Annotated in this window: 44 protein-coding genes; 32 read left to right on the top strand and 12 right to left on the bottom strand. The window is 66.2% G+C overall.

Features of this window, described 5'->3' with window-relative positions; translation table 11 throughout:
- Nucleotides 1-87: 87 nt before the first annotated feature.
- Both J9611_RS03405 and J9611_RS03400 read left to right on the top strand, forming a co-directional pair.
- Entirely contained in the window at nt 88-816 is a 729-nt protein-coding gene (locus tag J9611_RS03405; protein ID WP_211877729.1) for a helix-turn-helix domain-containing protein, read from the top strand.
- 63 nt (nt 817-879) lie between these two features.
- On the top strand, nt 880-2,109 hold the full coding sequence (locus tag J9611_RS03400) for a cysteine desulfurase family protein (protein WP_211877727.1): 1,230 nt from the start codon (nt 880-882) through the stop codon (nt 2,107-2,109).
- A gap of 12 nt (nt 2,110-2,121) precedes the next feature.
- Here the strand turns inward: J9611_RS03400 and J9611_RS03395 are convergent, their stop codons facing one another.
- Complete coding sequence (locus J9611_RS03395) at nt 2,122-3,372, bottom strand: NAD(P)/FAD-dependent oxidoreductase (RefSeq protein WP_211877725.1); 1,251 nt, start codon at nt 3,370-3,372, stop codon at nt 2,122-2,124.
- A 263-nt stretch (nt 3,373-3,635) separates the two neighbouring features.
- Between J9611_RS03395 and mnmA the strand changes: the two genes are divergently transcribed.
- The 7 genes from mnmA (at nt 3,636) to J9611_RS03360 (ending at nt 12,241) form a co-directional block, all read left to right on the top strand.
- Nucleotides 3,636-4,748, top strand: coding sequence for a tRNA 2-thiouridine(34) synthase MnmA (gene mnmA, locus J9611_RS03390; protein ID WP_211877723.1), 1,113 nt, complete (start codon nt 3,636-3,638; stop codon nt 4,746-4,748).
- A gap of 215 nt (nt 4,749-4,963) precedes the next feature.
- Nucleotides 4,964-6,592 carry an ABC transporter substrate-binding protein gene (locus tag J9611_RS03385; RefSeq protein ID WP_211877721.1) on the top strand — a complete coding sequence of 543 codons (1,629 nt, stop codon included), beginning with the start codon at nt 4,964-4,966 and terminating at the stop codon, nt 6,590-6,592.
- Nucleotides 6,593-6,724: 132 nt separating this feature from the next.
- A complete protein-coding gene (locus J9611_RS03380) occupies nt 6,725-7,816 on the top strand; it encodes an ABC transporter permease (RefSeq protein ID WP_211877719.1) in 1,092 nt (363 codons plus the stop codon).
- 2 nt (nt 7,817-7,818) lie between these two features.
- Entirely contained in the window at nt 7,819-8,835 is a 1,017-nt protein-coding gene (locus J9611_RS03375; protein ID WP_211877716.1) for an ABC transporter permease, read from the top strand.
- A complete protein-coding gene (locus tag J9611_RS03370) occupies nt 8,832-10,535 on the top strand; it encodes an ABC transporter ATP-binding protein (protein WP_211877713.1) in 1,704 nt (567 codons plus the stop codon). The genes J9611_RS03375 and J9611_RS03370 overlap by 4 nt, the downstream gene beginning before the upstream one ends.
- Nucleotides 10,536-10,703: 168 nt before the next feature.
- Nucleotides 10,704-11,165, top strand: a complete 462-nt coding sequence (locus tag J9611_RS03365) for a chorismate mutase (protein WP_246527322.1) — start codon at nt 10,704-10,706, stop codon at nt 11,163-11,165.
- A gap of 2 nt (nt 11,166-11,167) precedes the next feature.
- Nucleotides 11,168-12,241 carry a uroporphyrinogen decarboxylase/cobalamine-independent methonine synthase family protein gene (locus J9611_RS03360; RefSeq protein WP_211877712.1) on the top strand — a complete coding sequence of 358 codons (1,074 nt, stop codon included), beginning with the start codon at nt 11,168-11,170 and terminating at the stop codon, nt 12,239-12,241.
- Nucleotides 12,242-12,308: 67 nt separating this feature from the next.
- On the opposite strand, the gene J9611_RS03355 is transcribed toward J9611_RS03360, so the two are convergent.
- Nucleotides 12,309-13,022, bottom strand: a complete 714-nt coding sequence (locus J9611_RS03355; RefSeq protein WP_211877711.1) for a DUF4166 domain-containing protein — start codon at nt 13,020-13,022, stop codon at nt 12,309-12,311.
- Between the two features lie 215 nt (nt 13,023-13,237).
- Between J9611_RS03355 and mtrA the strand changes: the two genes are divergently transcribed.
- The 7 genes from mtrA (at nt 13,238) to secA (ending at nt 23,670) form a co-directional block, all read left to right on the top strand.
- Nucleotides 13,238-13,912, top strand: coding sequence for an MtrAB system response regulator MtrA (gene mtrA / locus J9611_RS03350; protein ID WP_211877710.1), 675 nt, complete (start codon nt 13,238-13,240; stop codon nt 13,910-13,912).
- Between the two features lie 91 nt (nt 13,913-14,003).
- Entirely contained in the window at nt 14,004-15,803 is a 1,800-nt protein-coding gene (gene mtrB / locus J9611_RS03345) for an MtrAB system histidine kinase MtrB (RefSeq protein ID WP_246527332.1), read from the top strand.
- A complete protein-coding gene (locus J9611_RS03340; protein WP_211877706.1) occupies nt 15,800-17,518 on the top strand; it encodes an LpqB family beta-propeller domain-containing protein in 1,719 nt (572 codons plus the stop codon). The genes mtrB and J9611_RS03340 overlap by 4 nt, the downstream gene beginning before the upstream one ends.
- Before the next feature lie 88 nt (nt 17,519-17,606).
- Nucleotides 17,607-18,683 (top strand): ComF family protein, encoded by a 1,077-nt coding sequence (locus J9611_RS03335; protein WP_211877704.1) that lies wholly within the window; start codon nt 17,607-17,609, stop codon nt 18,681-18,683.
- A gap of 143 nt (nt 18,684-18,826) precedes the next feature.
- A complete protein-coding gene (gene hpf, locus J9611_RS03330; RefSeq protein ID WP_211877702.1) occupies nt 18,827-19,552 on the top strand; it encodes a ribosome hibernation-promoting factor, HPF/YfiA family in 726 nt (241 codons plus the stop codon).
- A gap of 32 nt (nt 19,553-19,584) precedes the next feature.
- Nucleotides 19,585-20,847, top strand: coding sequence for a winged helix-turn-helix domain-containing protein (locus J9611_RS03325; RefSeq protein ID WP_211877701.1), 1,263 nt, complete (start codon nt 19,585-19,587; stop codon nt 20,845-20,847).
- Nucleotides 20,848-20,931: 84 nt separating this feature from the next.
- Nucleotides 20,932-23,670: a preprotein translocase subunit SecA gene (secA, locus tag J9611_RS03320; RefSeq protein ID WP_211877700.1), complete on the top strand. Its 2,739-nt coding sequence runs from the start codon at nt 20,932-20,934 to the stop codon at nt 23,668-23,670.
- A gap of 201 nt (nt 23,671-23,871) precedes the next feature.
- On the opposite strand, the gene J9611_RS03315 is transcribed toward secA, so the two are convergent.
- Together J9611_RS03315 and J9611_RS03310 are read right to left on the bottom strand one after the other, a co-directional pair.
- Nucleotides 23,872-24,315 (bottom strand): Rv3235 family protein, encoded by a 444-nt coding sequence (locus J9611_RS03315; protein WP_211877699.1) that lies wholly within the window; start codon nt 24,313-24,315, stop codon nt 23,872-23,874.
- Nucleotides 24,316-24,434: 119 nt separating this feature from the next.
- Nucleotides 24,435-25,256, bottom strand: coding sequence for a LysM peptidoglycan-binding domain-containing protein (locus J9611_RS03310; protein ID WP_211877697.1), 822 nt, complete (start codon nt 25,254-25,256; stop codon nt 24,435-24,437).
- A gap of 169 nt (nt 25,257-25,425) precedes the next feature.
- On the opposite strand from J9611_RS03310, the gene J9611_RS03305 reads away from it, so the two are divergent.
- Nucleotides 25,426-25,995: a hypothetical protein gene (locus J9611_RS03305; RefSeq protein WP_211877696.1), complete on the top strand. Its 570-nt coding sequence runs from the start codon at nt 25,426-25,428 to the stop codon at nt 25,993-25,995.
- A 289-nt stretch (nt 25,996-26,284) separates the two neighbouring features.
- Here the strand turns inward: J9611_RS03305 and J9611_RS03300 are convergent, their stop codons facing one another.
- Nucleotides 26,285-26,500: a helix-turn-helix domain-containing protein gene (locus J9611_RS03300; RefSeq protein ID WP_211877695.1), complete on the bottom strand. Its 216-nt coding sequence runs from the start codon at nt 26,498-26,500 to the stop codon at nt 26,285-26,287.
- Between the two features lie 155 nt (nt 26,501-26,655).
- On the opposite strand from J9611_RS03300, the gene J9611_RS03295 reads away from it, so the two are divergent.
- The 4 genes from J9611_RS03295 to J9611_RS03280 are packed head-to-tail and all read left to right on the top strand — an operon-like array spanning nt 26,656 to nt 35,074.
- The gene (locus J9611_RS03295; protein WP_211877694.1) at nt 26,656-27,300 is read left to right on the top strand and encodes a CpaB family protein; all 645 of its coding nucleotides are present in this window, start codon (nt 26,656-26,658) and stop codon (nt 27,298-27,300) included.
- Nucleotides 27,297-28,637, top strand: a complete 1,341-nt coding sequence (locus J9611_RS03290) for a CpaE/TadZ family protein (protein WP_211877693.1) — start codon at nt 27,297-27,299, stop codon at nt 28,635-28,637. The genes J9611_RS03295 and J9611_RS03290 overlap by 4 nt, the downstream gene beginning before the upstream one ends.
- A 58-nt stretch (nt 28,638-28,695) precedes the next feature.
- Nucleotides 28,696-33,561: an NAD-glutamate dehydrogenase gene (locus J9611_RS03285; protein WP_211877691.1), complete on the top strand. Its 4,866-nt coding sequence runs from the start codon at nt 28,696-28,698 to the stop codon at nt 33,559-33,561.
- 43 nt (nt 33,562-33,604) lie between these two features.
- On the top strand, nt 33,605-35,074 hold the full coding sequence (locus J9611_RS03280; protein ID WP_211877689.1) for a sensor histidine kinase: 1,470 nt from the start codon (nt 33,605-33,607) through the stop codon (nt 35,072-35,074).
- Nucleotides 35,075-35,251: 177 nt separating this feature from the next.
- Here the strand turns inward: J9611_RS03280 and J9611_RS03275 are convergent, their stop codons facing one another.
- Nucleotides 35,252-35,500, bottom strand: coding sequence for a WhiB family transcriptional regulator (locus tag J9611_RS03275; RefSeq protein ID WP_207614664.1), 249 nt, complete (start codon nt 35,498-35,500; stop codon nt 35,252-35,254).
- A gap of 237 nt (nt 35,501-35,737) precedes the next feature.
- Here J9611_RS03275 and J9611_RS03270 point away from each other — a divergent pair, with 237 nt between their 5' ends.
- Nucleotides 35,738-36,277 carry a hypothetical protein gene (locus J9611_RS03270; RefSeq protein ID WP_372447752.1) on the top strand — a complete coding sequence of 180 codons (540 nt, stop codon included), beginning with the start codon at nt 35,738-35,740 and terminating at the stop codon, nt 36,275-36,277.
- A 40-nt stretch (nt 36,278-36,317) separates the two neighbouring features.
- Here the strand turns inward: J9611_RS03270 and J9611_RS03265 are convergent, their stop codons facing one another.
- Nucleotides 36,318-40,475 carry an FtsK/SpoIIIE domain-containing protein gene (locus tag J9611_RS03265; protein WP_211877687.1) on the bottom strand — a complete coding sequence of 1,386 codons (4,158 nt, stop codon included), beginning with the start codon at nt 40,473-40,475 and terminating at the stop codon, nt 36,318-36,320.
- Nucleotides 40,476-40,703: 228 nt separating this feature from the next.
- On the opposite strand from J9611_RS03265, the gene glf reads away from it, so the two are divergent.
- From glf to wecB, 8 genes are all read left to right on the top strand, one after another.
- Entirely contained in the window at nt 40,704-41,891 is a 1,188-nt protein-coding gene (glf, locus tag J9611_RS03260; protein WP_211877681.1) for a UDP-galactopyranose mutase, read from the top strand.
- Nucleotides 41,888-43,909: a glycosyltransferase gene (locus tag J9611_RS03255; protein ID WP_211877677.1), complete on the top strand. Its 2,022-nt coding sequence runs from the start codon at nt 41,888-41,890 to the stop codon at nt 43,907-43,909. The genes glf and J9611_RS03255 overlap by 4 nt, the downstream gene beginning before the upstream one ends.
- A complete protein-coding gene (locus J9611_RS03250) occupies nt 43,906-44,787 on the top strand; it encodes an ABC transporter permease (RefSeq protein WP_211877676.1) in 882 nt (293 codons plus the stop codon). Before J9611_RS03255 ends, J9611_RS03250 begins: the two co-directional genes overlap by 4 nt.
- Nucleotides 44,788-45,513, top strand: coding sequence for an ABC transporter ATP-binding protein (locus J9611_RS03245; RefSeq protein WP_211877675.1), 726 nt, complete (start codon nt 44,788-44,790; stop codon nt 45,511-45,513).
- A 51-nt stretch (nt 45,514-45,564) separates the two neighbouring features.
- On the top strand, nt 45,565-45,897 hold the full coding sequence (locus J9611_RS03240; protein WP_211877844.1) for an acyltransferase family protein: 333 nt from the start codon (nt 45,565-45,567) through the stop codon (nt 45,895-45,897).
- A 133-nt stretch (nt 45,898-46,030) separates the two neighbouring features.
- Nucleotides 46,031-47,980 carry a DUF6541 family protein gene (locus tag J9611_RS03235; protein ID WP_307857006.1) on the top strand — a complete coding sequence of 650 codons (1,950 nt, stop codon included), beginning with the start codon at nt 46,031-46,033 and terminating at the stop codon, nt 47,978-47,980.
- 28 nt (nt 47,981-48,008) lie between these two features.
- Nucleotides 48,009-49,100: a polysaccharide biosynthesis C-terminal domain-containing protein gene (locus J9611_RS03230; protein WP_211877672.1), complete on the top strand. Its 1,092-nt coding sequence runs from the start codon at nt 48,009-48,011 to the stop codon at nt 49,098-49,100.
- Nucleotides 49,097-50,248, top strand: a complete 1,152-nt coding sequence (gene wecB / locus J9611_RS03225) for a non-hydrolyzing UDP-N-acetylglucosamine 2-epimerase (protein ID WP_211877671.1) — start codon at nt 49,097-49,099, stop codon at nt 50,246-50,248. Before J9611_RS03230 ends, wecB begins: the two co-directional genes overlap by 4 nt.
- An 80-nt stretch (nt 50,249-50,328) precedes the next feature.
- Here wecB and J9611_RS03220 read toward each other — a convergent pair whose 3' ends face one another.
- From J9611_RS03220 to J9611_RS03210, 3 genes are read right to left on the bottom strand one after another with little or no spacing between them, the layout of a single operon-like run.
- Nucleotides 50,329-52,350 carry a hypothetical protein gene (locus tag J9611_RS03220; protein ID WP_211877670.1) on the bottom strand — a complete coding sequence of 674 codons (2,022 nt, stop codon included), beginning with the start codon at nt 52,348-52,350 and terminating at the stop codon, nt 50,329-50,331.
- 45 nt (nt 52,351-52,395) lie between these two features.
- Complete coding sequence (locus tag J9611_RS03215; protein ID WP_211877669.1) at nt 52,396-52,827, bottom strand: DUF2304 domain-containing protein; 432 nt, start codon at nt 52,825-52,827, stop codon at nt 52,396-52,398.
- The gene (locus J9611_RS03210) at nt 52,827-53,531 is read right to left on the bottom strand and encodes a glycosyltransferase family 2 protein (protein WP_504741675.1); all 705 of its coding nucleotides are present in this window, start codon (nt 53,529-53,531) and stop codon (nt 52,827-52,829) included. The genes J9611_RS03215 and J9611_RS03210 overlap by 1 nt, the downstream gene beginning before the upstream one ends.
- 197 nt (nt 53,532-53,728) lie before the next feature.
- Here J9611_RS03210 and J9611_RS03205 point away from each other — a divergent pair, with 197 nt between their 5' ends.
- Nucleotides 53,729-54,754, top strand: coding sequence for a polysaccharide biosynthesis protein (locus J9611_RS03205; RefSeq protein WP_211877668.1), 1,026 nt, complete (start codon nt 53,729-53,731; stop codon nt 54,752-54,754).
- 29 nt (nt 54,755-54,783) lie between these two features.
- Complete coding sequence (locus tag J9611_RS03200) at nt 54,784-55,989, top strand: glycosyltransferase family 4 protein (RefSeq protein ID WP_307857005.1); 1,206 nt, start codon at nt 54,784-54,786, stop codon at nt 55,987-55,989.
- Between the two features lie 116 nt (nt 55,990-56,105).
- Here J9611_RS03200 and J9611_RS03195 read toward each other — a convergent pair whose 3' ends face one another.
- Nucleotides 56,106-57,377 carry a hypothetical protein gene (locus J9611_RS03195; protein WP_211877666.1) on the bottom strand — a complete coding sequence of 424 codons (1,272 nt, stop codon included), beginning with the start codon at nt 57,375-57,377 and terminating at the stop codon, nt 56,106-56,108.
- Between the two features lie 186 nt (nt 57,378-57,563).
- Nucleotides 57,564-57,671 (bottom strand): hypothetical protein (locus J9611_RS22675; protein WP_211877840.1); only part of this gene is annotated, 108 nt, incomplete at its 5' end.

Raw genomic sequence — 57,671 nt, 5'->3', positions numbered from 1 at the left:
CAACTCCTTCTAAAAGTAGATAAACTGATTTTAGAATGAAGCATCAGGTTAAGCAATGGATCTTGTTTTTAGAGTTAGGCTGATTTCATGAACCGTATTCCGTGGATCCGCAGGATTGCGGCCCTCGCTTCCCTGGGCGATGAGACCCGCCGGAAGCTTTTCGACTTCGTCGCGGCGTCGGAGGACGCAGTGGGACGCGACCATGCCGCGGGCGCCCTCGGGCTGGCCAGGAGCACCGCGTCATTCCACCTGGACCGGTTGGTGCAGGACGGGCTGCTGGCCGTGGAGTTCCGGAAGCTCGGGGGCAGGGAAGGCCCCGGCTCCGGACGTCCGGCCAAGCTCTACCGGGCCGCAGTCCAGGAGGTGGCCGCCTCCGTCCCGGACCGGAATTACGATCTTGCCGCCGAGCTGCTGCTCGCCGCTGTCGAAGCGTCGGCCGCCGATGGCGTTCCGGCCCGCGAGGCGCTGCTCCGGAGTGCCTATGCCCGGGGTGAGTCGGCAGGCAAAGCGGCAGCCGAGGTCGCGGGCGAGGCCGCCGGGGCGGCTGCGGAAAACTTCGCCGGGCTCCTCGCGGCGGAGGGGTACCGGCCGGAGAGCGACGGCGCGGGCGGCCTGGTTCTGGTGAACTGCCCCTTCCACCGCCTTGCCGCAGGCCATGCCGGGGTGGTGTGCGCCATGAACGGCGCCTTCTTGAATGGGGCTGCCGCCGGATGCGGAATGCCGCCGGACCGGATCGAGGCGCTCGACCTGGAGGACCTGAGGGCGAGCGGAGCGGCGCAACGGGGTCAGTGTTGCGCGCGGATCAAGCCAATTTGATCAAGCCACTTTGAGCCTCGCCCGCCACCAGTGCCGCATCCGGGCCGCGGGTAGAATTGGCCTGTGCCCGCCTACCTCGATCATGCCGCCACCACTTCCCTCGCCCCGGAGGCGCTGGCCGCGCTGACCCGCGAGTTGTCCCGGACCGGGAACCCTTCCTCGCTGCACGGCTCGGGCCGCCGTGCCCGGCGGGCCGTGGAAGATGCGAGGGAAGCGCTCGCGGCGTCCGCAGGCGCCCACCCCTCGGAAGTGATCTTCACCTCCGGCGGCACCGAAGCGGACAACCTCGCGGTCAAGGGCCTGTACTGGTCCCGGCACGCCGAGGACCCGAAGCGGACGCGCATCCTGTGTTCCGCCGTCGAGCACCACGCCGTGCTGGATACCGTGGAGTGGCTCGAACGGCATGAAGGCGCCGACGTCCGATGGCTGCCCGTGGACGCCGACGGCGTGCTGGACATGGCCGTGCTGGAATCCGAACTGTCCCGCGACCCCGAATCGATTGCCCTGGTCACCGTGATGTGGGCCAACAACGAAGTCGGCACCATCCAGCCGATCGCCGAGATTGTCGGGCTGGCCCACCGTGCCGGAGTTCCGGTGCACTCCGATGCCGTCCAGGCCTTCGGCTCCGTTCCCGTGGACTTCCGCGCCACCGGCCTGGACGCCATGTCCGTCTCCGGGCATAAGATCGGCGGCCCCGTGGGCGTGGGCGCCCTGATCCTGGGACGCGCGGTGAAGCTGACCCCGGTGCAGCATGGCGGGGGACAGGAGCGCGATGTCCGGTCCGGAACCCTCGACACGCCCTCGATCGCGGCTTTCGCCGCGGCAGCCGAGGCCGCCGCCGCGAGGCTCCCCGAGGAATCCGTCCGGATCGCGGCCCTGCGGGACCGGCTGATCGACGGCGTCCGCGGGGCCGTTCCCGGGGCGGTGCTGCGCGGCGCCCCGGCGGCCGGACGGCTGCCCGGCAACGCGCACTTCACCTTCCCCGGCTGCGAAGGAGATTCGCTGCTCTTCCTGCTGGATCTGGCAGGAGTGGAGTCGTCCACCGGATCGGCCTGCACAGCGGGGGTTCCGCGGCCCTCCCATGTCCTCCTGGCCATGGGGCTGGACGAGGAGACGGCCAGGGGCGCCCAGCGGTTCACGCTGGGGCATTCCTCCACCGAGGCCGACGTCGACGCCCTGCTGGCGGCCCTGCCGGGGGCCTGGGCGCGCGCCCGCCAGGCCGGCATGGCAGGGCACGAGTCGACCATCCAGACCGCGGGGACCGTGGCCCGCCAGGCGTCCGGCCGCGGCTGAGCATACGGCAGGCTACGGGGCCGGCAGGAGTTCGGCCAGCGGAACCGCAGGATCCGTCAGGGCCTCAGCGCCCACCGGGGTCCGCGCCGAAATCAGGGCCTTGATGGTCTTCTGCGCTCCCGGCCGGCTGGACCGTGGCCAGTTGACGCTCATTCCCGCGACCACCCGGCCCTCGCGCTGCCAGAACGCGATGAATTCGTGTCCCTCGAGCGAGCCGCGGATGGCCGGCTGGCCGGTGATGAGGGTCGGGAATCCTGAATACTCCATGCTGACGTCGAACTGGTCCGTGTAGAAATACGGGACCGTGTCCAGGACGGCGTCCTGGCCCAGCATGGCTTTGGCCGCGACCTTTCCGCCGTTCAGGGCGTTGGACCAGTGCTCGCTGCGGTGGTGTTCCCCGGTGAAGGGATGCAGGGCGTTGGCGACGTCGCCGGCTGCGTAGACACCGGGCGCGTCCGTCCGCAGCGAGGCGTCGGTGAGGATCCCGTTCTTCAGCCCGATGCCCGCGGCCGCGGCGAGGGAGACCCCAGGGGCAACGCCCACGGCAATGACCACCAGATCCGCCGGCAGGACCTCGCCGGAGTCCGTGACGACGCCGGTCACGCGCCCGGACTGCCCCGTGATTTCCGCGGCCGAAGCCGGAAGCCGGAAGCGCACGCCCTGGGCCTCGTGCAGCGAGCGGAAGAATCCGCCCAGCTCGGGGCCGATCGCTGCGCCCAGCGGCACCTCCCCGCGCCCCAGCAGGGTGACGGTGTTGCCGTAGGTGCTGGCGGCGGCGGCCAGTTCCATTCCGATCCAGCCCGAGCCGATCATCACCACGTTCCGGCCGCCCTCCGCGAGGACGGCGCGCAGGCGGCGGCTGTCATCCACCGTCCGGAAAGTCGTGACGCCCTCCAGCCCGCCTCCCGGCAACGGAATTGAACGCGGGCTTGACCCGGTGGCGAGCAGCAGCGAGCCGTACTCCAGCCGGCCGCCGTCGCCCAGGCCCACCGTGCGGGCGGCCGGATCGATCCCGGTGACCGGGACGCCCAGCCGGAGCTCGACGTCGTTCTCCCCGTACCACTGCGCCGGCACCACGGGCAGGGCCTCCTCGCCGGCCTTGCCGAGCAGGTACTCCTTCGACAACGGCGGGCGCAGGTAGGGATGGTGCGCTTCGGCGGACACCAGGACAATCCGGCCGGTGAAGCCCTCCGCGCGGAGCGTCTTCGCGGCGGTGGCCCCGGCCAGTCCGCCGCCCACAATCACAATGTCTTCAACAGCCATCTGCGCTCGATTCCTGCGGCCTGGCGCTGCCAGGATGCATAGGTCCGTGTCCCGCCGGCGACACGGCCGCCGCCGAAGAATTCTAAAAGCAGTGTGTTTGACGTTAGAAGGGCAACGTGGCGTAGTCAAGGGCCTTTGGGCCATGATTCGGCGTGGCGATAGAATGGACCCGCAGTCATTGTGTTAGCCGCCAGCAGGTTTTTCCCTGCTGTCCTCCGGCGGCCGTCGATGCCGGCGCCCCCGGACACCTACAGAAAGCCAGCATGCGAGTTCTTGCAGCCATGAGCGGCGGGGTTGATTCCGCCGTTGCCGCCGCCCGCGCCGTCGAGGCGGGACACGACGTCGTCGGAGTCCACCTGGCGCTGTCCCGGATGCCCGGCACCCTGCGCACCGGCAGCCGCGGCTGCTGCACGATCGAGGATTCCCGCGACGCGTGGCGGGCCTGCGACGTGCTCGGCATCCCGTACTACGTATGGGACTTCTCCGAGCGCTTCAAGGAAGACGTCGTCCAGGATTTCATCGACGAATACGCCGCCGGACGCACGCCCAACCCCTGCATGCGCTGCAACGAACGCATCAAGTTCGCCGCGCTGCTGGAGAAGGCCATCGCGCTCGGGTTCGACGCCGTCTGCACCGGCCATTACGCCAAGGTGATCAACGACGCCGAGGGCCATCCCGAGCTGCACCGCGCCGCCGACTGGGCCAAGGACCAGAGCTATGTGCTCGGCGTCCTCACCCATGAACAGCTCAAGCATTCCATGTTCCCGCTGGCGGACACCCCGTCCAAGGCCGAGGTCCGCGCCGAAGCCGAGCGCCGCGGGCTGTCCGTGGCCAACAAGCCGGACAGCCACGACATCTGCTTCATTCCCGACGGCGATACCGCCGGCTGGCTGGCCGAGAAGATCGACATGACCACGGGCGACATCGTGGATGAGTCCGGCGCGAAGGTCGGCGAGCACCCGGGCGCCAACGCCTTCACTGTCGGCCAGCGCCGCGGCCTCAAGCTGGGCACCCCCGCCGCCGACGGCAAGCCCCGCTTCGTGCTGGAGATCCGTCCCAAGGAAAACAAGGTCGTCGTCGGGCCGGAGGCCCTTCTGGCCATCGACGAGATCCGCGGCATCAAGGTCTCCTGGGCCGGGCTGCCGATCGCCCAGGTGCACACCGGCGAGGAGTTCGGCTGCTACGCCCAGGTCCGCGCGCACGGGGATCCCGTCCCGGCGCGGGCGCAAATGGAGCAGGGGAACCTCGTGGTGACCCTCACCGAGCCGCTGCGCGGCGTTGCCCCCGGCCAGACAGTGGTCCTCTACCAGGGGACCCGCGTGCTCGGACAGGCAACCATCGACGCCGCGCGCTCGCTGCAGCGAACCGCACTGTAGGCGCGGGCCGGAGAGCGGCCGGCCCTCCGAAGATCCTCAGGCAAACAGGCCGAAAACGCCGAGTTTCTTCGATCCGGATAAATTTTGTGTCTCATCTCACACGATGTAACGGTTCACTACGCCAGCTTCTGGTTGAATCTAGGAACAAGCACGGTGCCGCCCGCGGAATTACCTTCCTCGGGCGCGCCAGTTCCCATCGAACAGAAAGTTCACAGATGGCAATGAACAAAAAGGCCCTGCAGAGCGCCATCGCGCTCGCCGGGGTTTCCGCACTCGCACTGACAGCCTGCACGGGCCCGTCCGGTGGCGGGGGCGGGTCATCGGCCGCGGCCACCGGCCCGATCGCCTACGGCACCACGGACAAGGTCACAGCCCTGGACCCGGCGGGCGCGTACGACAACGGTTCGTTCATGGTGATGAACCAGATCTACTCCTTCCTGCTCAACTCGAAGCCGGGCGGCGCCGATCCCGTTCCGGACCTGGCCGAGTCGGCCTCCTTCACGGCACCGACCGAATACACGGTCAAGCTCAAGTCCGGGCTGAAATGGGCCAATGGACACACCCTGGACTCCAAGGACGTCAAGTTCTCCTTTGACCGGCAGACCAAGATCAACGATCCCGCCGGACCCGCAAGCCTGCTGGCCAACGTGGACAGCGTCACCGCCCCGGATGCCAGCACGGTTGTGTTCAAGCTGAAGCTGGCCAACGACCAGACCTTCGCCCAGATCCTCAGCAGCCCTGCCGCGCCGATCGTGGACGATGAAGTCTTCCCGGCCGACAAACTGCTCGACGACGACTCGATCGTCAAGGCGAAGGCCTTCTACGGCCAGTACACGATCGACACGTACAAGAAGAACGAGCTCATCAGCTTCAAGGCCAACCCGGACTACAAGGGTCTGCTGGGCAAGCCGGCCAACGATGCCGCTACGATCAAGTACTACGCGGATCCCACCAACATGAAGCTGGACATCCAGCAGGGCAACATCGACGTGGCAAACCGCAGCCTCAGCGCCACCGACATCGACGACCTGAAGAAGGACTCCAAGGTCAAGGTCAACGTCGGGCCCGGCGGCGAAATCCGCTACATGACGTTCAACTTCAACACCATGCCGTTTGGCACCAAGGCACCGGACGCCGATCCGGCCAAGGCACTCGCCGTCCGCCAGGCAGTCGCCAACCTCGTTGACCGCCAGACGATCGCGGACCAGGTCTACAAGGGCACCTACCTGCCCCTGTACTCCAACGTCCCCAGCGGCTTCCTCGGCGCCAACCAATCGTTCAAAGATGCCTACGGCGACGCCGGCAAGCCCAGCCTGGACAAGGCGAAGAAGGTCCTCACCGACGCCGGCGCGACCACGCCGGTGACGTTGAACCTGCAGTACAACCCCGACCACTACGGCAAGTCTTCGGGCGACGAGTACGCCATGATCAAGGACCAGCTGGAAAAGTCCGGCCTGTTCAAGGTCAACCTGCAGTCCACTGAATGGGTCACCTACAGCAAGGCCAGCAGGGCCGACGAATACCCCGTGTTCCAGTTCGGCTGGTTCCCGGACTTCAGCGACGCCGACAACTACCTCACTCCGTTCTTCCCGGACGGCGGCTTCCTGAAGAACCACTACAACAACCCCACGGTCACTGACCTGATCAACAAGCAGCTCACCACCGTGGACAAGAGCGCACGCGAGTCCGCTATCAAGGACGCACAGAATGCCCTGGCCAAGGACATCTCGACGCTTCCGTTGCTCCAGGGCGCACAGGTTGCCGTTTCCGGCAGCGGCGTCAAGGGTGTCGATACCACCCTCGACGCTTCCTTCAAGTTCCGGTTGGGAACTGTTTCCAAGTAAGGCTGCATCCCTGCGGTTCTGACCAGCCTGGGAGGCGGGGCGCCCTCGAGGCGCCCCGCTTTTCCTGGTCATTGCAGCACCAGCAGTTCACGGGGCCGGCCCATGGCCGCGAAAACAGAATTTTAGGTAGTAATGACAACATTGATAGAGGCGCCGCCCAGCGACGCCGACGGGCTCCTTCCGTCGAAGAAAAAATCCTCGGGCGGGGGGCTGGGGACGTACCTACTGATCCGGTTCTTCCTGATCATTCCGACCATATTCATCCTGGTGACCATGGTCTTTTTCCTGATGCGGGTCATCGGAGATCCCATCACTGCCGCCCAGGGCGGCCGGCTTCCCCCGGATGTGCTGGCCCAGCGCATTCACGACGCCGGGTACGACCGGCCGATCATCGTGCAGTATTTCGAATACCTGGGTCAGGTGGCGACCGGCAACTTCGGCACGACGATCACCGACCGCCGGCCCGTCGTTGAAATGCTGGCAACGTTCGGCACGGCAACCCTCGAACTGGCCATCAACGCCGTGATCGTGGCTTTGTTGGTGGGGATCCCCCTCGGACTGATAGCCGCGTACCGTCGCGACAAGGCGCCGGACGCCGTTCTGCGGTTCTTCGCTATTCTCTGCTACGCCACTCCGGTCTTCTTCGCGGGCCTTCTGATGAAGCTGACCTTCTCGGTCTGGCTCGGGTGGTTCCCCGTCGCAGGACGGTCCTCCACCAGGACCGAACTGGCCATGGGAAGCCTGGCTTCCCCCACCGGGATCTATTGGCTGGACGCGCTGCGCAGCGGCAACATGGCGGCGCTCGGCGACGTCGCGGCCCATTCGATCCTCCCGGCCGTGACCCTGGGCCTGCTGACGGCCGGGGTGTTTCTCCGGCTGGTCCGCACTAACGTCATCGGCACGCTCGGCAAGGACTACGTCGAGGCCGGCAGGTCCCGCGGCGTAAGCGATTTCCGGCTCGTGACCAAGCACGCCTACAAGCCTGCACTCATCCCGATCATCACGGTGATGGGGCTGCAGATCGCCCTCCTTCTGGGCGGCGCCGTCCTCACCGAGTCCACCTTCGAGTGGAAGGGCCTCGGCTACCAGATGGTGCAATACCTGAACGCACGCGACTTCGTCGCCGTCCAGGGCATCGTCGTGCTGCTGGCAGTCATCGTTGCCGTCACGAACTTCATCGTGGATGTCGCCGCAGCCCTGATCGACCCGCGAGTGAGGTACTAGCCATGGATGCAAACACAGTAAGCGGGCGCAAGCAGCCCTTCATCTACAGGCTGCCAGTGATCTCGCATTTCCGGACGAGCGTCGGGTTGCAGCGCGCCATGCTCGTCACTGGCCTCGTCCTGAGCATCGGCTTCCTGCTCACGACCGTGCTGGCGCCTTTCATTGCGCCGTACGGCTTCGCGCAACTCAGCGATGCGTCGGGTACCTTTCCGGCCCAGCAGCCCCCCAGCGCAGCCCACATCTGGGGCACCACGGTGGGCGGTTATGACGTCTTTTCCCGCGTGATCTGGGGTGCCCGGGCGGCGGCGGTCGTGATCGTCGTCGCCGTCGTGATGTCGATCTTCCTCGGAGTTGCACTGGGCCTCCTCAGCGGTTACTTCGGTGGCTGGCTGGACCGGACGCTGGTGGTGATCGCCGATGCGATCTACGCCTTCCCGTCGCTGCTGCTGGCCATCGTGATGTCAATCGTCATCAACCACGGCCAGTCCAGTTTCTGGGGCGGCATCGTTGCCTGTTCGATCTCCATCTCCGTGGTGTTCATCCCGCAGTATTTCCGTGTGATCCGGGCCGAGACCATCAGGCTGAAGGCGGAGCCGTACGTCGAATCAGCCAAGGTGGTGGGCGCCTCTAGCGTCCGCATCATGGGACGCCACATCTTCAAGAACGCAACCCGTACGCTGCCGCTGATCTTCACGCTGAATGCGTCCGAGGCGATCCTGACCCTGGCGGGGCTGGGGTTCCTGGGGTTCGGCATCGAACCGTCCTCCGCCGCCGAGTGGGGCTTCGACCTCAGCAAGGCCATCGCTGACGCCTCATCGGGCATCTGGTGGACGGGTATCTTCCCCGGCGCGGCCATCGTCCTGACCGTGCTTGGGCTGACCCTCGTTGGTGAGAGCATAAACGATCTCAACGATCCACGGCTCAGGGGCCGCAGGAAGTCCGGCGGTAAGACGCCCGCCGGAGGCCCAGACTCCAACGGCGCGCAGGCCGCCCTTGAAGCAGAATCGAGAGTGCTATGACCACGAACATCGACCGGCCGGGCCCCGGCTCCGGCCCCGTCCTGGACATCGAGAACCTCAAGGTCACGTTCGCGACCGATGCCGGCGATGTCTACGCCGTCAAGGACGTCAGCCTCGAGGTCAACCCCGGCGAGGTTGTCGCCATCGTTGGCGAATCTGGATCCGGCAAGACCGTGACGGCCAAGACCATCCTGGGCCTGCTGCCGGAGACGGCAACCAGCCAGGGCGCCGTCCTGATCAACGGCAACAACGTCATCAGCGTCAGCGCGGCCAAGCTGCGGCAGATCCGCGGCCGCGATGTCGCCATGGTGTTCCAGGAACCGTCCACGGCGCTCAACCCCGTCTACACCGTCGGCTGGCAGATTGCCGAGGGCATCCGGGCGCATGCGGACACCGGCAGCGGCAAGAAGATCTCGGCCAAGGATGCCAAGGCGCGGGCCATCGAAGCCCTCCGGAAAGTGGGCATCCCGGACCCGGATACCCGGGTCAACTACTACCCGCACCAGTTCTCGGGCGGCCAGAAGCAGCGCGTCGTCATTGCCGCCGCGCTGGCCCTGAACCCGGGTCTGATCGTGGCCGACGAGCCGACGACCGCCCTGGACGTCACCGTCCAGGCGGAAATCCTGGAGCTGCTGCGGGACCTGAGGGACAAGTACGGGACGTCCATCGTGCTGATCACGCACAACATGGGCGTTGTCGCCGACCTCGCCGACCGCGTGGTGGTCATGTACCAGGGGGACGTCGTGGAGGAAGCTCCCGCACGGGTCCTGTTCGCCCAGCCCCGGGAGGAATACACCAAGAAACTCCTCGCCGCCGTCCCGCACCTTGGCCGCAACTCCGCGTCCGAAGGCATGACCGAGCGCGCCCATCAGGGCGGGAAAGTGCTGGTCGAGGCCAAGAACCTGACGATTGAGTATCCGGGAAGGCTGGGCACTCCGGCCTTCAAGGCGGTCGACGGCGTCAGCTTCACGGTGTCCGAAGGCGAAGTCTTCGGCCTCGTGGGGGAGTCGGGTTCCGGCAAGACCACCATCGGCCGGGCCATCGCCGGACTCAACCGGACCACGGGCGGCAGCCTCAATGTGCTGGGCTACGAAATGCTGAACTTCAAGGAGCGCACGTTCAAACCGCTCCGCAAGGAGATCGGCTTCGTGTTCCAGGACCCGGCGGCATCATTCAACCCGCAGCTGACCATCGGCGACTGCGTCGCCGAGCCGCTGATCATTCACTCCAACCCCAGCCCTGCCGAGGCACGCAAACGCGTCGGCGAGCTGCTCGAGTCGGTGCAGCTGCCGGCGTCGTACGCTGACCGGTTCCCGCACGAGCTGTCCGGCGGCCAGCGGCAGCGCGCGTCCCTGGCGCGGGCGCTCATCCTGAACCCGAAGCTGCTCATCGCCGATGAGCCGACGTCGGCCCTGGACGTTTCCGTGCAGGCCGTGGTGCTGGAGCTGTTCAAGGAGATCCAGCGGGAGTTCGGGTTCGCGGCGCTGTTCATCAGCCATGACCTTGCCGTGGTGGACATGCTTTCCCACTGGGTGGGCGTGCTCTACAAGGGCAAGATGGTGGAGCAGGGGCTCGGGAACCAGGTCATGGGCAACCCGCAGCACGACTACACGCGCAAGCTCATCGCGTCTTTGCCCGTCCCGGACCCGGACGAGCAGGCGCGGCGCCGGGAGGAATTCCGCGCCGTGCTCCACGGCTGACCGAGGGACGCTCCGCGGCACGCTCGGCGGTGCCTTGGCGCCCTCCGGATGGACATGCCCACCGTTCGCATCGAACGGTGGGCATGTCCATCCGGGAGTCCCTGCGGGGGAGCTGCAACGGCGCTTAACAGCAGAAGTGATTGGCCGCCGTGCCCCTAGACTGGGTCAATGACCGAGCAGAACCACAGTCTTCCCCATGCCGATCCTGACGCCGATTCCTACGACCCTGCGGCCAGTTCCCTGGCCGGTCAGGTGGATCCGGCGGTGATGGCGGAACTGTTGTCGATCCGCTCCAGCATCGACAACATCGATGCAACCCTCGTGTTCCTCCTCGCCGAGCGGTTCAAGGCCACCCAGAAGGTCGGCTTCCTGAAGGCCGCGCACCAGCTTCCCGCCGGGGACCCGGGCCGGGAGACGGCCCAGATTGCACGCCTGCGCCACCTCGCCGCCGAAGCCCACCTGGACCCGGCCTTCGCCGAGAAGTTCCTGAACTTCATCATCGGCGAGGTCATCCGGCACCATGAAGCCATCGCCGAAGACCACCAGGCAGCAGCCAGGGACGCCGCCGGTGGCGGCGCGGCCGCACGGGCCGCCGGATCCCCGGGTCCTTCCGTCGCCGCAGACGCCTAGCCATGGCCGCCCGGACACCGCAGACCCAAAAACCGCAGACCCAGAAACCGCAGGAACCCGCCGAAGTCACCGCGACGGCCGCGGGCCCCTGGCCCGGGGAGGACCCGGTCGAGGCCACGCGGACCGTCCGCGGCGAACTCGGCAGCCCCCATCTGCCGTTCCTCGCCGAGCTGCCTGACCGCGGCGTCGGCTCGGACGCCCTCGGCCGGACGGCGTCGCTGCTGGTGGACATGTCCGTGGATGTGCAGCCCTACGGCTGGCGGATCGTGGACCGGCCCGGCAAGGACCTGATGCGGGCACGATCGGCCCTCTCCACCGACATCAATATCCTGGCGGACCTGATCGGCGCCGAGGATACCCCGGCGGCGGACGTCAAGGTCCAGCTGCGCGGCCCGCTCAGCCTGGCCGCCGGCCTGCACCTGCATCACGGGGAACGTGCCCTGATCGACTACGGCGCCCGGCGCGATATCGCCGCGTCCCTGGCCGCCGGCGTCGACGGCTATCTGTCCAGGGTTGCCGCAGCGGCACCCGGGGCCCGCATCGTGGTGCAGATCGATGAACCCGAGATCGCGTCAGTGCTGGCCGGAACCATTCCGACCTCCAGCGGCTACCGCACCCTGCGCTCCATTCCCGGCCAGGAAATCACCGACTCCTGGCAGCTGGTCATTGACGCGCTGCGGGCCGCCGGCGCCGCCGAAATCGTGGTGTCCGTCGCGGAAGTCGAGGCCCCGTTCGACCGGATCCTGGCCGCCGGCGCCGACGGGATCGCGGTGCCGCTCCGGGCGCTCACCTCCCGCCAGTGGGAACAGCTCGCGGGCGCCGTCGAGGCCGGAAAGCGCCTCTGGGCCGGAGCGCTGGACGTGGCTGATCCGGCCGCGAGGCTGCCCCGCGTCAGCGACGTCGTGGACAACGTCTGGCGGCCGTGGCGGCAGCTGGGGCTTCCCGCGTCCACGCTGAGCGCGTTGCGGATCACCCCTTCGGACGGGCTGGCGCATCACTCGCCGTCGTCCGCGACGGCGGTACTGACCCGGCTGACCCAGGTGGCCGACGGCCTCAACCAGCTGGCCCTCGGCTAGCGGCAGCGCCGCCCGCCAGCCGCCGCCCGGCACTGGCGCCCATGCCGGGCAGCGCGCCCCGCACGCGTCAGAGGCGGCTGTTCCACCGGTCCGGACGGGCGCCCCCGGGAAGGTAGCCCGGCGCCGTGATCCCGCCGGGGTAGGGCTCCAGCCGGTAGTCGAAGTGCCCGGCGTAGACCAGCACCAGGCCGAGCTGGGGCTGGATCACCTTGACCTGGATCCGGTGCTTTCCCTGGCCGCCTTCTGCCGGCTCCCACCACTGTTCGGCGTAGGCCCTGGCATCGAGGGCGTCCGGCAGCGGGATCCGCAGCGGCCCCAGGAACAGCCGAGATGCCTCGGACACGCCGCGCAGCCGGCCATCCGGGGTGACGCCGAGGTTCAGGTCCGTGACGAGCCGGCGGTACCGGCCGACGTAGTCCACCAGCCCGGCCCGGCTGCCCGAATCATCGAAGCTGGTGGTGTCATGGAAGAGCCTGGTGGTCCCCGGGAAGAAAATTTCGCGGCGGGCCGTCAGGCTGGAGCGGCCGAACGGATCCAGGTGGGCATGGTTCTCGATCCGGAACGGGATGCCCTCACCGTATTCCGGAAAAAACGCCTGCTCGCCGGTGGCGAGCCGCAGCGCAGGACGCAGCCAGGGCTGCCGGCAGCCGACGACGTCGAACACCCCTTCGCCGACGCCATAGTGGCCGGAGCCCGGGGCGAGCGAGAAGTACTCCTGGAGCTCCGGCTGCAGCCGGGCGAAGTCGTGGCCGAGGGCAAGCCGGTAGATCGGGGTGTTCATTGGAACCTCCTGGTGTCCTGGCAGGCTGATGGGGCTGGTCCCCAGCATGCAGTACCGGACACTGATTGTTCCAGCACGGGGAGGGGTTCCTCCGGGCACGAGGGCGCTGGAAGGGGCCCGGGACGGGGTTTGTACCGGCCTGCTGGTGAGGGCCCGCGCCATGCCGAGGATCCGCCCGATACGACAAAGCCATTTCAATAGGGGAATATGTAACTATGAAGGCACGCATTCTGGTAGTGGACGACGACGAGGCACTGGCCGAGATGATCGGTATTGTGCTGCGCAACGACGGCTTCGAACCCGTCTTCTGCGCTGACGGCGGACAGGCGCTGGAGGTCTTCCGTTCCTCGAAGCCGGACCTCGTGCTGCTGGACCTCATGCTTCCCGGCATGGACGGCATCGAGGTCTGCCGCCTGATCCGCGCCGACTCCGACGTCCCGATTGTGATGCTCACCGCCAAGGCGGACACCTCGGATGTGGTCCGCGGCCTCGAGTCCGGCGCCGACGACTATGTCCCCAAGCCGTTCAAGCCCGCCGAGCTGGTGGCCCGCGTCCGGGCGCGCCTGAGGCCCGGCGACCAGAAGGCGCCGGAAACCCTGCGCATCGCCGACGTGACCATCGACGTCGCCGGCCACCTGGTCAGCCGGGGGAGCGACCGGATCTCGCTGACCCCGCTGGAATTCGATCTGCTCGTCGCGCTGGCCCGCAAGCCGTGGCAGGTCTTCACCCGGGAACTGCTCCTGGAACAGGTCTGGGGCTACCGCCATGCTGCCGACACCCGGCTGGTCAACGTCCATGTCCAGCGGCTGAGGTCCAAGATCGAACGTGACCCGGAAGCCCCCGAAGTAGTATTGACGGTCCGTGGTGTCGGCTACAAAGCAGGTTCCTGAGCCTGAAGACGGCAGCGCAGTCCCGGAGAACGCCACTCCCGGGAACGCCGCGGCAAGGCATCCGGCCGGTCCGGCCACCGCGTGGCGGGCGCTGCGGTTCGGCACCCGGATCTGGGTGCGCCGCGGCTGGATTGTCGGCGTGCGGGTCGCGCGGCTGGTGCGGACCGGGGCCGTCGGGCTGCTGCCGGGCCTCCGGTATCTCCTGCGCGCCGTCCACCGGCGGTGGCGGCGGTCCCTGCAGTTCCGGACCGTCCTGACCACGCTGCTGCTCGCCATCGGTTCCTTCGCCGTCGTGGGAGCCTACCTGTCCAACCAGATCGCCAACAACCTCTTCCAGGAGCGGCTCGCCCAGGCCGAGTCCGAGACGCGCTACAACGTCAAGCAGGTCCAGGACACTTTCGACGGCGCGCAGGTCACCGACCAGTCCAGCGTCATCACCCTGGTCTACGACACCCTGAATGCCGTCGAGGGACGGGGCTCCGTGATCCAGCGCCGCTATGTCTTTGAGGCGATGCCGCAACAGACCAAGCCCCGCAACAGATGGGTCGAATCGCGGGCCTCGGACCAGCTCACCATCGGCGTGATCCCGCCGGACCTGCGCAAGGCCGTGCAGGATTCGGGGAAGGACCAGTTCTGGGCGTCGACGGAGTTCCCGGTGGGGACCGAGGACCGCCCCGGGATCGCCGTCGGCAACAAGGTCACCTTCAACGGCACGGTCTACGAGCTCTACCTGATCTATGACCTCAATACGGCGCAGAAGACCCTCAACGAGATCCAGAACGTCCTGCTCGCCGGCGCCGCGGTGCTGCTGCTGATGATCGGTGCCGTGGCGTGGTACGTCACCCGCAACGTCGTGAGCCCGGTCAGCCATGCGGCCCTGGTCTCCGAAAAGCTCGCCGCGGGCCAGCTGCAGGAGCGCATGGTCGTCAAGGGCGAGGACGAGGTGGCCCGGCTCGGGGCGTCGTTCAACCACATGGCGGCAAGCCTTCAGGAGCAGATCACGCAGCTGGCCACCCTTTCGCAGATGCAGCAGCGGTTCGTCTCCGATGTCTCCCACGAGCTCCGCACCCCGCTCACCACCGTCCGGATGGCGGCGGAAGTGCTCTATGACGCCCGCGGGGACTTCGATCCCATCAACAAGCGCTCCGCGGAACTGCTCTACCACCAGGTGGAGCGGTTCCAGTCGCTGCTGGCCGATCTTCTTGAAATCTCCCGCTTTGATGCGGGCGCGGCCGTTCTCGACGCCGAGCCGACGGACATCGTCCAGCTCATCTCCCACGTGATGGAAGGCGTCGGCCCCGTGGCCGCGGAGTACGGCTCGGATGTCACCCTCAACGCTCCCGCAGGCAGCATCATCGTGGAGATGGACGACCGGCGGATCGACCGCATCCTGCGCAACCTGGTCCTGAACGCCCTGGAACACGGTGAAGGCAGGCCCGTGAACATTTCCGTCGCCGCCAACCGCACCGCGGTTGCGGTGTCTGTCCGGGACCACGGCATCGGCATGAGCCCGGCCGAGGCGGCGCGCGTCTTCGACCGCTTCTGGCGTGCCGATCCCGCCCGTGCACGGACCACGGGCGGCAGCGGCCTCGGGCTTTCCATCGCCGCCGAGGACACCAAACTCCACAACGGCTCGCTCCAGGCCTGGGGCAGGAAGGGGAGCGGTGCCAGCTTCCGGCTGACCCTGCCGCTGCGCCAGGGCGAGGATATCGTGAAGTCACCGCTCCAGCTGGAACCGGCCGACGTCGGCGTCCCCGGTGCCGGGCGCGAACGGACCATGCTGCTGCTGGAGCCGTCCGCTGTCCGGGACACTGTGGGCCACAGCACCGGGGCCCCGGCGGCAGAATCCGGCGGAGCCGAAATGGGCGCCGAAATGAAGGACGGGTCATGAGGAGTTCCTCCAATCACATCACCAGGGCCGGCGCAGCGGTGCTCGCGCTGGTCCTGCTCCTCCTGGCCTCGTGCGCGCAGATCCCGCGGTCGGGGCCTGTGGGGAAGAGCACGGACGAGAGCGCCGGCAACCCCAACGCCCCGGTCTTCTTCCCGGCCGCGCCCCGGGAAGGCGCGGGCCCGGAATCGGTGATCGAAGATTTCTACAGCGCCGGCAGCGGTTACGAGGACGACTACGCCGTCGCCCGCCAGTACCTCACGCAGGCCGCGTCCGTCACCTGGAAACCGGACCAGCGCGCGCTGGTGTTCCGGTCCGCGAGGGTGGTGCCCACCGGCGTCGAGAACGTCTTCGACTATGAACTCGACCTCGCCTACTCGGTGGATGCCGACGGGGTTGCCACGCGGCTGCCCGAGGGCACGAAGGAGAACATTACGGCCACGCTGGCCCAGGTGGACGGGCAGTGGAGGATCGCCTCGATCCCGGACGGCACTGCTATCCCGGAGGAGACGTTCAAGGTCATCTACGGCGCGTATCCGATCTACTTCTATGACCCCACCTTTACTTACGCGGTGCCGGATCTCCGGTGGTTCATCAAGAAGAAGACCGTCAAGGCCATGACGAGTGCCCTCCTCGGCGGCCCCGCCGCCTATCTCAAGGGCGCCGTCGTCAGCGCCTTCCCCTCAGGCATTAAACTGGCCCGCGAATCGGTGCCGGTTGTCTCCGGCGCGGCCCAGGTGGATCTCACGGCGAAGGATCTCGTGGACGCCTCCAACGAGGACAGGCTGCGGATGCAGACCCAGCTGGCCCTGACATTCCGCAGCCAGCCCGATGTCATCAACGTCGAGCTCCGGGCCAACCAGGACCTGGTGCGCGTCGAAGACAACGGTACGGTCCTGCCTCCGGTACGGAACAAGAACGTCCCGGCCCATCAGATCGCCGTGAGCAACAATGAGCTGGTCCGGTACGAGAACAACAGGCTCTCGCCGCTTCCTGACATCGCGCCCGTCGCCGCCCTTTCGCCCCGTGCCCCGGCGGAATCTCCCGTCTCGCAGACCGCCGCATTCCTCAACCCCGGCCGCGACACCCTGTACTCGGTGGTGCCCGGCCAGCCCGCCAGGGCGCTGACCACGCGGACCGGCTTGTCCCGCCCGTCGTTCGACCGGTACGACTGGACCTGGACGGCCGGACCCGGGGGCAACGGTGCCACCGAGGTCCTCGCCTACCGGCCCGTCGGCGTGGCCCAGGGTTCCAGCGTGCCTGCCGTGACCCTGACGCCGACCTGGCTCGCCGGATGGACGGTCAAGGAGTTCAGGATGTCCCGTGAAGGCGCGCGGGCCCTCGTGATTTCGGAACAGAACGGCAAGACCAGGGTCCAGGTCACGGGGATCATCAGGACAGCGGACGGCACCCCGCGTGATCTGACCGTGCCGATGACCCTGCCGGCCAGCCGCGATCCTGACCAGGGAGTGTGGGTCGACGACACCACGGTGGCCGTCATGAAGGGCTCGGCGGCCGAGAGCGTGACCCCGGAGCTTCTCTCCCTCGCTTCGGCGCAGCCGCAGCAACTGGCGCCGTGGCCGGGTCTCACCGCCCTCAGCGCGGGCAACGGCCCGGACGAGATCTTCGGACAGTCAGCGGAAGGGGTCTTCCAGCGGCTGGGCAACGGCTGGTCACCCCAGCTCAAGGGCCTCCAGGACCCGTCCTTCCCCGGCTGATCCTGCGCCGCCGGCCCTCCACCGGTGCTTGTCCACATAGCGGGAGCAGCGGCTTCCGCGGCACCCCCTGACGGTCGAGGCTTGCAGCATGACCCGATGGCCGCCCCGCCGCAGTGAAAATGCCCGCAGCGAAAATGCCCGCAGCGAAAATGCCGGCAGTGAAAATGCCGGCAGTGAAAATGCCCGCAGTGAACACGCCGGCAGTGAACACGCCGGGAATGCCGGCAGCGATGGCGGACCGCGTCCCCGGCTGCCCCCGCCGGGCGCCGCCGACCCGGACCTGGCCCCGGTGGCGCCCACGGCCGCCAGGCACCGAGGCGACTACATCCGCCGGCTACCCAGGTTTGCGGACCGCGCTGCAGCGGCCGGGATCGAACTGCTGGCACTCGCAGTCCCCGTGGACTGCGTCTGCTGCGGCGCGGAGGACATCGCCCTCTGCGGCGCCTGCGAGCGGCAGGTCCGCCTGCTGACACTGGACCCCTTCCGGGCGGAGGGGCAGGCCCCTGCCCTGATGGACATGGACGGCTCCGTGATCCTTCCGGTGGTGGCCGCCGGGGCCTACCGCGGCGAGCTGGCGCAGGCGGTGCTGTCCTTCAAGGGCCACGGCCAGGGCCGGCTCGGGGACGTCCTGGCGAAGGGCCTGGCCCGCGCCCTCGACGCCGCGGTGGGCAGCGGACAGCCGCCCTGCCTGGTTCCGGTACCCACCAGCCGCGGAGCCTTCCGGAGGAGGGGCTTCAGCCCGGTCCATCTCCTGCTCGCCAGGCTCAGCGGCCGGGATTTTCCCGGCCTCCCCGTCGTCGATGCCCTGCGGAAGGCCCGGCGTCCCGTCCTGGCCGCGGGACCCGGCGCCCTGCGCGGCGGCCAGAAGGGGCTGGCCCGCGGGGACCGGGCGCAGCGCGTCCGCGGGTCGATGCGGGCCAGGTCCGGGCCATGGGCCCAGGACATCAGGGGACATCCATGCATCATCGTCGACGACGTGCTCACCACGGGCGCGACGCTCGCCGAAGCCGCCCGTGCCCTGCGCGGGGCAGGCGCAGTGGTGCGGGGCGCCGTCGTCCTCGCCGCGACACGCCCGCCGGTCATGTCCGTTGCCGGCGCTGCCGGCGGCCTGCCCGCAGCGCCGGTATGTGACGAGCAAAAAAATAAACCGGAAAAGGATGAATAACAGGGGGCTATGAACTAACGTCGAAGATGGGTACCAAGAACAGATGTACCTGTCGATAGCGGCTCGGAAAGGGGCTCGACTGTCAGTCAGATCGGCCCCGGGAAGTGCCGCCGTCGTGTCACCGAAGTCATTTGGAGGGCACCATGGAGTTCATGATCAGCGGACGTAATTTGACGGTCTCAGACCGCTTCCGCGAGTACGCCGACGAGAAGGTCTCAAAGATCGCCTCGCTGGGCGACAAGGTCCAGCGCGTGGACGCAAAGGTCTCCAAGGAGACCAAGGCCCGTCAGGCCGACGAGATGCTCACGGTTGAGCTGACAGTCCTGGGCCGCGGCCCCGTGATCCGTGCAGAAGCCAGCGCCGCCGACAAGTTCGCGGCTTTCGATCTCGCCTACAACAAACTTCTTGAACGCCTGCGCAGGGCCAAGGACCGCAGCAAGGTCCATCACGGCAGGCACACCCCCAAGTCCGTCACCGAGGCGACGGCAAGCCTCGAGCCGGCAAGCCCGACCGAGCCCCTCTATGCCGCGGTGGGCCGCGCCGGGGAACCCCAGGCGCCGGCGGCAGAGAAGTCCCCGTATGACGTCGAGAACGATATTCCGGCCGGCGACTCGCCGGTGCTGATCCGCCGCAAGGTTTTTACCGCCGCCTCGCTGTCGCTGGACGACGCCGTCGACAACATGGAACTGGTCGGCCACGACTTCTACCTCTTCGTGGACAAGGAGACCAAAGCACCCTCCGTCGTCTACCGCCGCGAGGGATGGACCTACGGGGTGATCTCCCTGGACCAGACCTGCGAACCGGGACAAGTTCCGCAGGACGCACAGATCCACGCCTACCGTTCCGAGGATGAGCCTGCCAGTGCCTGAGCTGGTGCAGACCGTCCGGTGCAGGGGGTGATATGCCGGCACCGCTGAGCCTCGACCAGGCACGGCGGATCGCATTGGCAGCCCAAGGATTGGACAAGGTACGGCCCGCCGGGCCCGTGAGCGCACGGGCGGTGGGCCGTACCTTTGCCCGGCTGCACCTGGTCCAGATCGACTCGGTCAATGTGCTGTCCCGGAGCCATTTCCTTCCGTTTTTCTCCCGGCTCGGAAACTACGACCGCAGCATCCTGGCCCGGATGGCAGCACGCCCGCCGCGCCGGATGATGGAGTACTGGGCGCACGAGGCCAGTTTCATCCGGCCGGACCATTTCCAGGACCTCGTACTGTGGCAAAACCGGAAGTGGGTCGGCGCCTCCGCGATGGACCCGGACGTCCGGAACGCCGTCGCCGCCGGGGTGCTGGACGCCCTGTCAACCGGACGGCCGATGACGGCCGCCGAACTGACGGTGCGGCTCGGCCACGTGGAGGACCGGCTGCGGGACAACTGGGGCTGGAACTGGAATGCCGTCAAGCGGGTCCTGGAACACCTCTTCGAGGAGGGCCTCGTCTCCGCCGACTCCCGGACCGAATCCTTCGAACGCCGCTACACCCTGACCGCCAGGGTCCTGCCCGGCACAGTCCTTCCCGGCACAGCCGGGTCAGCCACGGGCCGGGAGTCGGATCCGGCCGCCGCCATGGACCGGCTGATCGACGCCGCCGCGCAGGCCCACGGGATCGGGACCGTGCGCTGCTTTGCGGACTACTTCCGGACGCCGATGCGGGCAGCCGCCGTTTCCGTGGGGCACCTTGTCGAGGCAGGCAGGCTCCAGCCGGTCGCCGTTGCCGGCTGGGACAGGGCGCTGTACCGTCATGTCGAGGCCAAGCTCCCGCGCACGGCCACCGGGCGGGCCCTGCTCAGTCCGTTCGACTCCCTGGTCTTTGAGCGCCGCCGGCTCGAGGAGCTGTTCGGCTTCCACTACCGGATCGAGATCTACACACCGGAGGCGAAGCGCCGCTTCGGTTATTACGTGCTGCCGTTCCTGCTGCGGGACGGGATCGTGGCACGGGTGGATCTGAAGGCCGACCGGGCCGGCGGCACGCTCCTGGCGAGGGCCGCCCATGCCGAGCCCGGCGCGCCGGCGGACACCGCCGTCGAACTCGCCGCCGAACTGCAGCTCATGGCAGAGTGGCTGGGACTGGACCGCGTCGTCGTCTCCCCGGCAGGTGACCTGGCACCGGCGCTCGCGGAGGCCGTCGCGGAGGCCGTCGCGGGGGCCGCGGCGGCGTATCCGCTCTGAGGGAACAGCGGCCACCGGCCCGGTGTCTCTCCCGTAGACTGAACACGCCAGAATTCGGCAGCTTGAGACTGGGAGCAACTTCACGTGGCATCACTTTTCGAAAAACTTCTCCGCACGGGTGACAAAAAAACCCTGAGGCAGCTGCGGAACTATGCCGATTCCATCAATGCCCTGGAAGCCTCGTTCAAGACCTTCAGCGACGCCGAGCTGCGCGAAGAGACGGACCGCCTCCGCGAGCGGCACGTGGACGGGGAGAAACTGGACGATCTCCTGCCCGAGGCGTTTGCCGCCGTCCGTGAAGCGTCCTCCCGCACCCTCGGCCTGCGCCACTTCGATGTCCAGCTCATGGGCGGCGCCGCCCTGCACCTGGGAAACATCGCCGAGATGAAGACCGGTGAAGGCAAGACCCTCGTGGCCACCGCTCCGGCCTACCTCAATGCCCTCGCCGGCAAAGGCGTGCACGTCATCACCGTCAATGACTACCTCGCCGAATACCAGTCCGACCTCATGGGCCGCGTCTACCGCTTCCTGGGCCTGAGCAGCGGGTGCATCCTGTCCAACCAGGACCCCTCACTGCGCCGCGAGCAGTACGCCGCGGACATCACCTACGGCACCAACAACGAATTCGGCTTCGACTACCTGCGCGACAACATGGCGTGGGACAAGTCCGAGCTCGTCCAGCGCGGCCACCACTTCGCCATCGTCGATGAAGTGGACTCGATCCTCATCGACGAGGCCCGCACGCCGCTCATCATTTCCGGCCCCGCCCAGGGCGACACGAACCGCTGGTACAGCGAATTCGCCAAGGTGGTCACGCGCCTGGCGCCGGAGACCGACTACGAGGTCGACGAGAAGAAGCGCACCGTCGGCGTGCTGGAGGCCGGCATCGAAAAAGTCGAGGACTACCTCGGCATCCACAACCTGTACGAGTCCGCCAACACCCCGCTGATCGGCTTCCTGAACAACGCCATCAAGGCCAAGGAACTGTTCAAGCGCGACAAGGACTACGTCATCCTCGACGGCGAGGTGCTGATCGTCGACGAGCACACCGGACGCATCCTTGCCGGCCGGCGCTACAACGAAGGCATGCACCAGGCGATCGAGGCCAAGGAGGCCGTCGAGATCAAGGCCGAAAACCAGACCCTCGCCACTGTGACCCTGCAGAACTACTTCCGCATGTACGGCAAGCTCGCAGGCATGACCGGCACGGCCGAGACCGAGGCCGCAGAGTTCATGAGCACCTACAAACTCGGCGTCGTCGCGATCCCCACCAACAAGGACATGACGCGCATCGACCAGGCCGACCTTGTCTACAAGAATGAGGCCGTCAAGTTCGAGGCCGTGGTCCAGGACATTGCCGAACGGCACGAAAAGGGCCAGCCGGTCCTTGTGGGCACCACAAGCGTCGAGAAGAGCGAGTACCTGTCCCGGCTGCTGGCCAAGGAAGGCGTCCGGCACGAGGTCCTGAACGCCAAGAACCACGCCCGTGAAGCGGCCATCGTGGCCCAGGCCGGCCGCAAGGCCGCAGTGACTGTCGCCACCAACATGGCCGGCCGCGGTACCGACATCATGCTCGGCGGCAACGCCGAATTCACCGCCGTCGCCGATCTGGCAAAGCGCGGACTGGACCCGGAGGAAAACTCCGAAGACTACGAGGCCGCCTGGCCCGCCGCCTTCGAAGCCGCCAAGCAGGCGGTCAAGGACGAACACGAGGAAGTCCTCAACCTCGGCGGCCTGTATGTCCTGGGTACGGAACGGCATGAGTCCCGCCGCATCGACAACCAGCTCCGCGGCCGCTCCGGCCGCCAGGGCGATCCCGGCGAGTCCCGGTTCTACCTGTCCCTGACCGACGACCTGATGCGCCTGTTCAACTCCGGCGCCGCGGAGCGGCTCATGAACAGCTCCGTACCGGACGACGTCGCGCTCGAATCCAAGCTCGTCTCACGCGCCATCGCCTCGGCGCAGGGCCAGGTGGAGGGCCGCAACGCCGAGCAGCGCAAGAACGTCCTCAAGTACGACGACGTCCTCAACCGCCAGCGCGAAGCCATCTACGGCGACCGCCGCCGCATCCTCGAAGGCGACGACCTCCACGAGAAGGTCCAGTTCTTCCTGGAAGACACCATCACTGCCTTCATCGACGAGGCCACCGCGGATGGCACCGGCGACGACTGGGACTTCAACCTGCTGTGGTCCAACCTCAAGACGCTGTACCCGGTGAGTTTCACGCCGCGCGACGTGATCGACGAGGCCGGCGGGAAGTCCCGGATCACCGTTGAATTCCTCAAGGAAGAGATCCTCTCCGACGCCCGCCTGGTCTACCAGGCACGCGAAGAGGCGATCGGCTCCGATAGCATGCGCGAGCTCGAGCGCAGGGTCGTCCTGTCCGTGATCGGCCGCAAGTGGCAGGAACACCTCTATGAGATGGACTACCTGAAGGAAGGCATCGGCCTGCGGGCGATGGCCCAGCGTGATCCGCTCGTGGAGTACCAGCGCGAAGGCTTCATCATGTTCCAGGCGATGATGGAGGCCATCCGCGAGGAAAGCGTCGGCTTCCTGTTCAACCTGGAGGTCGAGGTGACCCCTGCCGAGGACGTGGTCTTCGCAGACGCCGCAGGCCAGCATACGGAGCACCACGAGCCGCAGATCCACGCCTCCGGACTCGAAGCCCCCGAGAAGCCCGCCCAGCTGCAATACACCGCCCCCGGCGAGGACGGCGCCGCCGAGACCCGCATCGAGACGAAGAACCAGGGACGCTCCGGCAACCCGGCGAAGGCTGCAGCGCAGGACACCCCCCGCCGCAGTGCCAGGAAGAAGCGGCGCTGAGCCGCGGCTGACTCCTGCCCGCGCGGCAGCCATGAAGGAGGACCGGAACGCTTTGTCCCGGTCCTCCTTCATGCAACTGCCTCCTTCCCTGCTTCCCCGGGGCCCCCAGCCGGGCCCTGCTGTTCCCCCAGCACGGCTTCCGGCGCGCCGTGACCGCGCTGTGACCGCGCGCTTTGACCAGCGGCGCCGGCGGACCGGCCCTTAGCCGATCTCCAGGACGGTGATGCGCCAGACCAGCCTGCTGCGCTCAAGCCGCAGGGCGACCGCCCGGACCCGCCATTCATCGACGACGACGGCGCTGGCCTCGTAAACGTCCGGGGACACCTGGCAGGCCCGGACCGTGCGGACGGAGGGGTTCCGGTGCAGCCGTCCAGCAGCCGGCGAACTTCCGGACGCCACGCTGCGGGTCAGGGCGGCCCGATGCTGCAAGGCCACCAGGCACCGCTGGTCAAGGCGCCGGGCAAGCTGCTGCGCCGGCCGGGTCCCGGCCAGGACTTCGATCGCGGCCTGCACGGTGCTGCGGGAGATGGCGCAGATTTCGCGGCCCTCATCAACCACCCGCAGGCGCGGGGGCGGGACCGCCGAAACCGGATCCGGTGAAACGGGGGCAGCCGCGCCTGCGCGGATCCCTGTCATTGCGCTCATGGTGCTTCCTTTGCCTGGTTGTGGTTGTTCGTACATGTCGTGGTGGCTGCTGTGTTTTGCTGCTGGGCTGCCGTGCGCGGCAGCCCTTGGCAACTGTCCTGCGCGCTTCCCGGGCGCCGTCAGGTGCGGGGCGGGAGCCGCAGGACCTGTCCCGGAATCAGGACATCGGGGTTCTCTCCGATGACGGACCGGTTGGCCTGGTACAGCCGCGGCCATTCGGCGGCGATGTCGACGTCGGACGCGTGCGCTCCCAGCACCGCGGCCGAAAGGCTCCACAGCGAATCCCCGGCCCGGACGGTGACTTCCCCGTGGGCCGCCGCGGGCTCCTGGGGCCGAAGCTGGCGGGACGCGAGCGGACCGGGCTCGACGACGGGGCGCAGCGGCTTCCATTGCGGATCCGCCACCGGACCGCCGGCAATGGGTGGCGGTTCGGGGACCGCCGGTGCCGGGACGGCCGGGTCGGGGTATTCCGCGAACCATTCGACCGGCGTCGGGGTCCATGCCGCGGAAACCGCGGTCCCCGGGGACGAGCCGGTGCCGGGCAGGCTCGGCGGGGTTGCCGCGGTGGCCAGCTGTGCGGTGATGAGCTGGAGCCCGACGGCGGCCAGGGCCAGGCGGCGCATGAAGCCGGGGCTGAACCGGCCGGCAGTCGCGGCGGCCCGGGTCTTTCCGCCACGCTCCAGCAGGGCCGCCGCGAAGGCGATCATCATCGTCATCACCCACCAGGTGATGACGATGAGGCCCGACAGGGTGGAAACGATTCCGAGCTGGTCTTCAAACGACAGGGACTGCTGCCGCGCCGAAGAGGACCGCCAGCGCTGCACGAGGCTGTTTCCGGTAGCTGCCAGGAAAAAGCCCAGCAGCAGGATCACGGCGGCCATCGCCGCGTCCGCCCGCAGGAGGCCCCTCGGCCCGGTTTTCAGGGGTTCCGTTGTGACCATGAGGCTGCCTCCACCATCGGATCTCGAACATCATTTGATGCTGTTTGATATTGTTTGATGCTGTTCGAGCTAATTTGACTGCATTTAATAGGTTTTGTCCAGAGAGGAAGTGGACGGGGATGAAAGCAGCGGGATTGACCGCCCCGGCACCCGGGCCTACGCTGGCGGCATGCGTTGGGACGCCCTGTTTGAGGACATGGAGGCACAGCTGGCCGCCGGCGAGCGGCTGGACTTTGACGCGGAAGTGGCGGAGAGGACGCGGGCGGACGCGGCGGCAGTGGAACTGGCGGACCGCCTCCGCGGTTCATTGGGACTGAGGATCGGCATCCACCTCGCGTCCGGGACCCTGTTCGAGGGGGTCCTGAGCCACGTCGGAAGCCAGTCGATGGTGCTCGACGAGCCACGTCACCAGATGCTCATTCCCCAGGCGTCGGCGGTGCGGTATACCGGGCTCTCCCGGCTCGCCGTGACGGAGCATTCCATGGTCCGTCAGCGCCTCGGCCTGGCCAGTTCGTTGCGCGCATTGTCCAGGGACCGGGCCAGCCTGACCGTGCTGGTCGCCCGGGGTCCGGCCGAGGCGGTGCTCCACGGCGTGATCGACCGGGTCGGGCAAGATTTCCTGGATCTGGCCCTGACCCACGCGGGCGAGGACCGCCGTGCGGCCAATGTCCGCCAGACGGCCACCATACCGTTCGCAGCCCTGGCCGGCCTCAGGTCCTCCCGCGGGGCAGACAGCTAGTGGTCATCTTCGGTAATTCGTCGCTGGTTCGTCGGGGTTCAGGGCCACGCGGACGGGGGTAGAGACCGCAGGCGGTGTCGCGCAAGGCCATCACCGGCGGCGATTTCAAGGACCTTGACCTGCAGTGCGGGCGCGCGGCCGCCGGACAGGACATGCCCCGCGCCGGGGCCGACATATTCCGGTTATGCCCGGCCCCGGGCGCGAGCACTGGACATGTCCTCCCGGCGCCAGGCCGGGTCCACGAGAAAATCCGGGGCTCGGGCCGCGAGGGCGGCCGTGCCCCTGCCGCTCAGCCGGACTTGGACTTGGCCTCTTCGATCATCCGGCTCGCCTCGGCGTAGCGCTCCTGGATGTACTGCTCCAGCATGGTCTCCTCAACGCGCCACTGGCCGCGTCCGCCCACCTGGATCGCCTTGAGCTCCCCGCTGCGTACCAGCGCGTAAGCAGCGGGAGAGTTGATCTGGAGCTGCTCGGCAACGTCTGCGAGGGTCAGGAATCGGGGCATGACACCATTTTGCCACCGTTGGCGTCCTCCGGAGGGGTTATCCACAATTTGCAGCGGATGACCCGCAGACATCTTCCGTTCGGGCCGCGTGGCGGCAACAATGAGGGAGCCCGGCACCGACGGCCCGGGCCGCGACTACAGGGGGAGCAGGGCGCATGAGCGTGAACGCGGTGGCGGACGGAGCCCGGCTGAAGAAGCCATCGTGGAAAGACCCCCGTCTCCTCGTCGGGATTCTGCTCGTTCTCGCCTCGGTGGCCGGCGTCATCTCGCTCGTGGGCGCAGCGGACCAGACCACCGAGGCCTACGCCGCGAGGGAACCGATCGCAGTCGGCGAGAAGCTGACCACGGACAAGCTGCACCGGGTCAAGGTCCGCCTCGGCGACGTCGAGGAGCACTATCTGACGCCGGAGACCGGACTGGGCGAGGGGCTTGTCGCTGTCCAGCGGATCGGCAAGGACCAGCTGCTCCCGCGCGAGAGCCTGGGACAGGCCGACGGGCTCGGACGCAAACCCGTGGCGGTCACGATTGACGAAAGCCTGCCGGCCCAGGCCGTGCCGGGTTCGCGGGTGGACGTCTGGGTCGCCCTCCCGGATACGCGGAACGGCTTCGGCCAGCCGGCGCTGCTGCTGCCGGGGGCGGAGATCGCGCAGCTCACCCCGGGCAGCACCGCCCTGGGCTCCTCCCGGTCCACCGTTGTCATGGTGCTCGTTCCGGACAGCCAGATGCCGAACCTGCTGGGGGCACAGGCGAACAAGGCCAAGATCTCCGTCGTCTGGAATCCGGGAGGTGTGTCGCGATGAGCATCCCGGTCGTGACCGTCGGGCACACCCGCGAGGACCTGGTCGGTGGACTTGAACGCCTCCACGGACCGGTGTCCGTGGTCCGCAGATGCGGCGAACTCGCGGAGCTGCTCGCGGCCTGCCAAAGCGGGCTGGCCCGCGCCGCCGTCGTCGCGGCGGGCAGCGAGGAACTGACGGCGTCACTGGTTGACCGGCTCTCCGCCGTCGGAGTAGTTGTCGTGGCCCTGACGGAGGACCCCAGGGAGATGGCCCGGCTCCGCGGGATCGGCGTCGCGACCGAGTTGCCGGGGGTCCCTGCCGCGGCACTTGCCGCCCGCATCTCGGGGGCCGTGGCCCAGCTGAGCGGAGCCGGGCCGCGGCCGTGGCCGGCAGTGGACAGTGCCGTCTCGGACAGTGCCTTCCAGGTGCCCGGGGAGGGAACCCGGCCGGCGGCGGACGGTGCCGACGGCGGCCCGGGCGGCACGCCTGCCCGCGCCGGGAAGGGGCAGATCATCGCTGTCTGGGGCCCTGCCGGTTCGCCGGGCAGGACCCTGGTGGCCGCGAACATCGCCGGGGAGCTGGCCGCGGACGGCAAATCGGTGCTGCTGGTCGATGCCGACAGCTACGGCGCCAGTGTGGCAGCCATGCTGGGGCTGCTGGATGAGGCAGCCGGGGTGGCCCAGGCCTGCCGGCTGGCGGACCAGGGACTGCTCGACGGCGACGCACTGCTCAGGATCGCCGCGCCCGTGGCCACGAGGTCGGGGACCTTCCGGGTGCTGACCGGCATCACCCGGGCGGACCGGTGGACCGAACTCCGGGCCGCCGCACTCTCGCTCGTCCTGGAGCGGGCGCGGGAGATCGCGGACGTGACGGTGGTGGACACCGGTTTTTGCCTGGAGGCCGATGAAGAGCTGAGCTTTGACACGATGGCGCCGCGCCGGAACGCCGCAACGCTGAGGAGCCTGGAAATGGCAGATACCGTTTTTGCCGTGGGATCGGCCGATTCCCTCGGCGTGCCTAGGCTCGTCCGGGGGCTGGCCGAGCTGGAAACCGCGGTCCCGCAGGCGTCCCCGACAGTCGTGCTGAACAAGGTCCGGGCCTCCGCAGTGGGACGGTCCCCGGAGCGGCAACTGCGGGATGCGTGGGAACGCTACGGCCCGGGGCCGGCGCTGTCCGCCTTCCTTCCGGCAGACCCCGCGGCGAGCGACGCGGCCTTGCTCTCCGGTTCCCTGCTGCTGGAGTCAGCCCCGGAATCAGCCCTCCGGAAAGCCATCGCAAAACTGGTTTGTGCACCCGCACAGCGAAATCGTGAATCCTCTGTCTTTACTTCCAGAGCAAAGCGCCGGGCAAAGGGTTAGGGTCGATTTAAGGTCGCAAAGAGGCGGCCATCTACTGCTTTTATGGAGGCGTTTGTCGATGTCGTCTGGGTCCAGCGTGGAGGATCACCCCGTTTCGATCAGTGCCGGTGAGGGCTACCTCCAGGATTATTACGAGCACCTCCCGGAAGAGGATTCCCGGGGCTATGCCCAGGAAACCCTGGCCGCAAGGGCACAGGCCCACCTCCGGGTCGCCACCAAACGGCTCCCGGGAATTGCCAATATTTCCATCATCGATGAGGGCGACTGCAGCGTCGTTTACGTCGTCACCGATGACATGCCCTTCCTGGTGGACTCGGTCAACGCGGAACTGGTCCGGCAGCAGGCGCCCATCCACCTGGTGCTGCACCCGCTGTTCGTGGTGGCGCGCAACCGTGAGGGCGGCGGACTGGTCAAAGTCTCGCGCGTGCCCTCCCATCTGGGCATCTCCAGCGGAGACACCGCGGCGATGCCCAACCTCTCCCACCTGATCGCCCAGGGCGACAACGCCTCCCACATGGAGTCCTGGATCGCCGTCGAAATCGACCGCGTCGACGAGGGCAAGCGCGCCAGGCTGCTTGACGGTATCCGGCATGTGCTCAGCAACGTCCGCGCCGCCGTCGAGGACTGGCCCAGGATGCGCACCAAGGCGCTCGAGATCGCCGCTGACCTGGACAAGGTGTCCAACCCGGCGCAGATCGCCGAACTGCGCCAGGCCCAGGACCTGCTGCGCTGGCTGGACGATGGAAACTTCACCTTCCTCGGCTACCGTGAATACGATCTCGTCAACGTGGCCGGCGAGGACGTGCTGGAACCCCGGGATGACAGCGGCCTCGGCCTGCTCCGCGGCGGCACCAGCACGCCGCACCAAATCCAGCACCTCACCTCGGCAGGCCGGAAAAAGGCCCGCGAGAAGCGTGCGCTCGTGATCACGAAGGCCAACTCCCGCTCCACGGTGCACCGGCCGGCGTACCTGGACTATGTCGGGGTCAAGAGTTTCGACGCCGCCGGCAACGTCAACGGTGAGCGCCGCTTCATCGGCCTCTTCGCCACGAGCGCCTACGCCGGCTCCGTCCGCGATATCCCCGTGGTCCGCGAGAAGGTCGCCACAGTGCTGAACGACGCCGGCTTCCCGCCGGATTCGCACTCGGGCAAGGATCTGCTGGGCATCCTCGAGACCTACCCCCGCGATGAGCTGTTCCAGATCGAGATTCCCGACCTCGAGGCCACCACCACCGGCATCCAGCGGCTGCAGGAACGCCGCCGGACCCGCCTCTTCCTCCGGCCCGATATTTACGGCAGGTTCATGTCGGCCGTCGTCTATCTGCCCCGCGACCGCTACACCACAAATGTGCGCCTGCGCATCGAGCAGGAACTGCGGGAAACCTTCAACGCCGTGTCCATCGACTACGAGGCCCGGATGACCGAATCCGCGCTCGCCCGGCTGTTCTTCCGGATCCGGCTGCCCAAGGACGCGGACGTCAGCAACGTCAACAGCGACGAGCTGGAGACGCGGCTGGTCCGGGCCGCACGCTCCTGGAGCGAGGGCATCGCCGAGGTCCTGCGCGCCCGGGCCGAGAACGGCGGTGCCGAGGATTCCAAGGAACTCGCAGCCATCTGGGCCGAAGCCTTCCCGGAAAGCTACCGCGTCGGCTACGAAGTGGAAGACGCCCTGGAAGACATCGCGCGCTTCGAGAAATACGGCGCGGCGGCCGAACGGGCCGGGGAAACCGTCAAGGAGATGCCCGGCGTCCACGTGTACCTTCCGGAAGGTGCCGGCGCGACGCTCGAGGAGGACGCGCGCGTCAAGCTCTACATGCTGGAGCCCAAGAGCCTGAGCCAGATCCTGCCCTATTTCCACAATCTCGGCCTCGAGGTCCTCGACGAGCGTCCCTTCGAGATCGAAACCTCGGACGACCGTGACTTCTTCCTCTACGATCTCGGCCTGAAATACCCGGCCGGGGTGGATCCCCTGAGCACCGGGCAGCTGCTCGGGGATTCCTTCGGGGCAGCCGTGTCCGGTGTCGTGGAGTCGGACAGCTTCGACCGGCTGGTGCTGCGCGAGGGGATGCACTGGCGCCAGGTGATCGTGCTGCGCGCCTACGCCAAGTACATGCGCCAGATGGGCAACACCAACTCCTTCGGGTTCATGTCGGACACCCTGCTGGCGAACCCCGATGTGACGCGCGGGCTGACCGCCCTGTTCGCGGCACGCTTCGATCCCGCGCTGGACGACGCCGAGCGCGCGCTCAAGCAGGACGAGGTCCGGACCGGACTGGACGCCGCCATCGAACAGGTCGCAACCCTCGATGCCGACCGGGTGCTGCGCACCTTCAGGAACCTCATCCAGGCGACGCTGCGGACCAACTACTTCCAGAACAAGACGCACGTCAGCTTCAAGCTCAATCCTGCCCTCATCGAGGGGCTGCCGTTCCCGCGGCCCATGTTCGAGATCTGGGTCTACGCGCCCCGGGTCGAGGGCGTACACCTGCGCTTCGGCAAGGTGGCCCGCGGCGGGCTGCGATGGTCGGACCGGCGCGAGGATTTCCGCACCGAGATCCTCGGCCTGGTCAAGGCGCAGACCGTCAAGAACGCCGTGATCGTTCCCACCGGAGCCAAGGGCGGCTTCTTCGCGAAGAAGCTCCCGGACCCGGCAGCGGACCGGGCCGCCTGGATGGCCGAGGGCGTCGATTGCTACAAAACCTTCATCCGCGGGCTCCTGGACATCACGGACAACCTCGTCACGACGGCGGAGGGCGAGACGGTCGTCCCGCCGGCCGGCGTCGTCCGGCACGACGACGACGATTCCTACCTCGTCGTGGCGGCCGACAAGGGAACGGCGTCCTTCTCCGACATCGCCAACGGGCTGGCCGCGGAATACGGCTTCTGGCTCGGCGACGCCTTCGCCTCCGGCGGATCGGTGGGCTATGACCACAAGGCCATGGGCATCACCGCACGCGGCGCCTGGGAATCGGTCAAGCGCCACTTCAGCGAACTGGACCTCGACACGCAGTCGGAACCGTTCACGGTGGTGGGGGTGGGCGACATGTCCGGCGACGTCTTCGGCAACGGCATGCTGCTCTCGAAGCACATCCGCCTGCTGGCCGCGTTCGACCACCGGCACATCTTCCTCGACCCGGCCCCGGACGAGGCCGTGTCCTTCGCGGAGCGCCGGCGGCTCTTCGAGCTGCCCCGGTCATCCTGGGATGACTACGACAAGTCACTGATCAGCGCGGGCGGCGGCGTGTACGCGCGCCAGGCGAAGACCATCCCCGTCTCGGAGCAGGTCAGGGCTGCCCTGGGACTGCCGGACGGCACCACTCAGCTCAGCCCGCCCGAACTGCTGCGCGCGATTCTGCTGGCCCCGGCCGACCTGCTCTACAACGGCGGCATCGGCACCTATGTGAAGGCCGGCACCGAATCCAATGCCGAGGTCGGCGACAAGGCCAATGACTCCATCCGCGTCGACGGGCGCCAGCTCCGGGTCAAGGTCGTCGGTGAAGGCGGAAACCTCGGCATGACGCAGCGCGGGCGCATCGAGGCTGCGCTGCAGGGCGTCATCCTCAACACCGATGCGATCGACAACTCGGCCGGCGTGGACTGCTCCGACCATGAGGTCAACATCAAGATCTTCGTGGACCGGATGGTGGCGGCGGGCAAGCTGGGCCCGGCCGAGCGTGCGCAGTTCCTGTCATCGATGACCGACGAAGTCGGCCGGCTGGTGCTTGAGGACAACATCGACCAGAACATCCTGCTGCTCAACGACCGGATGCGGGTATCCGAGTGGAGCCCCAGCTATGAGCGGCTCATGGACTGGCTGGATAAGTCAGCCGACCTGAAGCGGGAGCTCGAGGCGCTGCCCAGCACCGAGACGCTGCGCGAGCGCCTGGACCAGGGCCAGGGCCTGACGTCCCCGGAGCTCTCGGTGCTGGCGGCCTACGCCAAGATCGAGCTTGCCACCGCGCTGCGGGACAGCGACCTTGCCGAGGACCCGTGGTTCCGCGCGACGCTCCGGGACTACTTCCCGAAGCAGCTGCGGGAACGGTTCGACGCCGAGCTGGACACCCACCCGCTGCGCCGGGAAATCATCGCGACCGTCGTGGCGAACGACATGATCAACCTGGGCGGCATCACCTTCGCGTTCCGGGCCATGGAGGAGACCTCGGCCACCGAGGCCGCCGTCGCCAAGGCCTTCGTGGCGCTCCGCGAGGTCTACGAGCTGGACATCATGGTCGCGGAACTGAACGAGCTGCCGGCGTCGTTCCCGACCGAACACTGGAGCACCGTCCACCTGGACATCCGGCGGCTCCTGGACCGGGCAGTCCGCTGGCTGCTCAGCCAGGGCAACACCGCCCGTCCGATCGCGGAGATCGTGGCGGAGTTCAAGCCGCTGATGGACCCCATGCGGGCCCGGCTGCTGGACTATCTGCGTGGCGACGACCATGCCAGGGTGGCCGCATGGCTCGAGAAGGCGCGGGGCTGGGAACTGCCGGAAGACCTGGCACACCGGTGGGCGGAGCTGTTCGAGAGCTTCGTGCTGCTGGATATCGCCAAGATCGTCCGCGTCAGCCCCGAGCCCGTGGAAGACATCGCCCATGTCTACTACACGGTGTTCAACCGCTTCCACGCCGATTCCCTGCTCGAACGCATCACGAAGCTGCCGAGGAAGGACCGCTGGCAGGCCCTGGCCCGTGCGGCCCTCCGCGACGACCTGTACTCCACTGTCCTGGACATGACGACGGCGGTGCTGGAGTCGACCCCTGCGGGGACGCCTGCCGAAGAACGGCTGCTGGCGTGGGAGGGCCAGAACATCGAGCAGCTGGGCCGCGCCCAGAGCATGTTCGACGAGGTCAACGCCCTCGAAGCGGATGACATGGCCTCGCTGTCTGTAGCATTGAGGCTCTTGAGGTCAATCGTCCGACGCTAGGGTGGCATCCCGCTGCCCGCCGTGCGTCGCAAATGGAGGTGCTGTGGCTATCTTTACGGACCCTATCAGGGAGCATGCTGATTTCGGGCCGGGGGATGCCGAGTGGCTGCACCTGCTGGTCGGCGACTGGCAGATGGTCGCCGACCTTGCCTTCGCCGACCTGGCGCTGTGGTTTCCGCACCCTGAGCTCGGCTACGTGGCGCTGGCCCACGTCCGCCCCTCCACCACGCATACGGTGTTCCACGCCGACTTCGTGGGGGAGGGGATCAGGTCGGACCTGTTGCCGCTGGTCGAGAAGGCATGGGGGAGCCGCATGATCGAGCGCTCCAACGAGACCAACTGGAGCAGCGACATGGCCCTGCGGGTGGAGGCCGTGCCGATGGTCCGCAACGGCCGGACGCTCGCGATCGTGACCTCCCACATGGATCTCTCCAGCTCGCGGATGCCGTCACGGCTCGAGCTCACCTACCGGCAGTGTGCCTATGATCTGCTGCGCATGGGCACGCTCGGGCTGTGGCCCGACTTCGCCTCGCCCACGGGGTCGCGCCGCGGCGCGCCGCGCGTGGGTGACGGCCTGATCAGGCTCGACGCCGAGGGGATCGTCCAGTATGCGAGCCCCAACGGCGTCTCTGCCTTCCGCCGCCTCGGCGACGGCGAGTCCCTCGAGGGCAGGTCCCTGGCCGAAGTGACCGCCGGGCTCCTGAAGGACAGGCGCATGGTGGACGAAACGCTGCCCCTCGTGGTCACCGGCCGGATGCCGTGGCGGAGCGAAATCGAATCCCGCGGGGTCAGTCTGTCCCTGCGGGCGATTCCCCTGCGCGACGAGCAGCAGCGGTTCGGGGCGCTTGTCCTCTGCCGCGACGTCTCCGAGCTGCGGCGCCGGGAAATGGAACTGGTCACGAAGGACGCCACGATCCGCGAGATCCACCACCGCGTCAAGAACAACCTGCAGACCGTCGCGGCCCTGCTGCGCATGCAGTCGCGGCGCATGGTCAGCGACGAGGCGAAGCAGGGGCTCGAGCAGGCCATGCGGCGCGTGGCGACCATCGCGCTGGTGCACGAGACGCTGTCCCAGGGGCTGGCGCAGAGCGTCGACTTCGACGAGCTGATCGGGCGGCAGTTCCGGCTCTCAGCCGAAGTCGCCTCGCCGTCGCAGCAGGTCAAGACGCAGCGCTCGGGGCTGTTCGGCGAACTGCCGAGCGACTTCGCGACCCCGCTGGCACTGGTCATCAACGAACTGGTGACCAACGCCGTCGAGCATGGGCTGGAAGGGCGGACCGGCACGGTCTGGCTGATTGCCGACCGCTCTGAAAGCGAAGCCGGCGAGGAGCTGCTCACGGTGACGGTGGAGGACGACGGCGTGGGCCTCCCCGAAACGCCCTACACGGAGGGGCTGGGCCTGCAGATTGTCCGCACGCTGGTGACCAGTGAGCTGGGCGGGACCATCGCGTGGAAGGCCCGGGAGGGCAACGGAACCGCAGTCCAGATTGTCCTGAGCCTGGCCACCCGCTGAGCGGGCCGCCCGCTGAGCGGATAATTTTCGGGTAATGTCCCGGTGATTTAACGGGCAATGACTTAACGGGGCGGTGATTTAACGGGCAATGGCCGCGGACCAGATGGTCCGCGGCCATTGCTGCCTACTGCCGAAGCCGAACGGGAATTGGCCGTTCGGGCCTTGAACCGGAGAGGATCAGGAGGCGCGGCGGGCCCGTGCGGCACGGCGCTTCAGCGCACGGCGCTCGTCCTCGCTCATACCGCCCCAGACGCCAGCATCCTGGCCGGATTCGAGGGCCCATTGGAGGCATGTGTCAATGACGGGGCAGCGCCGGCAGACGCTTTTTGCTTCTTCGATCTGCAGGAGCGCGGGACCGGTGTTGCCTACGGGGAAAAACAGCTCCGGGTCCTTGTCAAGGCACGCTGCGCGGTTACGCCAATCCATGCTGATGTGTCACTCCATTCGTGGGAACGCGTTAACTGCCTTTGTGAAATTATTCACTAAAGGCTTCATAAGAAAGGGGCCCTTGGGGCCCCTCGGTCATCTGGATTAAGCGTGTCATGTTAACGCCCCGTAAACAAGGGGTAATTGACTGCAAGATGCCGTGGGATCGTGAGCGATGCATCACATTGAGTGGCCGCGGCCGCACATTTAGTCGACTATGTCCGGTAGGGTGCCAGTGTGTCAAGACCCCCGGTGAACGCCTCCGATCCTGCCGATGATTCCGCGGACGGGGCCCCCGGTGTGCCCGGGGACAAAGCGGCAGATGTGCCCCCCGGCGTGCCGGCGGGAGTACCCGGCGGCGGTCCGCCCGCCGAGGTAGCCGCCCGGCCCGCCGGCGTCCTGGTCATCTCCATCATTGTTTCCCTTGAAGCAACAGCACTGCTGGCCGCGGCTCTCTGGTACGGAATCCAGCTCCTGACAGGGGCTCCGGTGCTCTCGTTCTGGGGCGCCGTTTTCACTTTGGGGCTGCTGCTGGCGTTTGCCGCCTGGCTCATGGCCGTGGCCCGCTTCCTCTTCCGGGGCTACCGCTGGCCCAGGGCCGGCGCCCTCGTGGCCCAACTCTTCGCACTCACGATCGGCTTCCCGACCCTGACCGGCGGGTACCCCCTGGCGGGGCTGGCCATGCTGCTGCCGGCCGCCGCGGCGATAGTGCTGCTGTTCGACAAACGCGTCATTGCCTTCGCTGCCAGGGCTGGCGGCGCGCCGCCAGCCCTGTAGCGGAGTCATCGCAGCCCCGCCGGGCAGGGGTTCCGGACGCTTACGCCGACGCCAGTTGAACCGCTGCGGCGCGACCGTCCGAGATCACGACGGCACGCCCCGGCGGAGGGCCGTGCTCCGGTTCGAACCGTACTCCGAAAAGGTCTCCGTCCGTGAGGCTGCGCGGACAAATCAGGATCCCCTTTCCCAGGCTGCGGGCGCCGAGCGCGAGGGGCACCCGCTGCTGAAGGGCCGGACCGAAGCCCGCCGTCATGATCACCGTCCAGCCCAGGCCGTTCAGCTCGTGCAGCCGCCTGTTGGTTTCGGCTGGCTGCAGGTCAACATCATCGGCCATGAGGATCGCGTCCCGGGCTACCTCGCCGGCCAGGGCCCGGGCCAGGGTGTCCGCCCAGAACGTGGCCGGGTCTGACCCCTGGCCCGGCGCCAGCCAGTCCCGGGAGGACGGATTAAGACCGGGGAGGGATGCCAGCAGGGTGCTCTTACCTGAGGCCGGCCCGCCAAGGACGGCAAGGACGCAGCCACCGGGCAGGGGAACGGTGAATGGCAGCAGTTCATCTCCGCCGACACCGATGCGCAGCGGCATGTTTGCGGCATACAGCGCGGGAGGGTCGGCTCCTGGCGCTCCTGAGCGGCCCGTGCGAAACGCACGACGGGTGGGTCCGGGGTCCGGCTTGAGCCGGGCGAGGACCTCGGTGACGGTAACCAGCGGGGGCAGGGCTTCGACCCGGAAAGGCCGGCTGGCCAAGGCACTGCCGTCTGTGGACGGTCCGGTGACGCTCCGGCCGGCCGGCGCGGGCCGTTCGAAGAGCTGGCAGCCGTGGCCCCCCGACGAACGGCCCGTCACGAAGGCGCCGAAAACGGCAACGCGGCCGGGAACCGGCTCCAGCGCCGGCAGCCGCGGCCAGGCCAGCCGGCTTTCTTCGGTGGTGCCGGCGGGGAAGAAGACCCGGTTGGGGATGGCCCCGAAAAACCGGGCGGTCACCAGTTCGCGCTCGCCGGAGACGAAGACAGTGACTCCGGCCTTCGGGCCGTCCCGGACGATGTCGTGGACAAGGTCCTCGGCCCAGGCCTGGGGGCCGGAGCGGATTGCTGACGCCCACGATCCCCAGCCGCTGATGACGAGGACCACAGGCGGCGGGTCCTCGGGTGCGGGAGTGCCCAGTCTCCGGGTCACTTCTTCTGCAATGCGTTCCAGCACCCGCGCTGCCCGGCGGAGTTCGTGCAGGCCTGCTACAGCTCCCACTCTCGCCGAGGTTGCTGCCGCGCTGAAGGCACCGCCGGCGTCGAGGAGGTAGAGGTGGGGGCCGTCCTCCCCGGCCAGCAGCTGATCCACTGCCAGCGCCACGGCGCCGTCGCAAGTTCCTGCGGGGCCGCCGATCAGGCCAAGGTGTCCGTGTCCGGCCGGATGCCAGCGCAGCTCGGCGACCCGTTGTTCTTCCGGAATATCCACCCATCCGAGCCGGACCGCACCCTGCCGGACCGCACCCCGCCGGGCCATGCCCTGGCCGGCAGTCCCGGCGGGCGGGTCCGGAAGCACGGCGTCCGAGTCCGAGGCAGCCGGGGGAAACGGCAGCACTGGGGGGAGCGGGTCCGCCACCGGACGGCGTGGCGGGATGCCGTCCAGCGCCGCCCACAGCAGGGACAGCTCCTCGACCAGCGGCGCAGCCGCGTGCGCCGGAGCCCGCGCGGCGTCCTCGGCGCCCGGGGTGTCCTCATCGGTCACCGCGCCGGTCTGCGGACGCGCGAGGAATTCCTGGACCGGGAGTACCCTCACCGTGGCTCCGTCCGGGCGCTGCGGGGCGGGGGCGAGTGTGGCCGTCTGAAACTCCTCCGGTGCCTCTGTACCCCGGACCAGGAAGGCGCGGCCGGGTCTGGCTCTGGGGATGGCTGCGGCGACCCTGGAATCCATGATGTCCAGGGATTCGAGGTCGGACTGGACTCTCAGGGCGACGCGGCTGGTGACATTGGCCCGGATATCTGCGGTGATCGACCCCTGCGGGCGCTGGGTCGCCATGATCAGGTGTATCCCCAATGAGCGCCCGATCGCCGCTACCCTCATGAGTTCGGACAGTGCGGCCGGCGCTTCCTCGACCAGCATCCTGAATTCGTCGATGACCAGGATGAGGTGGGGGAGGGCGGGCAGCGGGGGATCCACGGCCTCGTACGCCGTGAGGTCGGGGGCCTGTGCGGCGGCGAGCAGCTCCTCGCGGCGCCGCATTTCGGCGCGCAGGGAGACCAGGGTACGTTCCACCTCATCCGTTCCCAGATCCGTGAGCATCCCGACGCAGTGCGGCAGCCCGGTCAACGGCCCGAGGCCCGAGCCGCCCTTGAAATCGATGAAGAGCAGGTTGATGCGGTCCGGCGGGTAGCTGGCGGCCAGGCCTGCCGTGAGCGTCCGCAGGAATTCCGATTTCCCGGAGCCGGTGGTGCCGGCAACCAGGATATGGGGACCGTCCGTCTGGAGGTCGACGATCAGGGGTCCTGATCGGCCGGTGCCGACAGGAACAGGAAGCCCGGGCGTGCGTCGGGCGTTTGCCCAGCGGCGGGAAATGCCGGCAGCCGAGAGCGGAAGGACTTCGCCCAGGGCGCAGACGCCGGGGATGGCCGGCGGGGGATCATCGACGGCGCTCCCGGCTGATCCGAGGCGGCGGCAGCAGCGGTCAAAGACCAGCGGGGGGACCAGGTCAGGAACGAAGCTGTACTCGTCGCGGCCGGTGGAGAGCCGGGCGGTGCGCCCGTCAAGAACGATGCTCGCGTCCGGCACGGGGTGCGTTCCCGCGGGGCGCGCTCCCGCTGAACAATCGATCACCTGCCAGCCGTGGGCGGCGGCCGACGCGCGCAGGGAGGCGCGGGCAGCCGCGCTCCCGGTAGCCGGCATTGCCCCGGCACCGTCGAGGATGATCAGCAGCCCCCGGTCGTAGCCCTCACCGGGACCGGCGTTCAGGCAGGCTGCCACGTCAGGCGCGTGGCCTGACAGTGTCACGCCGGACAGAAACCGGGCGGCGAGGGGGACCGACTCCGGTGAGCCGTGGATGAGGACCCGGGTGTGCCGGGCGAGCGGATAGCAGGCGAGCTGGATGATGAAGGACCGGACCAGCCCCGCCACGGCCGGTTCCGGGCCGCGGATGGTGGTGACGGCGATGGAGGGGTCCAGCATCAGGGGCATCAGGCCCAGCGAGGGCGCCAGGAAGCCGGGAGCGGCCGGTTCCAGCCGGATATTCGCTGCCTGCTCGGCCAAACCGAGCCGCAGCCACGCCGGCGCACCTTCGTTTGCAGGATGCGGGGTGGTGGCCTGCACAAACGCACCGTGGAGGACGAGGCCGGCGGCGGACGGCGCCGCCCGCCGTCGTCGTTCCGCGTCCTGTCCCGCTGCCGCCGCGACAGCGCCCTTCAGCTCCCGGCGCTGCCGGCGTCCGGAGGCGACTGGCGCCAGGAGTGACACCGCGGAGACGGCAGTGAAGGCCAGGAACATCCACATCCCCGTCAGGAGTGCCAGCCCGATTCCGAACACCAAAGGCAGCCCCGCGGCCAGGACCAGGGCCGTCCGGTTGCTGACGGCCGCGGTGTTGCTGACGACAAGGGCCTCGGCGACGCTGGATCCCGCCGCCATCCCTAAACCGGCGGCGCCGGATGGCGGCGATGCGCCGTCGAAGATGAGGGACATCGTGGAGCTGCCGCAACGGATCAGTGAGCCGGTTGTCACCGCGCCCTCCGGCACTCTCCTGCCGTCGATGGTGGTCCCGTTGGCGCTGTCAAGATCCACAATGCGGACGGCAGCATCCGATACGTCCAGCCGTGCGTGTTCGCGGGACAGCTCGGCATCCGGGATGATGATCTCCGTCCCGCTGCGCCCGATCCGGAAACGGCCGCGCCGCAGGGGAACGACCGTGCCGGCGCCGGGCCCGCTGTGGACGGCGAGCACCAGCGCCGCAGCCGCCGGATCCCGGGCCCCGGATCCGGGCGATGCGCGGGGAAGCCCGTCGACCAGGACTGCTCCGTGGACCAGCGGCGCGGTGCCGACGGTCAGGGCCGTGAGCGGAAGCCCGTCCACGGACAGCCCGCCGGTCCCGTAGCGCCGGGACACCGCTTCCTGAAGGGCCACGCCGGCGCAGTCCGCCGGAACGGCGATGGCAAGCTCCACCGGATTTCCGGTGAGCGCCGAGCCGGGCGCCGGCACCAGGGTGCAGTGGAACATCATCGGGGGAATCCTTTCCGGCGGCGTCGGCTAGGTCCCACGGTAGGGGCGGCGGCGGGCAGCTGCCCCCCGCAAATCCGGCCATGTGGATAACGGTGTCAACGGCGCCTACCGCCGGCCGGGCTGGTCCTGCGGAGGGCCGCGATTCGCCGGTTCATACCCTGTCTCGGTAGTCTAGAGCAGCAGACACTGCACACCATTGGGCTGCCCCCATTCGAACCAGGAGATTTTGTGACCGCTGACCTCGTCATCGTAGGGTCGGGCTTTTTCGGCCTGACAATCGCAGAACAGGCCGCCACAGAGCTGGGCTTGAAGGTCGTCGTCATTGACCGCCGCCACCACATCGGCGGCAACGCCTACAGCGAAAAGGAAGAGCAGACCGGCATCGAGGTCCATCGCTACGGTGCCCACCTCTTCCACACCTCCAACGAACGCGTGTGGGAGTACGTGAACCGGTTCACGACGTTCACCAACTACGTCCACAAGGTCTACGGCGTGCACAAGGGCGAGGTCTACTCCCTGCCGATCAACCTCGCGACGATCAACCAGTTCTTCAGGGCCAACCTCACCCCGGGACAGGCGCAGGATCTGATCAAGGAACAGTCCGGCGAGCTTGCCGGCACCGACCCGCAGAACCTCAACGACAAGGGCATCCAGCTCATCGGACGGCCGCTCTACGAGGCGTTCATCAAGCACTACACCGGCAAGCAGTGGCAGACGGATCCCAAGGACCTGCCCGCCGGGATCATCTCCCGCCTTCCGGTCCGCTACAACTACGACAACCGGTACTTCAACGACAAGTACGAAGGCCTTCCGACGAACGGCTACACGGCCTGGATCGAGAAGATGGCGGACCACCCGAACATCGAAGTCAGGCTCAACACCGACTTCTTCGACGAGTCGCACGAGTACAGCAAGAACAAGGTGGTCGGAAAGATCCCGGTCATCTACACCGGCCCCGTCGACCGCTACTTTGACTACGCCGAAGGCGACCTCTCCTGGCGCACCATCGACTTCGAAGAAGAAGTCCTCGACGTCGAGGATTTCCAGGGAACGTCCGTCGTGAACTATAACGACGCCGATGTGCCCTACACCCGCATCATCGAGCCCCGCCACTTCCACCCGGAGCGCGACTACCAGACGGAGAAGACCGTCATCATGCGCGAGTTCTCACGCGCCGCGGAGAAGGGCGACGAGCCCTACTACCCGATCAACACCGCCGCGGACCGCGAACGCCTGCTCAAGTACCGTGACCTCGCGGCCGGCGAGCAGGACGTGCTCTTCGGCGGACGGCTGGGCACCTACAAGTACCTGGACATGCACATGGCCATCGGCTCGGCCCTGGCCATGTTCGACAACAGGATCCGCCCGCATTTCGAAAGCGGCGCCAAGATCGAAAGCGGAGGAGTGGACGCATGAGCGCTTCGAGCAAGAGCTACACAGTTACTGAACCGGAGGCGCTGAACGATGACGGACAGCGCTGGGACACCTTGCAGCGCGTCATTCTGCCGAGCCCGACGCAAATGGACACCGTGCCGCTCTACTTGGACATGGGCACGGCCACCGGCATTCAACTTCCGACAGCCGGTGACCGCGACGGCAAGCAGGCCAAGCCGCAGACCATCAGCAGTGCAACGAAGGAAGCCCACACCGAGGACTTTCTGTCCCGCCGGTCCACGTCCGTCAGGTCCGGGGAAAGAGTCTCCTTCGGAAGCTACTTCAATGCGTTCCCGGCGAGCTATTGGCGCCGTTGGACCACTGTTGGCCGTGTCCGGCTGCAGGTGCGTACCCAGGGGACCGGGTCCGTCATTGTATACAAGTCCAATGCGCGCGGATCACTTCAGCGGGTAGACACCCGCCGGGTGGAAGGCGTTCGGGAAAACTTCTTCGAGTTGACCTTGGCCCCGTTCGGCGACGGCGGCTGGTACTGGTTCGACCTGGTGGCAGGTTCCGAACCCCTGGTCATGCTGGATGCGGAGTGGCAGGGTCCGGCCCAGGACACCCAGCCCGGGTCCGTCACGCTGCAGATCACCACCCTGAACAAGACGGATTTCTGCCTCAATAACCTTCGCATCCTCGCCGAGAACCCCGAAGCGTTGGATCACGTCCAGGAAATCCTCCTCGTCGACCAGGGCACGCAGAAAGTCGCCGACGACGACGGTTTTCCCGAGGTCCGGGACTCCCTCAAGGGGAAGCTGCGGATTATCAACCAGTCCAACCTCGGCGGCTCCGGTGGTTTTGCCCGCGGGATGTTCGAGGCCGTCGAGAACGGCAGCGACTACGTCCTGCTGATGGATGACGACGTCGTCGTCGAGCCTGAAAGCATTACCCGGCTGCTGACTTTTGCTGACCGCTGCAAGACGCCCACCATCGTGGGCGGACATATGTTCGACCTCTATAACCGGACCGTTCTGCATACCTTCGGTGAGGTGGTAAACCCTTACCGCTTCCAGCCTTCGCTTCCCAGCGACGACATGATCCTGGGACATGACTTCATGTCTTCCAACCTCCGCCAGACGTCGTGGCTCCACCGCAGGTGCGACGTGGATTACAACGGGTGGTGGATGTGCCTGATTCCGACGAAGGTCATCCGCGAAATCGGCCTGTCATTGCCGCTGTTCATCAAGTGGGATGATTCCGAGTACGGGCTCCGCGCCAAGAAGCACGGATTCAACACGGTCTCCCTGCCGGGATCGGCCGTGTGGCACGTTTCCTGGATCGACAAGGACGACCTGGTCGGCTGGCAGGCGTACTTCCATGCCCGCAACCGCGTGGTCGCGGCGCTGCTCCACAGCCCCTATGAATATGGCGGCCGTGTGGTCCGGGAGTCCCAGTACATGGACGTCAAGCACCTCGTCTCGATGCAGTATGCCACGGCGCACGGGCGGCAATGGGCGCTGGAGGACATCCTCAGCGGACCCAAGGCGCTGCCGGAGTTGCTGCCGTCAAAGCTGCCCGAAATCCGGAAGATGATGGCAAAGTATTCTGATTCGGTGTTCCGCCCGGACCAGGACGAATTTCCTGCGGCCAAGATGGACAAGCCGCCACGTCGCGGGCACGGAATCTCGCAGCCCTCCACGATGTCGCTGTTGCCGTGGGCGGCAAAGACCGTCCTCAGGCAGCTTGTCCGCCCCGTCAAGGCATCGAGCGTTGATCGGCCACAGGCGACAGTTGCCCACCAGGACAACCGTTGGTGGAGGATGGCGCAGTACGACAGCGCCGTTGTCTCGAATGCCGAGGGTACGGGTGCCTCGTGGTACAAGCGGGATCCGAAGCAGCTCAGGGAGATGCTCGCCGAGAGCAGCCGCCTGCATGCCCGTCTGCTGAAGGACTGGCGCCGCCTGAGCGAAGAGTATAAGGCCGCCCTGCCCGGGCTCACCTCGATAGAGTCTTGGAGGAAGACGTTCGAGCAGCACACCCAGAACGAGATCAAGTGAGCGACGTTGGCCTAACGGAACTCAGGACGCCCGGCCTGGGAGGCGGCCTCCGGGACATCCGGCAGTCCCGCTTTCTGCTGAAGCTGCTGGTACGCAAGGAACTCAAGGTGCGTTACCGGGGTTCGGTGCTTGGCTTGTTGTGGTCCTATGTGAAGCCGGGCGTTCAGTTCATTGTCTTCTACGTGGCTCTTGGCGTTTTCCTTGGCCTCGAACGGAGTCCCAGAAATCCTGAAGGGCTGGCGAACTACGCGGTCTATCTGTTTTCGGGCATTGTGCTGATCAACTTTTTCTCGGAGGCTTTGGGCAACGCTGCGCGGTCCATCGTGAACAACGGCAACCTGATCAAAAAGATCTACTTGCCCCGCGAGTTGTTCCCCGTGGCTTCCGTCTGGGTCTCGGCGGTCCACTTTTTCCCCCAGCTTGTCGTTCTTGTAGCCGGGTGCCTTTTCGCCGGCTGGCATCCGGACCTGTTCCAGCTCGCGGCCGCCGTCGCCGGATTCCTCATCGTGGGTCTGCTGGCGACCGGGCTGGGGCTGTTGTTCGGTGCCGCCAACGTGTATTTCCGGGACTCCGAGAATTTCGTTGACATGCTGCTGATGGTGGCCACCTGGGCGTCGCCCGTAATGTATGCGTGGCCCATGGTTCAGGAGAAGCTCGGCACCGTGGCCTTCTCCGTTTACCAGGCAAATCCCGTCACGATCGGCGTCGAGCTGTTTCACTACGCCTTCTGGTTCCCGACGACGGACGGTTCCGCGGCCATGCCGCCGCACTTGTTTAGCCTCTGGGTGCCCGTGGGCCTGGTAGTCGCCCTGTTGGTCCTCGCTTTGGGCCAGCTGACATTTCGACGGCTGGAAGGCCGCTTCGCGCAGGAGTTGTGAGTGGCTAACGCAATAGAAGTTTCCGATATCAGCAAGCAGTTTGTGCTGCGCCATACGCGGTCCATCAAGGAAGCCGTTGTCTGGCTCGCTAAAGGCCGCAAAGGCGACCTGTCACAGAAGTTTCATGCGCTAAAGAACGTCTCCGTGGAGATTGAAACGGGCGAAACCGTAGCACTCCTGGGCCTCAACGGCTCCGGCAAATCCACGCTGCTGAAACACATTTCGGGAGTGATGTTGCCGGATTCCGGCAGCGTGCGCACTCGCGGACGCGTAGCCGGTTTGATTGAAGTGGGAGCCGGCTTCCATCCTGACTTGTCCGGCCGTGACAATGTCTACCTCAATGGGGCAATCATGGGTATGACGGAACAACAGGTGAATGATCGCTTCGCGGACATCATTGAGTTTTCCGAGATCGGCCAGTTTATTGACACCGAGGTGAAGTTCTATTCGTCGGGAATGTATCTCAGGTTGGCCTTCTCCGTGGCCGTACATACGGATCCCGAGGTATTCCTCATTGACGAGATCCTGGCGGTCGGCGACGAGCCGTTCCAACGCAAATGCATCGACAAGATCCAGGAGCTTGCAGCGAACGGCAAGACGCTCGTAGTCGTCAGCCACGACCTGGACCTCGTCGCACGCATTTGTTCGCGTGGCGTGCTGCTCGAGCATGGCAACGTGATGTTCGACGGACCTATCGACGAGGCCGTGGCCCTGCTGCGGGCTTAGTGCCCGCAGCGACCAGATCCAGACCCCCGGGTCCAATAGAAGCGAAGATCCCTGCGGCCGGACATCCGGGGGCTGCGGACCGTCGCGGTGGGCCTGGTCATTATTTACCATATTTGGCCCGCTGTCCTACCGGGCGGATTCGTTGGGGTTGACGTCTTCTTCGTTATTTCCGGATTCCTCATCGTGGGATCGCTCGTTGGGGAGGTGGCCGAAAAAGGGACCATAAATCTTCTTTCCTTCTACGGAAAGCGGATGAGGCGGTTGCTTCCTGCGGCCAGCGTTGTATTGGTCGCCACGTTGGTCGGGATGGTGGTTCTGCTCCCGGAGACCAATACGTTCGCCAAGACGCTGGCGCCGGTGCTGGCAGGCAGGCTCGGGCTTTAGCTGGGCCGCCGTCGGAGCCCGGTCGAGTAAGATTCTTGAGGGCGGGCGGGACCCCCACGATCTGTTCCTGTAGTTCGAAAACGCTTTTTGGAGGATTCTTTTGTCCTGGTGGTCTGTAATCCCGCTTGCCCTCGTGGCAATCGGCTTGTTTTTCATCCCGGGAGCGATAGTCGCCTGGGCGAGTCGAGTCCGCGGGATGGCCCTCTTTGCGATGGCTCCGGCCATTACCGTTTCGATCGTGGCTGTTTCTGCCCTGCTCGCGCCAGTCGCCAATGTCAAGTGGTCGCTTCTGCCGGTCGCCGTCGTCACCATCCTGATCGCGGCCGTCGCCTTTGCGGCGAGCACCTGGCTTCTGAAGAAGGATGCTGGTCGTGAACCCCGGCCCGTCAACTGGTGGGCCGGTGCCGGACATGCCGCCGCTGTCACTGCTGCCGCAGTCCTCATCAGCCGACGGCTCATTGGGGCTTTTGGCAGGCCTGAGGCGTTCTCCCAAACGTTTGACAATGTCTTCCACCTCAACGCAGTCCGCTATATCCAGGACACGGGATCGGGGTCTTCGTTCACTGTCAGCTCCATGACCGGGGGAGGATTCTACCCGTCGGCCTGGCACGACGTCGTGGCTTTGCTGGCAGACCTTACCGGTGCCAGCATCCCGGTGGCCGTCAACGTCACCAATCTCGTTGTGGGTTCCCTGGCGTGGCCCCTGGGATGTATATTCCTGGCCCACAAGCTCCTCGGAAACCGGGTCGTCGTCAGTGCTGTGGCAGGCATCCTGGCTGCCGGCTTCGGTGCTTTCCCGTTACTCCTGCTCGACTTTGGTGTTCTTTATCCGAATTTCCTGGGCAACGCGCTGTTGCCGACGGCGCTTGGGCTGGGCCTTCAGGCACTCGGCCTGGCGCACCAGGAATCCAGATCGAGGTGGATTGACTGCCTCTTGCTGTTTGCGGTTCTCCCTGGAATCACCTTGGCGCACCCGAGCAGTACAATGGCGCTGCTCGCGTTGATGGTCCCGCCGCTCGTGTTGGTCTGGGCCAGGGCAACGGCAAAGATCGTCCGCGGAACCCGCCGTCCGTGGGCACGGCTGGGGGGCATGGTGGCGCTGCTGGCCTTGGGTGTGGCCGGTCTGGCCGTCGCCTGGCAAACGATCCGCCCGCCGGAGGTAGCCGCCTTTTGGCCACCGGTCGAAACGACCGGCCAGGCCATCGGAGAGGTATTGACTGCCTCAGGCATCGGCCGTCCCGTCGCCTGGGCGATCATGGCTTTGTCGATCGCAGGCCTGGTCTCATTGCTTGTGCGTCGCACGCAGCTCTGGGCCGTCGGTATGTACCTCGTAATGGCCGGCCTCTTCGTCGTAGTAACCTCATTTCCGTTTGGGCCGGTGCGCACGTTCTTCACCGGTGTTTGGTACAACGACCCGCCCCGCTTGGCCTCGTTGCTTCCCGTGGTGATTCTGCCGCTCGCCGCCGTAGGCGCGGTTCGATGCTGGGACACGTGGATCCTTCCCCTGGCGGCGAAATATCCCCTCGGGAAGAACGTCGTGCCCGCACGGTGGCCGGTGGGCCCAGCCGCCCTCACCGTGGGCGTCGTGGGCCTCATTCTGGCCGGACTGCTCGTCGGGGGCACGCAACAGGACAATGTTCGCGAGGCAGCGATATCCGCCTCCGCCCGATATCGCATGACCAACGACTCTCCGCTGATCTCCTTGGACGAGATGGCCCTGATCAGCAGGCTCCCGCAGGAGGTTCCGGAAGGCGCGACCATGGCCGGAAACCCGTGGAATGGCAGCGCTCTTGCTTATGCTTTTACGGGGCGGAAGCTCCTGCAGCTCCACCTCCTCAGCGCCTTGCCCGATGGGGCAGAGCAGGTGTTCACGCACCTCAACGCGGCCAACTCCGATCCGACCGTCTGTCCGGCGGTGCGGCGGCTGAACGTGGACTATGTGCTCGACTTCGGCCATCGGGAAGTTCATGGCGGGGACAACGGATTCAAGGGTTTGGACAACCTCGAGGCATCGGGTGTCGCAACGCTCGTGGACTCCCAGGGTCAGGCAAAACTGTACAAACTGACGGCCTGCGGGCAGTGATGGCATCAAAAGTGGAAGGACCACAGCAATGACGATCGCGTTTACCGGGAGCAACGGCTTCCTGGGGTGGCACACCCGCGTCCTGGCCCATTCCCTGGGGGAAGAAACCGAGGCCATAGCCTTAGGTGGGAGGTTTGATCGCGTAGCGGCGATCGCAGCGCTCGAGCGTTCCACGATGCTGGTACACATTGCCGGCGTCAACCGCGGCGACGAGGAAGCCGTCAGGAACGGCAACGCGGAGTTCGCCCGGCAACTCGCCCTGGCGCTGGACGCGGCGGCGGTGAAGCCTTCGACTATCGTGTTCGCGAATTCGATCCAGGCCGGCAACGGCACGCCTTACGGTGCCGGAAAGCAGCAGGCCGGCGAGATTCTGCAGGCCGCCGCGGAGAAGGCAGGATCCCGCTTCATCGACGTCAAGCTTCCCAACCTTTTCGGCGAGCACGGGATGCCCTTCTACAACTCTGTCGTCGCCACGTTCTGCCACCTCGCAGCCAACGGAGAGCCGCTTCAGGTTCAGGACGACAAGGAACTCCTGCTGCTCCACGCACAGACCGCCGCAGAGGTACTCCTGGGACTCCACGAGCCGGAGGACGCGCAAAGACTGGCGACAACCAAGCTGGTCAGCGAGGTTGCGGCCTTGATCCAGGCGACCGCCGATACTTACTCCAAGGGAACGATCCCCGATATTTCCGGCTCTTTTGAGCGCGATATCTTCAACACCTACCGCTCCTTCCTGGTCGGCGACCGGCTCCCCATCGCGTTGGACCGGAAGGAAGACGCTCGAGGCGCCTTCTTTGAAGTGGTCCGCAGCGCCGGGGGAGAGGGACAGTCATCGTTTTCAACGACGGTGCCCGGTGTGACCCGGGGGCAGCATTACCATCGCCGTAAAATCGAGCGGTTCACCGTGCTGTCCGGAACCGCAGAAATTTCGATGCGGAAACTGTTCACCGATGAAATTGTGACGTACCGCGTCAGCGGCCAGGAACCGGTCGCCGTGGATATGCCGACCATGTGGTCACACGAGATCACAAATACCGGAGCGGATAAGCTCTACACGATGTTCTGGATCAACGAAATCTTTGATCCAGCCTCTCCCGACACTTTCCCGGAGGAAGTATGACCGACGCTGGCCGCAGGCTAAAAGTTTTGACAATTGTTGGCACCAGGCCCGAAATCATTCGGCTGGCTGCCACAATTCGCCGTCTGGACAGGAGCACCGAGCATGTTCTGGTTCACACCGGCCAAAACTACGACTACGAATTGAACGAAGTCTTCTTCGAGGACCTCGGACTCCGGAAGCCTGACCACTTCCTGGCGGCGGACACGTCGTCGTTGGGAACCGTCCTCGGATCGATCCTGGCGAAGACGGAGCAGGTACTCCTGCAGGAGAAGCCCGACGCCATGGTGGTCCTGGGCGATACCAACAGCTGCATCTCCGCGCTGATGGCCAAGCGGCTGAAAATCCCGGTCTACCACATGGAGGCCGGTAACCGGTGCTTCGATGAAAACGTCCCCGAGGAAACGAATCGCAAACTCGTGGACCATGTTGCCGACTACAACCTCGTGTACACCGAGCATGCCCGTCGCAATTTGCTGGCGGAAGGGTTGCACCCTTCCCGCATCCTCCTCACAGGCTCCCCGATGAAGGAGGTGCTGCTGGCGAATGCGGACGCCATCGCTGCCAGTGATGTCCTCGAACGCCAGGCCCTGAGCCCCGGGGGATACTTCATGGTCAGCGTGCACCGTGAAGAAAACGTCGACAGTCCCCGGCGTCTGGCCGAGATCCTCAAGGCCCTCCAGACCGTCAGCGAGCGGTACGAACTTCCCGTGCTTATCTCAACCCACCCGAGGACGCGGAAGCGCCTGGAGGATCAGCCCGAAGAGCTCAAGCAGGGACTGCGTTTTCACCCGCCGTTCGGCTTCAACGACTACGTCCGGTTGCAGCGGGAGGCCAAACTGGTCCTCTCCGACAGCGGCACGATTAGCGAGGAGTCCTCGCTGCTGGGGTTCCCCGCCGTGACTCTGCGGGACGCCATTGAACGGCCTGAGTCTCTTGATACCGCCGCCATCATCACGACCGGAGTCAAGGCCGACGCAATCGTCGACGCCATCGCGATCGTTCTGGATCAGTTTGAGACGGACGGTCCGCCCGTAATTCCCGCGGACTACCAAATAAGCGATACCTCGCGTCGAGTCGTCAACTTCATTCGATCGACGGCCCACACCCACCACCAGCGGGCAGGAATCGCCGTCGATAACGACCGCTGATATGTAGGTCAAGAGGCCACCTCCCATGACTGGGAGGTGGCCTCTTGCTCATGCCCACCAGGGTGCCCGTGACGGCAGGCCTAGTACGTGATGATCCTTGAGGCATACTGCGGACGCCAGGCCCGCAGCTCCGGAACCAGCTCGGGGTCAACGACGACGTCGATACCCGGCAGGGACCGGAGGATGCCCTCGATTGCTTCCGGCACGTGGGAGGGCCCGTCATACATCGGCCGGACCATCGGAATTGCGAGGTGGTTGGATTCTGTCCATTTGCCTTGGAGGGCCAGCGACCATTGGGCTGCCAACTGTGGGTCGAAGCCGTCGTCAAAGCCCACATAGACGAAGGGCCGCGTGTTCTTAATGGCGGCCATGCCGACCAACTTCCGGATCAGCCGCGGCGCCGGTCTGGAGAGGAGTTCCGCCTGCCCCAGGACCCCCGTGGCCCCGGGCGCCGTCGGCTTCAAACCCTGGTCGCTGAGCCCCGTGAACGGCAACCCGAAGAACTGGGTGGCGCCGAGGGCCGCCAGCAAAGATGCGGCCACGAAGGTCTTCCGGTGTCCGTGCCGCGCCAGCAGCGGCGACCAAAGTTCTGCCGCAGCCACGACCGTGCAGAAGATGGCCAGGAGTTCGACGGCGAGGAAAGACTTGTGGAAATAGTAGCTGACCTTGGACGCCTGCGTCAGTTGAAAAACGGCCAGGGCAACGAGCAGAACGGCGGCAAACAAGGGCGTCGCCAGGACATGGAGGGAAGCGAGGGTTCCGCGGCGGACATCGGCCGGGCCGACCTTTCGGCGGGAATAGAATGCCAGGGCCACCAACGCATTGGCGACGATGCACAGGACCGCCACCCCCGGGTCCGCCAGCGCTATCCCTCCGGTTGCGGTCAGCACCTCGCCAGCCGACAACTGCCGGAGTTGCCACAGTGCGCCGACAACGCCGGCCGCACCCACCGAGGCAAGCGCGGACTGGACAAGCAGGAGGGCCCCTCCAACTTCCCGTCGGTGCCGCAGGAGAAACAAGCCATAGACAACAACGCTGGGAAGGCAAAGGACCAGCAACAGTATCCAACCGTGAGCCACGGCGGTCACCGTAAGGATGAGGGCAGCGGTCGAGACGGCAGGAGGGGTTATCCGTCGTTGCTCCACGATCACGATGCAGGCGACGCAGAGTGCCACCGCCAAAGCAAAATTGGGAAACGCTCCGAACACGGGAATGGCCCCCGGGCCGACGATCCAGGCGGTGGCGGCAATCGTCACAAAGGGTAGAGTGACCAGAAAATTTCGACGGAACGCCGGGAGAGAGGTGAGGCCGGCGACGACGAGGAGGGTTCCGAGGACGGTGACAACTCCGACGAGCCTGAGGAAAAGCATGGATTCGCCGCCGACGTCGCCCGCTTCGGGGCCGGCGACGATCTCGGCCAGAGAAGCCAGCAGAGCGTGAAAGCCCTGCGGATAGGACGCCGCAGTCCATTTGCTGCCGTCCGGCGCAGAAGGGAGCAACGCAATGATTGACCCGTGGTTGCGGATCATGTTGAACATGTTGAAGTGCGGGGCGAAGTCCCATGAGTTCGTCAGTACGACAAGCGTCGATTCAAAGGTCCTTGTGAACAAGAAATTCTGTACAGCCCAGGCCGCGGGGACCACAGCCATGAGCGGGAGCGAGTCGACGGCACGGAACCGGGGCAGGAAGCGCCGGAACGGCAGCCTGCGGACGCCCGTGTAGGTCAAGGAACCAACCAGGGCAGCGGCCCCGAGTGCGAGCACAACTGTTCCACGGTCGAGGTAGGGAATGTCGGCGCTGAACCACCACATGAAGGGGGCGGTTCCGGCGAGTCCAACAACCGCGAAGAGTATCCGCTGGGACAGGTTCCGGGCAGCCGGTGTCAGTACCATCACCAGGCCCAAGGCCAGGAGGGAGTGCCACCCGGTGAGGCCTCCGGCGGCCCTGGCCGCGACGACAGCAGCGAAGGCAGCAAAGGAGGCGAGCACCACGGCGATCCATAGCATGGCAGGGCTGACGGCTCCGGGACCCGACGGAACATCCGTGCCCTTCAGCGCCCGGGGACCGGCATTGTTTGCTGCATCCAGCTCGAGGTCGGGCACGGTTTCCTTGGTGACTGTGGCCAGTAGGCGGTCATGACGACAAGGTCAGTCCTCGGCTGCTCCTGTGGTGGACTGCTCCCGCGGAACCCAGGCAGGCTTGTCGGGCGCCGCCGGACGTCGTTCAATGTTGTTGAAGTCGTCTTCAAGTCGTTCCACTGCGGTCCTCAGAATGGCGACCTCTTCAGCCAAGGTGCGGTTTTCATCCTCCACCACCGAGAGTTCCCACGACAGGTGGAGGCAGACCCCGAGCAACAGAATAATGCAGAGGGCAAATAGCAGGTTTGACGCCACCTGGACACCCAGGAACTTGCTGACGTCAGACAGCAGTCCGGGCCACCCTGCCAGGACGAGTGCGCTCACCCCGATGATCAGCCATAGCGCCGCGTATTTTTCCCGGAAGATCTTGCGCCGGACGAGTTCGAGCACAATCCCCACCACAACCAGAGCAAAAATGAATGCCGCCACAGTACTTCCCATCAGGCAGGCCCTTCCTGTACAACGATTCTGGACCGGCTTCGGGTTACGGCAAACAGCAAGGCGAACACAGACCGGAGGAGGTATATAGCCGACTTGGCAGGATTGTGGCTGGGGGTCCCGCCCTGGCGGGCCCGCATGGCCACCGGTATTTGGGTCACTTTGCAGCCGGACTTAACCGCGACCACGAGAGAGTCGATGGTGTCCCCCAAATACTCCGCCGGATAGTGATCCAGGTACTGGGCGATGGCGCGCCTGTTGCCTGCCCGGAATCCCGAGGTCACGTCCGTCAGCTTCGTGTGCGCCAATCCGGAGATGACGGCTGCCAGGAACACCATGGCCCATCGCCGGGGGCCCGAAACTTTGTAGTCGCCCTTGGCTGCAAAACGCGCGCCGATGGAAATGTCTGCTGTTTCCAGCCCCTTGAGCACCGCCGCAATTTCACTGGGGTTGTGTTGGCCATCCGCATCCACCTGGATGACGGCGTCGTAGTTGTAACGGGCGGCGTACTTAAACCCGGCCCGCATGGCTCCGCCCACGCCCATATTGAAGGGCAGCCGGAGGACGGTGGCGCCGGCGGCTGCGGCGACCGACGCCGTGGCGTCCTTCGATCCGTCGTCGACCACCATGACGTCGTATCCCTCGTTCAAATTGAGGACTTCGGAAACCGTGGTTCCCACGGTTTCGCCTTCATTCCAAGCCGGCATGATTACGAGCACGCGGCGGGTTTCTGGGCTAAGCATGATTGCGATTCTACGCTGAAACGCGGACAGGCCGAATTTGGCCGCGCCCCGTTCCTTGCCCGGCCGCTGCCCCTCAAGGGTGCCGGGAAGCATGCCGCTGATATCATCTAACGGTTGCAGCCACGCTCGCAGCCTCACCATCTTCCGACCAAGGAGACACGTTGTTCAAGGACAAGACACTTTTGATTACCGGAGGCACTGGCTCCTTTGGCAACACTGTTCTGAAGCACTTCCTGCACACAGACATCGGCGAGATCCGCATCTTCTCCCGCGATGAGAAGAAACAGGATGACATGCGTAAGGCTTACAGCAACGACAAGCTCAAGTTCTACATCGGCGACGTCCGCAACATTGAGAGCGTCCGGGAAGCGGTGCGCGGTGTGGACTATATCTTCCATGCCGCAGCCCTCAAGCAGGTACCGTCCTGCGAATTCTTCCCCATGGAGGCGGTGCGGACCAATGTGCTCGGCACGGACAACGTCCTCACGGCCGCCATCGACGCGGGTGTGAAGAAGGTTGTCTGCCTGTCCACCGACAAGGCGGCCTATCCGATCAACGCGATGGGAACGTCCAAGGCCATGATGGAGAAAGTCGTCATCGCCAAGTCCCGCAACGTCGAAGCCAGCGAAACGCTGATCGCCTGCACCAGGTACGGCAACGTGATGGCTTCACGTGGCTCCGTCATCCCGTTGTTCGCGGACCAGATCCGCGCCGGCAAGCCGTTGACCGTGACAGATCCCCACATGACCCGCTTCCTGATGAACCTCGACGAAGCAGTCAAACTGGTCCTTTTTGCCTTCGAGCACGCAAACCAGGGTGACCTGTTTGTGCAGAAGGCGGACGCGTCGTCCGTAGGCGACCTCGCCACGGCGATGAAGATCCTGTTCAACTCTGACTCTGAAATCAACGTCATCGGTACGCGCCACGGAGAGAAGGCGCACGAGACCCTGCTGACACGGGAAGAGCGGGCGAAATCCGAGGACCTGGGAGACTACTTCCGTGTGCCTGCTGACACGAGGGACCTGAACTACGAGAAGTTCTTCGACTCCGGCGACGACGTGAGCGAAACGCTGGAGGAGTACACGTCCCACAACACGCAGCAGCTGACCGTGGATCAGATCATCGAAAAGATCAAGACCACTGACTATATCCAGGATCTGTTGCCTTCGATCAAAGCGGCTTCATAGCAGTGGGCCACACACCCAAGGTCCTGGTCGTGGGCCAGCACTTCTGGCCCGAGGGCTTTCGGATCAACGACATCTGCGACTACTTCGTAACCGGTGGCGTGGACGTGGAGGTTCTTTGCGGCCTGCCGAACTACCCCAAAGGTGAGTTCTTCCCGGGTTACTCCTTGAGGGGCCCGTATAAGGAAGAGCATAACGGGGTGGTGATTTACCGCGCTCCAGAACTACCTCGCGGTGATAATTCGAGCCTGCGGATTTTCCTGAACTATGTCTCCTTCCCTCTCGCCAGTCTTTTCCACCTGCCTCGACTCATGTTCGGCAAGTACGACAAGATCTTCCTCTATCAACTGTCCCCGGTGATGATGTCGATCTCCGGAATAATCCTGTCCAAGTTGCGCGGGATTGAATCGACCATGTACGTGCTCGACCTGTGGCCTGAGAACCTGTTCTCGGTCCTGAATGTCCGGAACAAGTTTTTTCGCCGCATAGCCGAGAAGATATCCCATTGGCACTATCGGCAACCTGACAAGATTGTTGTCCTCTCTGAACAGATGCGCGCCCGGATCAAGGACATTACGGGTCTCCCGGATGACAAGATCACCGTCGTGCCGCAGGCTTGCGAGAGTCTTTACGAGCAGGAGATCCATGATCCGGTGCTGGCTGAGCAGCTTGGCGACGGGTTCAAGGTCCTTTTCACCGGCAACATCAGTCCTGCACAGTCCTTTGAAACCATGATTGAAGCGGCGGAGATCCTCAGGTCCGAAGGACTGACGGACATCTCCTGGGTCATCGTGGGGGACGGCATGAGCCGCGGCGACGTCGAGAACGACGTCGGGCGGCGCGGCCTGCGCGAGGTGTTCCGCTTCGAAGGACACCATCCCGTCGGTGACATCCCCAAGTACACGACCCTGGCGGACGTCCTGGTGGGCTGCCTGGTGAAAAGTGAACTGCTGGAGGCCACGGTTCCTGCCAAGGTGATGTCCTACATCGCGTCGGGGCGCCCCCTGGTACTCGCAATGGACGGCGAGGTCCGTACCCTGGTGGAAGACGACGCCAAGTGCGGCTTCGTCGGACCCGCAGCCGATGCCGTGGCCCTGGCAGACAACATCCGGGCCATGTACCGGATGTCCGCTGACCGGCGTCGGGAGTTTGGAGCGCGGGGCCAGGCCTACCACTTCGCCAATCTGGAGAGAAGCATCGTGCTGGAGCGCCTGAAAGAGTTCGTCCTGCACGGCTAGTTTCTACGACCGCCGGCCGGCCGCCTACGTCAGGCCGGGCCGCGGCGGGAAGCACTCACCGACCCGCACCACACGGACCCCGTGTGGTGCGGGTCTTTTCGTTGCAGGCCGGGGCCCTAGGTTGCAGGTCCGGACGGTGCAGGCTCGGAGCCGGATGACGCGGGCGGTCTCCGCAGGGCGAGCAGATGGACCAGGATGCCGACAGCCGGCCCGATGGTCAGGGACAGGATGCACCGGACCTCGAGGGGCAGCGGGAGCAACAGGATGGCGATGGCAACTGCTGTCGCTGAGGCCCAACCGGAAGAAAACGCCCTGTGGTGGCCCGTGGACAGCGTCGCCGTCCCAGTGAGAGTCAGGACGGCCATGACCAGTGATGCCAGAGTTAACAGGGCAAGTGTCATGCCGCTCACGCCGTAACCCGATCCAAACAGCAGCATCAAGCTCGGCCCAATCACGAAAGCCAGGACCGCTCCCAGGCCTCCCACCACCAGGAGGATGAGGAGAGGCCGGTGAAGGGCCCGCCATCCCTCCGATCCTGCCCTCACGACGTGTGCGATTGCCACGCCCTGGAAAGCCTGCAAGGGCACCATGATGGGCGCCCTGGTCATGGAAATGGCCAGCAGGAGAGGGGCCGACTGTTCGAAAACAGCAGCGGGGGTGGTCAGCTTGAGCAGGAGCGGAAAGGCGACTATCAGGGCCGCGGACGAGATCGACGACACCACTGCATGGAAGATCTGGGCCAGCAGCTTCCCAAGTGGCACGTCTGCGCGGACCTGCAGCGACTGGCGGGCGACTCTTGAGAAGGCCAGCAGCAGGAGCCATGCACCCAAGGCGCAAAAGCACGCGATCTCCAGGCCCAGGAGCCCCAGCGACCACGCGGCGGCGGCGCCGATGCAAACGAGCCGAAGCAGGCCGTCCAGAATGAGGAACCGGCCATATACGGACCAGTGGCCACTTCCCTGAAGGGTGCCGGCCAAGGCGCTGTGTCCTGCGTAGAGGATGGCAGTGAGGACGAGACCCAGCGAGATGATTTCCGAATGGTGGAAGAACTCGAAAGCCGTCAGGACAGGGGACAGGGCGGCTATCACCGCCGCAACGATGGCCCCGCTGATTAATCCGGCCGTGATCAGCCTGGGGTGGCGCCGCCCATTGGCGATGCCTTTGAGGGCGACCACGGACGCCGCTCGGGTGGACTCTGTTTGAACGCCGCCCATCACTCCATAAACGAAGAACAGCGCAGCCCAGAACGACAAAAACTCGGAGTTCTCTTCCTTCGTCAACGCGTGGCTCGCGATAAACAGGATCAGTATGCCCGCACCAGCCGAAACGGCGGAACCAATGCCTACAGCTGAGGCGGGGCGGCCTCCGGTAGTTTGTTTGGGGCTCATCGAGATCTCTTTTGGTGCCGCCATACGCTCTGGGTGGTCTTCCGTTTCTACAGCCCGGTGGTTTTCTAGAGTCAAGAGTACATTGCGATGGTCGGCAGGCCGGGCCGCCCTCTGCAGGCGGCGGGGGTCCGCAGTGCAGGGACGTGGACTTTTACCTCCCCAGGCGGTGCAGTGACCGCCAGAGGCCTACGGTTTGGCGGCCGCCAGGGGTGTGGGCTTGACGCTCGCACCCAGCGTCGGGGACCAGGTGATGACCCCGCCCTGGTAATCCTGTTTGCAGCCGCCGCCGGGCTG

The organism is Pseudarthrobacter albicanus, from assembly GCF_018224015.1.
Lineage (GTDB): Bacteria > Actinomycetota > Actinomycetes > Actinomycetales > Micrococcaceae > Arthrobacter > Arthrobacter albicanus.
This window is presented reverse-complemented; position numbering and strand designations above follow the sequence as displayed.

Coding starts and splice junctions, on each gene's coding strand:
- J9611_RS03290 (WP_211877693.1), top strand. CDS start 27,297: ATGAGCATCCCGGTCGTGACCGTCGGGCACACCCGCGAGGACCTGGTC.
- J9611_RS03405 (WP_211877729.1), top strand. CDS start 88: ATGAACCGTATTCCGTGGATCCGCAGGATTGCGGCCCTCGCTTCCCTG.
- wecB (WP_211877671.1), top strand. CDS start 49,097: ATGACCGACGCTGGCCGCAGGCTAAAAGTTTTGACAATTGTTGGCACC.
- J9611_RS03315 (WP_211877699.1), bottom strand. CDS start 24,315: ATGAGCGCAATGACAGGGATCCGCGCAGGCGCGGCTGCCCCCGTTTCA.
- J9611_RS03340 (WP_211877706.1), top strand. CDS start 15,800: ATGAGGAGTTCCTCCAATCACATCACCAGGGCCGGCGCAGCGGTGCTC.
- J9611_RS03360 (WP_211877712.1), top strand. CDS start 11,168: ATGGCCGCCCGGACACCGCAGACCCAAAAACCGCAGACCCAGAAACCG.
- J9611_RS03265 (WP_211877687.1), bottom strand. CDS start 40,475: ATGATGTTCCACTGCACCCTGGTGCCGGCGCCCGGCTCGGCGCTCACC.
- J9611_RS03210 (WP_504741675.1), bottom strand. CDS start 53,531: ATGCCGGCTTGGAATGAAGGCGAAACCGTGGGAACCACGGTTTCCGAA.
- J9611_RS03285 (WP_211877691.1), top strand. CDS start 28,696: ATGTCGTCTGGGTCCAGCGTGGAGGATCACCCCGTTTCGATCAGTGCC.
- mtrA (WP_211877710.1), top strand. CDS start 13,238: ATGAAGGCACGCATTCTGGTAGTGGACGACGACGAGGCACTGGCCGAG.
- J9611_RS03395 (WP_211877725.1), bottom strand. CDS start 3,372: ATGGCTGTTGAAGACATTGTGATTGTGGGCGGCGGACTGGCCGGGGCC.
- J9611_RS03355 (WP_211877711.1), bottom strand. CDS start 13,022: ATGAACACCCCGATCTACCGGCTTGCCCTCGGCCACGACTTCGCCCGG.
- J9611_RS03385 (WP_211877721.1), top strand. CDS start 4,964: ATGGCAATGAACAAAAAGGCCCTGCAGAGCGCCATCGCGCTCGCCGGG.
- J9611_RS03295 (WP_211877694.1), top strand. CDS start 26,656: ATGAGCGTGAACGCGGTGGCGGACGGAGCCCGGCTGAAGAAGCCATCG.
- J9611_RS03375 (WP_211877716.1), top strand. CDS start 7,819: ATGGATGCAAACACAGTAAGCGGGCGCAAGCAGCCCTTCATCTACAGG.
- J9611_RS03325 (WP_211877701.1), top strand. CDS start 19,585: ATGCCGGCACCGCTGAGCCTCGACCAGGCACGGCGGATCGCATTGGCA.
- J9611_RS03305 (WP_211877696.1), top strand. CDS start 25,426: ATGCGTTGGGACGCCCTGTTTGAGGACATGGAGGCACAGCTGGCCGCC.
- mnmA (WP_211877723.1), top strand. CDS start 3,636: ATGCGAGTTCTTGCAGCCATGAGCGGCGGGGTTGATTCCGCCGTTGCC.
- J9611_RS03300 (WP_211877695.1), bottom strand. CDS start 26,500: ATGCCCCGATTCCTGACCCTCGCAGACGTTGCCGAGCAGCTCCAGATC.
- J9611_RS03215 (WP_211877669.1), bottom strand. CDS start 52,827: ATGGGAAGTACTGTGGCGGCATTCATTTTTGCTCTGGTTGTGGTGGGG.
- J9611_RS03380 (WP_211877719.1), top strand. CDS start 6,725: ATGACAACATTGATAGAGGCGCCGCCCAGCGACGCCGACGGGCTCCTT.
- J9611_RS03255 (WP_211877677.1), top strand. CDS start 41,888: ATGAGCGCTTCGAGCAAGAGCTACACAGTTACTGAACCGGAGGCGCTG.
- J9611_RS03230 (WP_211877672.1), top strand. CDS start 48,009: ATGACGATCGCGTTTACCGGGAGCAACGGCTTCCTGGGGTGGCACACC.
- J9611_RS03275 (WP_207614664.1), bottom strand. CDS start 35,500: ATGGATTGGCGTAACCGCGCAGCGTGCCTTGACAAGGACCCGGAGCTG.
- J9611_RS03370 (WP_211877713.1), top strand. CDS start 8,832: ATGACCACGAACATCGACCGGCCGGGCCCCGGCTCCGGCCCCGTCCTG.
- J9611_RS03195 (WP_211877666.1), bottom strand. CDS start 57,377: ATGAGCCCCAAACAAACTACCGGAGGCCGCCCCGCCTCAGCTGTAGGC.
- hpf (WP_211877702.1), top strand. CDS start 18,827: ATGGAGTTCATGATCAGCGGACGTAATTTGACGGTCTCAGACCGCTTC.
- J9611_RS03335 (WP_211877704.1), top strand. CDS start 17,607: ATGACCCGATGGCCGCCCCGCCGCAGTGAAAATGCCCGCAGCGAAAAT.
- J9611_RS03310 (WP_211877697.1), bottom strand. CDS start 25,256: ATGGTCACAACGGAACCCCTGAAAACCGGGCCGAGGGGCCTCCTGCGG.
- J9611_RS03365 (WP_246527322.1), top strand. CDS start 10,704: ATGACCGAGCAGAACCACAGTCTTCCCCATGCCGATCCTGACGCCGAT.